45 protein-coding genes (1 of these 45 only partly in view) are annotated in these 57,671 nt (G+C 37.7%); 19 read left to right on the top strand and 26 right to left on the bottom strand.

The genetic code is table 11. The features are described 5' to 3' along the window. On the bottom strand, window positions 1–2,521 hold the 5' portion of the coding sequence (locus BN2628_RS12935) for an outer membrane beta-barrel protein (protein ID WP_082002199.1). Its footprint begins 317 nt before the window's first position; 2,521 of the gene's 2,838 nt are visible here — the first part of the coding sequence; it begins with the start codon at window positions 2,519–2,521; the stop codon falls past the left edge of the window. Window positions 2,522–2,714: 193 nt separating this feature from the next. On the opposite strand from BN2628_RS12935, the gene BN2628_RS12930 reads away from it, so the two are divergent. Then, window positions 2,715–4,541, top strand: coding sequence for an ABC transporter ATP-binding protein (locus BN2628_RS12930; protein WP_044225137.1), 1,827 nt, complete (start codon window positions 2,715–2,717; stop codon window positions 4,539–4,541). 12 nt (window positions 4,542–4,553) lie between these two features. Here the strand turns inward: BN2628_RS12930 and BN2628_RS12925 are convergent, their stop codons facing one another. Further along, entirely contained in the window at window positions 4,554–6,029 is a 1,476-nt protein-coding gene (locus BN2628_RS12925; protein ID WP_044224586.1) for a hypothetical protein, read from the bottom strand. A 798-nt stretch (window positions 6,030–6,827) separates the two neighbouring features. Between BN2628_RS12925 and BN2628_RS12915 the strand changes: the two genes are divergently transcribed. The 5 genes from BN2628_RS12915 (at window position 6,828) to BN2628_RS12895 (ending at window position 14,559) form a co-directional block, all read left to right on the top strand. Further along, window positions 6,828–7,322 carry a hypothetical protein gene (locus tag BN2628_RS12915; RefSeq protein ID WP_044224592.1) on the top strand — a complete coding sequence of 165 codons (495 nt, stop codon included), beginning with the start codon at window positions 6,828–6,830 and terminating at the stop codon, window positions 7,320–7,322. Window positions 7,323–7,411: 89 nt separating this feature from the next. Further along, entirely contained in the window at window positions 7,412–8,695 is a 1,284-nt protein-coding gene (locus BN2628_RS12910) for an L-cysteine desulfidase family protein (protein ID WP_044224595.1), read from the top strand. A gap of 212 nt (window positions 8,696–8,907) precedes the next feature. Next, window positions 8,908–11,883 carry a SusC/RagA family TonB-linked outer membrane protein gene (locus tag BN2628_RS12905; RefSeq protein ID WP_055097597.1) on the top strand — a complete coding sequence of 992 codons (2,976 nt, stop codon included), beginning with the start codon at window positions 8,908–8,910 and terminating at the stop codon, window positions 11,881–11,883. Window positions 11,884–11,903: 20 nt separating this feature from the next. Further along, window positions 11,904–13,508, top strand: coding sequence for a RagB/SusD family nutrient uptake outer membrane protein (locus BN2628_RS12900; protein ID WP_055097595.1), 1,605 nt, complete (start codon window positions 11,904–11,906; stop codon window positions 13,506–13,508). A 16-nt stretch (window positions 13,509–13,524) separates the two neighbouring features. Then, window positions 13,525–14,559 carry a SusE domain-containing protein gene (locus BN2628_RS12895; protein WP_074024181.1) on the top strand — a complete coding sequence of 345 codons (1,035 nt, stop codon included), beginning with the start codon at window positions 13,525–13,527 and terminating at the stop codon, window positions 14,557–14,559. Between the two features lie 66 nt (window positions 14,560–14,625). Here the strand turns inward: BN2628_RS12895 and BN2628_RS12890 are convergent, their stop codons facing one another. Together BN2628_RS12890 and BN2628_RS12885 are read right to left on the bottom strand one after the other, a co-directional pair. Then, window positions 14,626–15,669 (bottom strand): asparaginase, encoded by a 1,044-nt coding sequence (locus BN2628_RS12890; RefSeq protein ID WP_044224600.1) that lies wholly within the window; start codon window positions 15,667–15,669, stop codon window positions 14,626–14,628. Between the two features lie 126 nt (window positions 15,670–15,795). Then, window positions 15,796–16,668 (bottom strand): DMT family transporter, encoded by an 873-nt coding sequence (locus tag BN2628_RS12885; RefSeq protein ID WP_317614743.1) that lies wholly within the window; start codon window positions 16,666–16,668, stop codon window positions 15,796–15,798. 465 nt (window positions 16,669–17,133) lie between these two features. Here BN2628_RS12885 and thrA point away from each other — a divergent pair, with 465 nt between their 5' ends. Genes thrA through thrC form a run of 3 tightly spaced genes read left to right on the top strand, consistent with a single transcriptional unit; the run spans window position 17,134 to window position 22,118 of the window. Next, entirely contained in the window at window positions 17,134–19,569 is a 2,436-nt protein-coding gene (gene thrA / locus BN2628_RS12880) for a bifunctional aspartate kinase/homoserine dehydrogenase I (RefSeq protein ID WP_044224605.1), read from the top strand. Window positions 19,570–19,600: 31 nt separating this feature from the next. Further along, the gene (locus BN2628_RS12875; protein ID WP_044224608.1) at window positions 19,601–20,806 is read left to right on the top strand and encodes a cofactor-independent phosphoglycerate mutase; all 1,206 of its coding nucleotides are present in this window, start codon (window positions 19,601–19,603) and stop codon (window positions 20,804–20,806) included. A gap of 10 nt (window positions 20,807–20,816) precedes the next feature. Continuing rightward, window positions 20,817–22,118: a threonine synthase gene (gene thrC / locus BN2628_RS12870; protein WP_044224611.1), complete on the top strand. Its 1,302-nt coding sequence runs from the start codon at window positions 20,817–20,819 to the stop codon at window positions 22,116–22,118. An 83-nt stretch (window positions 22,119–22,201) separates the two neighbouring features. On the opposite strand, the gene BN2628_RS17635 is transcribed toward thrC, so the two are convergent. Next, window positions 22,202–22,339 (bottom strand): hypothetical protein, encoded by a 138-nt coding sequence (locus tag BN2628_RS17635; RefSeq protein WP_257606483.1) that lies wholly within the window; start codon window positions 22,337–22,339, stop codon window positions 22,202–22,204. A 160-nt stretch (window positions 22,340–22,499) separates the two neighbouring features. Between BN2628_RS17635 and BN2628_RS12865 the strand changes: the two genes are divergently transcribed. The 4 genes from BN2628_RS12865 to BN2628_RS12850 all read left to right on the top strand — a co-directional run bounded on the left by BN2628_RS12865 (window position 22,500) and on the right by BN2628_RS12850 (window position 26,427). Then, window positions 22,500–23,147 (top strand): response regulator transcription factor, encoded by a 648-nt coding sequence (locus tag BN2628_RS12865; protein WP_044225142.1) that lies wholly within the window; start codon window positions 22,500–22,502, stop codon window positions 23,145–23,147. Between the two features lie 84 nt (window positions 23,148–23,231). Then, window positions 23,232–24,350: an ABC transporter substrate-binding protein gene (locus BN2628_RS12860; protein ID WP_044224614.1), complete on the top strand. Its 1,119-nt coding sequence runs from the start codon at window positions 23,232–23,234 to the stop codon at window positions 24,348–24,350. Further along, a complete protein-coding gene (locus BN2628_RS12855; RefSeq protein WP_044224617.1) occupies window positions 24,347–25,399 on the top strand; it encodes an iron ABC transporter permease in 1,053 nt (350 codons plus the stop codon). The genes BN2628_RS12860 and BN2628_RS12855 overlap by 4 nt, the downstream gene beginning before the upstream one ends. After that, the gene (locus BN2628_RS12850; RefSeq protein WP_044224619.1) at window positions 25,399–26,427 is read left to right on the top strand and encodes an ABC transporter ATP-binding protein; all 1,029 of its coding nucleotides are present in this window, start codon (window positions 25,399–25,401) and stop codon (window positions 26,425–26,427) included. Before BN2628_RS12855 ends, BN2628_RS12850 begins: the two co-directional genes overlap by 1 nt. Here the strand turns inward: BN2628_RS12850 and lpxB are convergent. Further along, entirely contained in the window at window positions 26,414–27,556 is a 1,143-nt protein-coding gene (lpxB, locus tag BN2628_RS12845) for a lipid-A-disaccharide synthase (RefSeq protein ID WP_044224622.1), read from the bottom strand. The genes BN2628_RS12850 and lpxB overlap by 14 nt on opposite strands. A gap of 128 nt (window positions 27,557–27,684) precedes the next feature. Between lpxB and BN2628_RS12840 the strand changes: the two genes are divergently transcribed. Then, complete coding sequence (locus BN2628_RS12840) at window positions 27,685–29,109, top strand: choice-of-anchor Q domain-containing protein (protein WP_044224624.1); 1,425 nt, start codon at window positions 27,685–27,687, stop codon at window positions 29,107–29,109. Between the two features lie 24 nt (window positions 29,110–29,133). Here BN2628_RS12840 and BN2628_RS12835 read toward each other — a convergent pair whose 3' ends face one another. Continuing rightward, window positions 29,134–30,918, bottom strand: coding sequence for a DNA polymerase III subunit gamma/tau (locus BN2628_RS12835; protein WP_044224627.1), 1,785 nt, complete (start codon window positions 30,916–30,918; stop codon window positions 29,134–29,136). A 150-nt stretch (window positions 30,919–31,068) separates the two neighbouring features. After that, a complete protein-coding gene (locus BN2628_RS12830; RefSeq protein WP_044224630.1) occupies window positions 31,069–31,551 on the bottom strand; it encodes a cytidine deaminase in 483 nt (160 codons plus the stop codon). 92 nt (window positions 31,552–31,643) lie between these two features. Between BN2628_RS12830 and BN2628_RS12825 the strand changes: the two genes are divergently transcribed. Next, window positions 31,644–32,540 (top strand): glucosaminidase domain-containing protein, encoded by an 897-nt coding sequence (locus BN2628_RS12825; protein ID WP_044224633.1) that lies wholly within the window; start codon window positions 31,644–31,646, stop codon window positions 32,538–32,540. Between the two features lie 45 nt (window positions 32,541–32,585). Here the strand turns inward: BN2628_RS12825 and pgeF are convergent, their stop codons facing one another. From pgeF to BN2628_RS12800, 5 genes are all read right to left on the bottom strand, one after another. Continuing rightward, window positions 32,586–33,404 carry a peptidoglycan editing factor PgeF gene (gene pgeF, locus BN2628_RS12820; protein WP_044224636.1) on the bottom strand — a complete coding sequence of 273 codons (819 nt, stop codon included), beginning with the start codon at window positions 33,402–33,404 and terminating at the stop codon, window positions 32,586–32,588. Next, window positions 33,401–34,516, bottom strand: coding sequence for a GTPase ObgE (gene obgE, locus BN2628_RS12815; protein WP_044224639.1), 1,116 nt, complete (start codon window positions 34,514–34,516; stop codon window positions 33,401–33,403). Before obgE ends, pgeF begins: the two co-directional genes overlap by 4 nt. A gap of 145 nt (window positions 34,517–34,661) precedes the next feature. Beyond that, a complete protein-coding gene (locus tag BN2628_RS12810) occupies window positions 34,662–35,234 on the bottom strand; it encodes an adenylate kinase (protein WP_044224642.1) in 573 nt (190 codons plus the stop codon). A 19-nt stretch (window positions 35,235–35,253) separates the two neighbouring features. Beyond that, a complete protein-coding gene (gene hpt, locus BN2628_RS12805; RefSeq protein WP_044224645.1) occupies window positions 35,254–35,790 on the bottom strand; it encodes a hypoxanthine phosphoribosyltransferase in 537 nt (178 codons plus the stop codon). Between the two features lie 100 nt (window positions 35,791–35,890). Beyond that, entirely contained in the window at window positions 35,891–37,210 is a 1,320-nt protein-coding gene (locus BN2628_RS12800) for a peptide MFS transporter (protein ID WP_044224648.1), read from the bottom strand. 122 nt (window positions 37,211–37,332) lie between these two features. Between BN2628_RS12800 and BN2628_RS12795 the strand changes: the two genes are divergently transcribed. Further along, complete coding sequence (locus tag BN2628_RS12795; protein WP_044224651.1) at window positions 37,333–38,856, top strand: bifunctional ADP-dependent NAD(P)H-hydrate dehydratase/NAD(P)H-hydrate epimerase; 1,524 nt, start codon at window positions 37,333–37,335, stop codon at window positions 38,854–38,856. Window positions 38,857–38,870: 14 nt separating this feature from the next. Next, window positions 38,871–39,938 carry a DUF4831 family protein gene (locus BN2628_RS12790; protein WP_044224654.1) on the top strand — a complete coding sequence of 356 codons (1,068 nt, stop codon included), beginning with the start codon at window positions 38,871–38,873 and terminating at the stop codon, window positions 39,936–39,938. Window positions 39,939–40,010: 72 nt separating this feature from the next. Here the strand turns inward: BN2628_RS12790 and argB are convergent, their stop codons facing one another. The 4 genes from argB to BN2628_RS12770 all read right to left on the bottom strand — a co-directional run bounded on the left by argB (window position 40,011) and on the right by BN2628_RS12770 (window position 44,920). Next, window positions 40,011–40,778 (bottom strand): acetylglutamate kinase, encoded by a 768-nt coding sequence (gene argB / locus BN2628_RS12785; RefSeq protein ID WP_044224657.1) that lies wholly within the window; start codon window positions 40,776–40,778, stop codon window positions 40,011–40,013. A 13-nt stretch (window positions 40,779–40,791) separates the two neighbouring features. After that, window positions 40,792–41,908, bottom strand: a protein-coding gene (prfB, locus tag BN2628_RS12780; protein WP_154668473.1) for a peptide chain release factor 2 whose coding sequence is annotated in 2 segments (ribosomal slippage) — window positions 40,792–41,844 and window positions 41,846–41,908 — 1,116 coding nt in all. Because the reading frame shifts where the segments join, the coding sequence is not laid out codon by codon here. Window positions 41,909–42,046: 138 nt separating this feature from the next. Beyond that, on the bottom strand, window positions 42,047–43,852 hold the full coding sequence (locus tag BN2628_RS12775) for an AMP-dependent synthetase/ligase (RefSeq protein WP_055097590.1): 1,806 nt from the start codon (window positions 43,850–43,852) through the stop codon (window positions 42,047–42,049). 168 nt (window positions 43,853–44,020) lie between these two features. Beyond that, window positions 44,021–44,920: a helix-turn-helix transcriptional regulator gene (locus BN2628_RS12770; protein WP_044224663.1), complete on the bottom strand. Its 900-nt coding sequence runs from the start codon at window positions 44,918–44,920 to the stop codon at window positions 44,021–44,023. Between the two features lie 133 nt (window positions 44,921–45,053). Between BN2628_RS12770 and BN2628_RS12765 the strand changes: the two genes are divergently transcribed. Continuing rightward, window positions 45,054–46,118 carry a M20 family metallo-hydrolase gene (locus BN2628_RS12765; protein ID WP_044224667.1) on the top strand — a complete coding sequence of 355 codons (1,065 nt, stop codon included), beginning with the start codon at window positions 45,054–45,056 and terminating at the stop codon, window positions 46,116–46,118. A gap of 58 nt (window positions 46,119–46,176) precedes the next feature. Here BN2628_RS12765 and BN2628_RS12760 read toward each other — a convergent pair whose 3' ends face one another. From BN2628_RS12760 to BN2628_RS12750, 3 genes are read right to left on the bottom strand one after another with little or no spacing between them, the layout of a single operon-like run. Beyond that, on the bottom strand, window positions 46,177–47,118 hold the full coding sequence (locus tag BN2628_RS12760) for a glycosyltransferase family A protein (protein WP_044224669.1): 942 nt from the start codon (window positions 47,116–47,118) through the stop codon (window positions 46,177–46,179). A 6-nt stretch (window positions 47,119–47,124) separates the two neighbouring features. Further along, a complete protein-coding gene (locus tag BN2628_RS12755) occupies window positions 47,125–48,417 on the bottom strand; it encodes a phenylacetate--CoA ligase family protein (RefSeq protein WP_044224671.1) in 1,293 nt (430 codons plus the stop codon). 41 nt (window positions 48,418–48,458) lie between these two features. After that, window positions 48,459–49,559, bottom strand: a complete 1,101-nt coding sequence (locus BN2628_RS12750) for a glycosyltransferase family 4 protein (RefSeq protein WP_082002200.1) — start codon at window positions 49,557–49,559, stop codon at window positions 48,459–48,461. Between the two features lie 186 nt (window positions 49,560–49,745). Here BN2628_RS12750 and BN2628_RS12745 point away from each other — a divergent pair, with 186 nt between their 5' ends. After that, window positions 49,746–50,846: a glycosyltransferase gene (locus BN2628_RS12745; protein WP_044225150.1), complete on the top strand. Its 1,101-nt coding sequence runs from the start codon at window positions 49,746–49,748 to the stop codon at window positions 50,844–50,846. A gap of 20 nt (window positions 50,847–50,866) precedes the next feature. On the opposite strand, the gene BN2628_RS12740 is transcribed toward BN2628_RS12745, so the two are convergent. The 6 genes from BN2628_RS12740 to dut all read right to left on the bottom strand — a co-directional run bounded on the left by BN2628_RS12740 (window position 50,867) and on the right by dut (window position 57,617). Further along, complete coding sequence (locus BN2628_RS12740; RefSeq protein ID WP_044224677.1) at window positions 50,867–52,321, bottom strand: O-antigen translocase; 1,455 nt, start codon at window positions 52,319–52,321, stop codon at window positions 50,867–50,869. Window positions 52,322–52,328: 7 nt separating this feature from the next. Next, the gene (locus BN2628_RS12735; RefSeq protein ID WP_074024179.1) at window positions 52,329–53,261 is read right to left on the bottom strand and encodes a GNAT family N-acetyltransferase; all 933 of its coding nucleotides are present in this window, start codon (window positions 53,259–53,261) and stop codon (window positions 52,329–52,331) included. Window positions 53,262–53,266: 5 nt separating this feature from the next. Continuing rightward, complete coding sequence (locus BN2628_RS12730) at window positions 53,267–54,568, bottom strand: murein hydrolase activator EnvC family protein (RefSeq protein WP_055097584.1); 1,302 nt, start codon at window positions 54,566–54,568, stop codon at window positions 53,267–53,269. Then, window positions 54,565–55,374 (bottom strand): lipoprotein insertase outer membrane protein LolB1, encoded by an 810-nt coding sequence (locus BN2628_RS12725; protein WP_044224684.1) that lies wholly within the window; start codon window positions 55,372–55,374, stop codon window positions 54,565–54,567. Before BN2628_RS12725 ends, BN2628_RS12730 begins: the two co-directional genes overlap by 4 nt. Beyond that, a complete protein-coding gene (locus BN2628_RS12720; protein ID WP_044225153.1) occupies window positions 55,371–57,032 on the bottom strand; it encodes a tetratricopeptide repeat protein in 1,662 nt (553 codons plus the stop codon). The genes BN2628_RS12725 and BN2628_RS12720 overlap by 4 nt, the downstream gene beginning before the upstream one ends. A gap of 144 nt (window positions 57,033–57,176) precedes the next feature. Then, window positions 57,177–57,617, bottom strand: coding sequence for a dUTP diphosphatase (gene dut / locus BN2628_RS12715; RefSeq protein WP_021929610.1), 441 nt, complete (start codon window positions 57,615–57,617; stop codon window positions 57,177–57,179). Window positions 57,618–57,671 lie beyond the last annotated feature (54 nt).

Below are 57,671 nucleotides of genomic sequence, written 5' to 3'. Positions count from 1 at the left end.
TCTTATCATATCCACTCGAATATCCCTTATTTCCAGAATAGTCAAAATTAGTTCCAATATCTATACTACATGGCAGATGCAAACTCCCATCAAAACTTCCTCCGTACGTCATAATATCCTGTGAATTCTGCCCTGGCAGGGAATTTCCCGTACGCGAATAATAATAATTACCTCTCAAACCTATATCAAACCAGTCAGTACGATATGTAATCCCTGCACTCTCGCGTACATTAAAAGTTCTGGATACATTTCGCTGGCTATCTCCATCCTTTTTTAAGGTCACAAAACCTATATTATTGTTATACCCTAAATTAGTAAAACTATTTATTTGAAATTTTTTATTTTTCAACGGAGTATTATACATAAATGAAGCACTCATATTCCAGACACCATTTACATTTACCGGCATTGTCGTCTGCCCTCCAGTCTCTGAGTTATAAGTTGTTTTATTTACAATACTATTTGTCGTAAATCCCCCACTCATATAAGCCATTATAGATTGCTGATTTTCAGGCTTAAAAGAATTGAATCGGAGTTGCATATTATTCTCATATGAAGGAGAAAGGCTTGGATTACCAGTCCTAATTCGTAGTGGATCTGTTATGTTGGATACCGGTTGCAATTGACTAATTGAGGGTTGCCGAGTACGGCCCCGATAATCGAATCGCAAATTGTTCCGTTTATTCATTCGATATATAAGAAATAAATTAGGCGACACATTCACAACCGTCCGAGAAGGAACTGTCCGTGCCGTATCTATCAAATTTTCAGATTCAGACCGAGACGGATCAACATTCACTCCTATACTATATATATATTTTTCTTTTACTGTTTTAAAATTAACTCCTGCCCGCTGAGATTGAAAAGTGTTACGGAAACTATTGCTATATGCAGAGTCAATTTTAGCTTCATTCATCAAATCATAAGCAAAACGGTCTGCATTATTAAAATTATATTTATATTCATACGAAAACGTCAAAAAACTACTTTTAAATATTGGCTCGATATAAGATACTGTGGCTCGATAAGTCCCTCCCCAAACTTTATTTTGTGTAGTCTGGTCTACAGTATCTTTACGGCCCAACCGATACAGATTATTGATACTATAATTCATACCGTCCTCATCTGTTCGATTGATATCATATCCAAAATTAATACTGAGCTGACGACCTTTTTTACGCTTAAATTTACGGTTAACTGTCAAACGTCCACTGGCTTGAAAAGAATGACCATCACCAGAAGTTCGCCCTAAAGTGCTATTGACACTATCCCGTTCTGCATTTCCTGCCAATGTTGCAGACTCATTAGATGCATGGTATGAAGATTTATTATAACTGAAATTAGGCATAAATTCTATTGTAGACAAACTATCCAACTCCCAATGCATTCGGAAATTTACCCCCAAATTATGGCTCTTTATTCTATTTCTCTGCTCAGAGTTATCATAAGAAGTACTATCTGCAAAAAGATTTTGTCGCTGGCTTTTGTTCCAGGAATCTTGATCAGAAAAAGCTAACGATACATCACCACCGACCCTAAACTTATCACTTTTCCCAGCATTAAAATTCGTTCCGGCAAACCAAGATGTGTTGATTCCTCCTCCTGCTCCGCCAAATCCTCCCGAATATCGACCCGAACCAAAATCCCCAACACCCATATTATTGGTATTATTCCCATTCGTCAAAAGAGAAAATTGACTTTCATTTACCATCCGATTCAGCATTCCATTAAACAAATATCGGTTTTGCGTCCCGTAACCTCCTTCTGCCGAACCAAACCAGCCCTTTTTCATCCCTTTTTTTATCGTCAGATTAATGACTTTTTCGTCCTCTCCGTCGTCAACTCCAGTCAATCGAGCAAGATCTGATTTCCTATCGATCACCTGAAGTTTATCTACGATATCTACGGGCAAATTTTTAGATGCAACTTTAGGGTCATTCGTGAAAAATTCTTTACCGTCTACCAGAATTTTTTTTATTTCTTTTCCCCCAGCTGTAATTTTACCATCTGAATCTACCTCAACCCCCGGCAATTTTTTCAACAAATCTTCTACAACAGCATTAGGTCTCGTTTTATAAGAATCTGCATTATATTCGATTGTATCCTCTTTCGTTACAATTTCCGGGACTTTCCCAATTATAACCGCTTCTTTTAATAAAATACCAGAAGGATTCATGGCTACGGTTCCTACATTAACCCACCGGTTTTGTGATGTAATACTCACATTTTTACACACAGCTTCATATCCCAAAAACGACAAAGAAACGATATATCTCCCCGGATTCAAATTCCGGATTCTAAATTTCCCTATTGAATCGCTTGTGGCAAAAGATACCAATGCACTGTCTTTGGCGGCCAAAAGTCTTACTGACACCTGTTCTAAAGGAATCTCCTCCTCTGCGTCTTTTACAATTCCCCAAAGCCCCCCCTTTTTATTTGAGGTTTGAGCAACCATGTCAACAAAACTTATAAGAAAAAATAATAGCAATAGCTTATTGCGGTGCATAAATAAAAATTTCATATTTTGACTTGAATTTAAAAGAAAGGTTTAAAAGAGCCCTGACTATTTACATATTTTAATTAAAAACTCTCTAAAATAGAAATACAGCCTTTTTTTGTTATTTTTATAGTTACCTTCTTCGATACATTCATATTATGTTCCTATATTTGCGATTTATTTCATACTTCAAATATATCAACAAGAAAGCTATATGATGAAAGACTTTATAAAGATTCTGATGCGCTTCGTGCCACCTTACAAAAAGTATCTTTTCTTAAATATTTTTTTCAACATTTTATCTACCATATTAAGCTTATTCTCTTTTGCATTACTCATACCTATTCTCGAAATCTTATTCAAAATAAAAGAATCGACATATACGTATATGGAGTTTGGTAGTGCATCATTCAAAGATGTCTTTGTAAACAACTTCTATTATTATATATCCCAACAAATCAATCAGTACGGAGGAGGGTCTGCATTGATGATCCTGGGAGCCGGTCTGGTTTTCATGACTTTCCTGAAAACAGGAACAAGTTACTTAAGTTCTTATTTTATGATTCCTATCCGGTCGGGAGTAGTACGAGACATTCGTAACTACGTTTTCAAAAAAGTTGTGAGTCTCCCTATCGGTTTTTTCACTACTGAACGTAAAGGTGACGTCATGGCTCGTATGACAGGCGATGTCGCCGAGATAGAAAACTCTATCATGTCCTCACTTGATATGATGTTCAAAAATCCCATTATGATTATTGTATACTTAACCACAATGTTCCTGTTAAGCTGGCAATTGACTCTATTTGTACTCATTTTATTGCCATTCAGCGGATATATTATGGGGAAAGTAGGGAAAACTCTAAAACGGAGCTCATTTGAAGCACAACAACAATGGGGCATCTTAATGTCCCAAATAGAAGAGACTCTCGGAGGATTGCGCATTATTAAAGCATTCAATGCCGAACCTAAAATCAAAGGACGATTCTTTAAAGCCAACCAACGATTCTTTAAACTTACCAACCGTATCAGCCGCCGTCAGGCTTTAGCTCACCCTATGAGTGAATTCTTAGGGACTCTTACCATTGCTATCGTATTATGGTTCGGGGGATCATTGATACTTAGTGGGCATAGCTCCATTACAGCAGCGTCGTTTATATACTATTTGGTTATTTTTTACAGTATTATCAACCCTGCAAAAGAATTTTCTAAAGCTGCCTACGCTGTACAAAGAGGATTGGCATCCATGCAACGAGTAGATATAATCTTATCTGCTCAAAACCCTATACAAGATCCGGAAAAGCCTGTAGTGAAACAAGAAATGAACCATCAGATAGAATATAGAAACATATCTTTCAAATATCAGACCGACTGGGTATTGAAAAACGTTTCCATTACTATACCCAAAGGACAAACTGTTGCATTAGTCGGCCAATCAGGATCAGGAAAATCTACAATGGCAGACCTTCTCCCTCGTTTCTATGATGTTGAAGTAGGTGGCATATACATCGACGATGTAAACATTAAAGACATGAAAGTATACGATTTACGTTCCATGATGGGAAATGTAAATCAAGAAGCAATTTTATTTAATGACTCATTCTACAACAATATTACATTCGGTGTAGAAAACGCCACTATGGAACAAGTTATTGAAGCTGCCAAAATTGCAAATGCCCACGATTTCATCATTGCAACAGAGGACGGATACAACACGAATATCGGGGACCGAGGTTGCCGCCTCTCCGGTGGACAGCGGCAACGAATAAGTATTGCCCGTGCCATTTTAAAGAATCCTCCAATACTGATATTGGATGAAGCCACATCGGCATTAGACACCGAATCGGAACGACTGGTTCAGGAAGCTTTGGAAAATTTAATGAGAAACCGCACTACAATTGTCATAGCACACCGCTTGTCTACGATAAAAGATGCTCACAAAATTTACGTTATGCACGAAGGGGAAATTGTCGAAAGCGGCACTCATTCAGAACTTATGGCTCTCAATAAATACTATAAAAAATTAGTCGACATGCAAAAAGTTTAATTATTACTTTTCTCATTTCAAAAGAACAACTTTTGCTTCGTCGTTACTTACATCAGGCATTGTTCTCCCGATATTAGCACCAATGAAAGTCGGATCACATACTAAATAACGGATACCATTCACTAAAAGATAATCTCCTGGAATATCAGTTTTAAAATGGACCGCTGTAGCCAAATGACCGGGATAATACAATAATACAACATCCAATCCCATCAAGTCTCGGACTAACCGAGAATACAAAATCGCTCTGTCTTCACAATCACTATATGGATAATAAATAGTCTCATCAGCAAAAAAAGGTCTATCACCTCCCCATATTTTATCATCATAACCATATGTAAATGCTGTTTGTACAAAATTTATCAATATATTGGCAGCTTCTTGTTCACTTTTCCCTACTATAGCATTTTTTAGTATTGGATATAAAATATCCTGAACATTTCGGCTTAATACAGTATTTGCATAAAACTGCCATTTAGTTGTAACATCATTATTGATGAACGATTGAGGATAGGTATTAAAAAAATCTATTAAATTTTTATTGGACACTACCGAAACAGATACATCAGGATATCTCTTGGATGCTAGTTTCCGCACTGGAGTCGGAGACAATGTAAATTTCTGTTCTTTTCCTATCTCTAATGATAAAGATTGTTCTTGAGGATAAACCTTATTACAAATAAAAAGTCTTTCTTCTTTACATTCTAACGGATAAAATTTTTCACCCTCTATTAAAAAATAAGACATCTTATATATTCCATGACGACTGGCAACGAGTAAATATAATTTATTTGTTGCTGACCGAGCAATTCTCATTTTATACCCTGACTGATTATATAAAAAAGCCTGAAACAAAGTTGCTTCATTTGTTTTTCCTCCATAAAAAGTAACAGCTAATTCACCTAACATCTGCAAATAGGCCCAATCACACAAACTCAACTGTGCACGAATATTCAGACAATCTCTAAGGACATTATTGTATTTCTCTTGTGACAAAATATTCCATACATCAGCTACTCCATCTTCGTCAACCTTTTGCAATGTAAACTTATCATCATTCGATAATCGAACTTTACACTTGGTTCCAAAAAAAGAAAAATCAAACCATTCTTCTTTCGGTAGATTTATTTCAGGAATAGTAACCAAAGGCTTGGGTTGTTCTATCTTAACCGGTGTAGGAATAACTTCTTTATAAGGAAGCTGCTTATCTTCAGGTTTTGTATTTATTTCTTTTTCTGGAATTATTACAGGAGGTTTCGGATGGTCCGGAATCTTAGGAATAGGAATCTTAGGCTGAGCTTTATAAGATATCCATGCTTCTCGCATAAATAAGGCATAATTATCATTCGCCTTTTTTCTAAAATCACTGTATTCTTTAAAAGCTTCTTTACTAAAAGCTTCAAATTCTTTCATTAAATCGTCTCTATTTTGTGCCTGCATACTTAAAAACAAAATAAAGATGATGCTACTCATAAGAAATCTTTTCATGATAAAAATCATTTTAAACAACTTCTACAGAATTTTATATTATATAATGATAAATTCCTAACAAAAGTATATTTATTTTGCCAATAAAATAATACTTTTATATAATAGTAATCCTAAAATAAGTTACATACATTCAGAATAAATTTCAAGTAATAAAATCATATTGCATTTTCATAAAAAAGAAATATCTTTGTATCGGATAAAGTATTATCAAATGAAACAAGCAGTGAAATATATAATCATTTCTGTTCTGGCTCTTCTCCCAATAAGTGCAGCCATAATGGCATATACTGCTTCGTCTCAACTTTCAATACATAATCCCTGTCATACTGAGTGCCATCATTCTGATAATGGAAAAGACATGGCTATTCTGAACATTTTATCGGTTCAGACGCCCTATATTGTTACATCACAAGAGAACCCAATTAATTTTTTAGTTCGCTCAGTTTCTAAAAATAACTTTTCATTTCAATATAAACAGGATTTACTATGTACAAACTTAAATTTGTTTGTAACATATAAAAATGTACGTAATTATTTATCTCAACTTCTTTCACAAAGGCATAGTAAAGGGCACTACCAATATACTCTATGCCAAATGAGAATTTAGCAATTTGTTTATATTCATCTGATATTTCGATTTTATATATATCCATAAAATCTGAAATAAGGGTAATTGTGTCCGATTTCAAATTCGTAGGAGACAACATATCAATTTTATGGTACCCTTTCTTTATTTAAAAACAAATATGTCTATATAAAGGCACTTATAACCAAATTACTAAAAACTCAAATATTATGAACTCAGAAATTGTATATAAAAAAGGCATCTCAATCAGTGGTATTATATTACTTATTATCGGTATAGTTACCGTTTATTCCGAAACTTTTTTCACTGAATCACAATCATCTATACGCATGGCTTTAATGTTTTTCGGAGCCATTATCTTTATGGCAGGTTTAGTAAAAGTGCTCATGGGTAAAAAATATATCGTACACAAAGAATCGGGAAGCCGTGTTACTAACTATAACTTATTTTTTGACTCAAATGAAATAAACCGCCTTCAAAACATATTGGATGGAAAACAATTTGATAGTATTCCTAAATTAAAACCTGCAGACGGAAATAAAGCAGGGGTTAAGCTTGATTTATTCATCTCCGATGACAAAAAATTTGCTGCAGCTCAGGTATTCCAATTTATCCCCTTTAAATATGAACCAGCCGGAGAACAAAAGACTTTCTATGACAATGATGCTCAACTATTAGCAAATTATATTCCAAATCAAAAATAAGAAAAATATCTGATAAATTTAACCTCATCCAACTAAGTCGGATGAGGTTTTTTATTATCTTTACAAAACATAAATTGCTTTTACCCCAAATGGATAAATCTGAAAGAGAAAAAGTAATAAAGCTCATCCGTCGTGAAGTTATACCTGCGATAGGCTGTACGGAGCCCATGGCTGTAGCATTATGTGTTGCAAAGGCCACCGAGATACTTGAAAAACGTCCAGAGCAAATAACCGTTTTTTTAAGTGCCAATATTCTAAAAAATGCAATGGGTGTAGGAATACCCGGAACAGGAATGATAGGATTACCTATAGCAATAGCATTAGGTGCTCTTATCGGGAAATCTAAATATCAATTGGAAGTTTTGAAAGACTGTACCCCATCAGATGTAAAACAAGGTCAAAAAATAATTGATTCTAAAAGCATACAAATATATTTAAAAGAAAATATTTCCGAAAAATTATATATAGAAGCCTTCTGCAAATCCGGTGAAAACAGTTCGTCCGCTATCATTTCTGGTACCCATACAAACTTTGTTTACTTGCAGAAAGACAATAAAATATTACTTGACAAGCAATATAGCAGTCATCTCCCGACAGAAGGTGAAATAGTCTCCCTGAATCTAAAAAAGGTTTACGAATTTGCAACAACAACCCCCATTGAAGAAATCCGTTTTATCCTCGAATCGGCCCAACTAAACAAAGCTGCAGCCGAACAATCTTTTAAAGGAAATTTCGGACATGGACTGGGAAAAATTTTAACGGGGAAATTCGAAAACGAAGTTATGGGAAAAAGTATTTTCTCCCACATACTTTCTTTTACCTCAGCAGCATGTGACGCTCGCATGGCAGGGGCCATGATACCTGTAATGAGTAATTCAGGGAGTGGCAATCAGGGCATTGCAGCGACACTGCCAGTTGTCATTTATGCAGAAGACAACAAATTACCTGAAGAACAACTAATTAGAGCTTTGACTCTGAGTCACCTTACTGTAATCTACATAAAACAAAGCCTGGGATATCTATCCGCCCTATGTGGCTGTGTCGTTGCAGCAACCGGCTCAAGTTGCGGAATAACTTATTTAATGGGAGGCGATTATTCTAAAATTACTTACGCTGTCAAAAACATGATAGCCAATCTTACAGGTATGATTTGTGACGGTGCTAAGCCGAGTTGTGCTTTAAAACTGACAAGTGGGGTTTCTACGGCTATACTCTCAGCTCTATTAGCCATCGAAAATAAATGTGTAAGTTCGGTAGAGGGAATCATAGATGAAGATGTAGATAAGAGTATTCATAACCTCACTCAAATAGGCTCTCAAGGTATGGAAGAAACCGACAAATTAGTTTTAGACATCATGACTCACAAATGTTAGTGCTTACACCTTTCTCTCTTTTAATATATTTTACTTTCAATATTAAAAATCATCCTATTAAAAACAAATTGAGATAAAAGCGTGTTTATGTAAGAAACGTAAGGCTACCGGAAAAAACGCATCATTCTCCGCTCCTGTTTTTTAGGAACAGGGTTCCCTTATGTTACGTTTTTTGTTAATAAATAGATTATAAACATTTAAACACTTCTTACATGGAACACGTTCATTTAAAAACGGGCTGGAAAACAGTATTGGCTCTCCTGGCCAGTCTGTTCTTCGTATTGGATATATCTGCCCAGGAAATTACAGTACAGGGTACAGTCAAAGATACGTATGGCGAACCGGTTACTGGAGCAAATGTCATCGTAAAAGGAAAAACACACGGAACGATAACAGATATTGACGGCCGTTATCGTATCGAAACTCCTTCTGATGGTATTCTCACATTTTCATTTGTCGGATATAACAGCCAGGAAATACCTATTAATAACCGAACTCAAATCGATGTAATCTTAAAGGAAAATGTCATCTCTTTAGGTGAGGTTGTCGCCATCGGATACGGTACCGTAAAAAAAAGCGACGCTACCGGTGCAGTCACAACCGTAAAACCGGATGATATAAACAAAGGAATGGCTACTTCAGCCCAAGACCTGCTGGTCGGTCAGACTCCCGGTGTGGTAGTTACCATTAATGGGGGGAAACCGGAAGGAGGAGGAGACATCCGTATACGTGGAGGTTCATCTTTAAATGCAACCAATGACCCTCTTATTGTCATCGACGGTGTACCCGTTGACAATTCCGGAGTCACCGGAATGTCCAATCCTTTAAGCATGATTCCCCCCGACAATATAGAATCTTTCACTATACTAAAAGATGCTTCGGCTACTGCTATATACGGATCGAGAGCCTCAAACGGAGTTATTATTATTACTACAAAAAAGGGAATGAGCGGTAAGCCACAAATCAACTTCAATGCAAATGTATCTGTAAGTACTCCCCATCGAAGAGTAGGAGTATTAGACGCTTCCGAATTTAGAGGAATTATAGCCGAAAAATTAGGAATGAATAGTCAAGCATATGGTTTATTAGGAGATAGTAATACAAAATGGCAAGATGAGGTTATCGGAACACGTGTAAGTTCAGACTATAATCTAAGTGTCGGTGGACAATTAAAAATGATTCCGTACCGGGTATCTGCAACATATACCAATCAGAACGGTATATTAAAAACCTCATCTATGGACCGTACTACTGCATCTATCTCTTTGACCCCCAAATTTTTCAATAATACTCTGAGTATCAATGCCAATGTAAAAGGTCTATATATTCGAAATCAATTTGCTGACGAAGCTGCTATTGGAGGCGCTGTCAGTTTCGACCCCACTCAACCGGTAAAAGTTCCCGGACAAGAAATCGGGAACGGATATTTTATGTGGTTACAACCGGGAACCAATGCCGTTATCGGAATTGCTCCTCTCAATCCTGCATCTCTCATCGATGACCGTTCAATGAAAGCGAATGTATGGAGGAGTATTGGCAATTTACAAATCGATTATATCATGCCATTCTTACCTGAATTAAGGGCTAATCTCAACTTGGGGTATGATGTGTCGAAGAGTACACAACATAATAAAATGTTTCCAAACTCCCCGATTACTTATAAAGAAAACAAGAAACTGGGGTTAGGACAAGATGAGAAATTATCGCAACTGAAACGGAACCAACTACTCGACTTTTACCTAAATTACAAAAATCATTTTAAAGAGATACGAAGTGATTTGGACATAATGGCAGGATATTCATGGCAACGATTCTATAAAGACGGTGCAACAAACACTCTTCTTATGCCAGACGGAGAACCCTGGTATTACAAAGGATATGCCGACCATTTACAATTACTTTCTTTCTTCGGACGTATAAATTACACGTTTCAGGACACTTATTTATTGACATTCACCCTTCGTGGAGACGCAACATCCCGTTTCTCAAAGGATAATAGATGGGGTACTTTCCCGGCTCTTGCCCTTGGCTGGAAAATCATAAACGAACCATTCATGCAAAAAGCAACTAACTTTATGAATGAATTTAAACTACGTTTAGGCTACGGTATTACCGGTCAACAAGATATAAGTGATAATTATTTCCCATATTTGCCCCTTTATTCTTTGGGCTTCCCTACAGCTTCATATCCCTTCGGAGACGTATATTACAATACTTTACGGCCGAATGGATATGACCCCAATATTAAATGGGAAGAAACTACAACATATAATATAGGTATCGATTTTGGATTTTTAAATAACAGAATCAGTGGTTCTCTTGATTATTATTATCGCAAAACGAACGATCTGATAAGCCGGATTCCCGTTCCCGCCGGTTCAAATCTTACGAACGAAATCTATACTAATATCGGTAGTCTACGCAATGAGGGTATAGAGTTCGGCATTAATGCCAAACCGATTGTGAATAACCGTGTTCAATGGGATATCGGATTCAATATAGCATGGAATTCCAACAAGATTACCAAACTAAACAAAAGCAATGACCCTGATTACTATATACCCGTAGGCGGTATAAGCGGAGGTACAGGAAACACCGTACAAGCCCACAAAGTCGGATATCCGGCATTCAGTTATCTATTATATGAACAAGTTTATGATCAAGAAGGTAAACCGATAGAAGGCCTGTATGTAGATAGAAATGGCGACGGAATCATCGATGAAGCAGACAAACGGTTGTATAAAAGCCGTGATCCTAAAGTCGTAATGAGTATAACATCCAAGGTAGATTTTTTCAATTTCGACTTTGGCATTGCTCTCCGTGCTAATTTAGGAAACTATGTATATGACAATGTTCTATCAAACAATTCCAGCTACTCGGCAATATATAACAGTGCCGGATATTTAAATAATTTGGTAAGGCGGGGTACCAAATTCCAGAATCCTCAATATATGAGTGATTATTATTTAAAAAATGCCGGATTCCTACGTTGTGACAATATTACGTTAGGATACACATGGAATAATTTGTTGCAAGATAAACTAAAGTTACGATTATACGGAGCTGTACAGAATCCTTTTGTTATAACAAAATATAAAGGTCTCGATCCGGAAGTGTTCTCGGGCATCGACAACAATGTCTATCCCCGGCCTACTACTTACTTGCTGGGTGTCATTATTACTTATTAACAATCTAAAAACTGAGAAATATGAAAACAACCTTATATAAATGGTTCGCTTTAAGTCTATTGGCCGGCACATTCTCCTTAACGTCCTGTTTGGGAGACTTGGACCTAAAACCTATTGACGAGAATATTATCCAAGGATCTGATTTCAAGAATCATCCTGAATATTATATAGAACAGCTGGCTAAAGTTTATGCAGGACTGGCCGTATCAGGTCAAGAAGGCCCCGCCGGGAAACCCGATATCGAAGGGTTTGACGAAGGAATGGCCCAATATCTTCGTGCATATTGGAATCTGCAAGAATTACCGACCGATGAAGCTCTTTTAGGATGGAATGATGCCGGAGTCCCCGAGTTAAGCACCATAAAATGGTCTTCATCCAACGGATTCATCTATGTCATGTATAGCCGTATATTCTTCCAAATCGCCCAATGCAACGATTTTCTAAGAACAACTACGCCTGAAGCTCTTGCAGAAAATAATGTCTCTGATGAATTGGCTCAAAATATCTCCAAATATCGTTCAGAGGTGCGGTTCTTAAGGGCTCTATCTTACTGGCACGCTATAGACTTATTCGGAAATGTAGCCTTCGTCACAGAGAATGACAAGATTATGGAAGCCCCTAAACAGCGACCAAGAGCTGAGATATTTAATTTTCTTCTAAGCGAATTGGACGCTATCGAAGGGGATATTCCTTTACAGCCCGAATACGGTCGTGCCGGCCGCGGGGCTTTATGGATGCTACGAGCCAAATTATATCTAAATGCTGAAATATACACTGGAACAAAGATGTATACCGAATGTGCCAATACTTGCCAACAAATAATAGGGCAATATGGAGCCGGTGCCACACACGGCTTAGCTCCAACGTATAAGTTTTTGTTTTGTGCAGATAACGACCAGTTTGCCCGAGGAGGAGCCCAAGGTGAAATTCTGATGGTAATACCTTACGACCGCGACCGTACCCGGACTTATGGGGGGACAATGTATCTTACAATCGGAGCCTACGGTGGTGAAATGGTAAAAGAAGATTACGGTGTAAACGACGGATGGGGAGGCCCTCGCTCCACCTCCACCTTAGTACAAACAATCTCTACCTCTGACGACCGTTATGCATTCTTTGGTGAAGGAGCAAATATCGAAAACACCGACTTTAGTAATTTCCAAGATGGTTATGCAGTCACCAAATTTACCAATTTACTCTCTACAGATTGGGAAAATACCGGAAAACGGGCATACCCTTATCCTGATACTGACTTCCCCATTTTCCGGTTAGCCGACACTTATCTGATGTATGCAGAATGTGCTTACCGAGGATATGCTGACCAAAATTTGGGATTTGCATACATGAATTACATACGGGAAAGAGCCCATGTAACACCTTATTCGTCTATCGCAGACATAGACTTGAACGAAATCAGAGACGAAAGAATGAGAGAATTATACTGGGAAGGACATCGCCGCACTGATCTCATACGTTTCGGAGAATTTACTTCAGGTACCTATTTATGGCCGTGGAAAGGCGGAGTTCTCGGAGGGAAATCTGTCGATATAAAATATAATTTATATCCTATTCCAGCAAAAGAAATTGCGGCCAATCCTGGCACTCAACAAAATTATGGTTATTAATATCAATTTTTAAGATATGAATAAGATTATAAAATATTTCTCCCTGCTCATCATTTTATCTTTGGGAACTATAAGCTGCAATGATGACAAATCTCCGGTATACGAGCTAAAAAGCACCCCGGTTATTACTCCGCTTGAAAATCCCATGCTCGTCCTCAATGAGGCTAGTGCCGGTTTTATAGCAGAAACCTTTTCCTGGAGTAAAGGCGATTACGGATTTTCTGCCGCACCTTTATATGTACTACAAGCAGATAATGACCCTTCATTTCCTGACCCTATAAATCTGGCAGAATCAACGCAAAACTATGTTTCCGTTACTGTCGATAAGCTCAATACCGCAGCGACAATTTTAGGAGCCCAGCCGGGAATACCGTTCGAGACATACATTCGCCTGCAAGCCAGATTGACCAACAATAACGTAGTTTACTCATCGTCGACTGATTTGCAAGTAAGCACTTATCCAACAGTTATCATCTATCCCAAACTTTATGTTCCAGGTTCCTACCAAGGATGGGATATCGCCAATGCACCGACTCTTGTTTCGTATCGGATGAACAATAAATACGAAGGTTTTCTAAATTTGACAGATGCAAGCAATCCGAATGCGCCTATTACATTTAAACTGACATCTCAACCCGCATGGGGACAAGGAAATGAGTACGGAAGTGGCGGAGGCCCAGGAACATTGGCCCTCAAAGGAGGAGATATTTCTATATCTCCTCAAGGGTATTATCTAATGAATGTGGATTTGAATACACTGACTTATACGGCAACACAAATAACAGAAATAACTGTATATGGCCCGTCTGCCGAAGAAGAAACAGAGTTTATTTATAATCCGGCTACACAAAGCTGGGAAACTACCATTTCACTAACCCAAGGGAATATCTCATTTCGTATAAACAGAAACTCAAATTTCAATTATGGAGACAATAATAAAGACGGATTTTTAGAAAAAAATTCAGTTGTCAACATTGAAGAAAATGGTATTTATAAAATAAATCTTTTCTTAGAAGAAGTTCCTTGCAGATACGAATTTATCAAACAATAGAGATATCTACTCTATAAAGAAAGAACCATCCTGCAATATGGGTAGGATGATTCTTTCTTTATAGAATCAGTGTTCATCAGATAAAGTAAGTTCTCCAATCAAAGAGCACTCCATATGTTCCTTTACTTCTTTAGGAGTAAGGCCGTGACCAAATAAAAACATCAATTTCGTAATTGCAGACTCTGTAGTACAATCCCCCCCACTGACGACTCCGGCTTCAGCCAATTTATTTCCAGTTCCATAGCGTTGCATTTGTACACTTCCTCCTGAACACTGGGTTACATTGACAATTACAATGCCCCTATCTACCGCATCACGCAACATATCCAGAAACCATGGCACAGTAGGAGCATTTCCAGTTCCATAAGTCTCCATTACAACCCCTTTAAGGTCCGGGATATTCAATATACACTGTACAGTCTGAGGAGTAATACCCGGGAATAATTTCAAAATGACAACATGAGTATCCATTAAGTAATGGGCCTTCAGTGGTTTCCTCAATACAGGACGATAGATAAGGCTCGCATTATATTGTATATGTACACCTGCACGAGCCAACGCCGGATAATTTATAGAACGGAAAGCATTAAAATTTTCAGCACTTATCTTGGACGTGCGGTTTCCTCTCATCAAATGATTTTGAAAAAAAATACATACTTCAGGAACTATCGGTACTTCACTCTCTTTTGCTGCGGCAATTTCGATAGCCGTTATTAAATTTTCTTTTCCGTCAGTCCTCAACATACCAATAGGAAGCTGAGACCCCGTAAGAATAACCGGTTTATCCAGATTTTCAAGCATAAAACTTAATGCCGAAGCTGTATAGGCCATTGTATCCGTACCATGCAAAACAACAAAGCCATCAAAAAGATCATAATTATCAGCAATAATACGAACCAATCGACACCAACAATTCGGGTCTATCTCCGAAGAATCTATTGGAGGATTAAATTGTATTGTAGATATGGAAAAACCCAACTGCTTCAATTCCGGTACATTATCCAATAAATGGTCAAAGTTGAAAGGCTCCAATATACCCGATTCGGGATTCTCAACCATACCAATAGTCCCACCAGTATAAATGATAAGCACGGAAGTTCTTGTATCCATTCTTTAATATTATTATTTCAATAGCAAAAGTACAAAATAACAGCTACAATTTACACATTACAGCCCTTAAAATGAAACAAAAAACAGAATTGCTTACCGATAAAGCTAACAAAAAGAAAATTAAGGTTATTTTTTTGTTCCTGATTTTTCTGCCAGTACTTGAGCTCGAGACTTACTTTGAGTTACGATATATACACCAGAAAAGACAAGAACGCCCGCAATACCTTTTACCAGACCAAAAGTATCCAACCCAATAAGAACAGCAACAAAAGAAGCAACCAATGGCTGTACATAATTATACATACTCAAAGTCGTAGGACGTAAGTTTTTTTGCCCTATCGGAACCAATAAATAAGACAAGAATGTTGCAAATAAAACGACATATCCGATACGCCACCATGCATCCGGCACAAGAGATGCATAATCGACACTCACAACATCTTTATATAAGACCGGAAAACAAGCTATTGTCCCATAAAGAAATAGCCACTTCATAATAGTCACAGGAGAATATCTCGATATAAGATCCTTGAATACAGTAAGATATATTGCAAAAGAAAAACAACTGATAAGGCATAACAGATTGCCCCACATATTACTTTCACCTGCCACTCCATGATGACTCGAAGAAATCAATAAAATAGCACCCGACATACCTACAACGACTCCTATTACTTTCGTCCAAGTAATAGGTTCCTTTAAGTACATTGCTGATACAATCATTGTAATTATCGGGGCCGTTGTAGCAACAATAGCTGCATCTATCGGAGCGGTCATTGCCAATCCCCGCAAAAACAAAATTTGATTGAACATCACTCCAAAGAAAGCAGCCCAAAACAACAACCACAGGTCCCGTTTTGAGACTTTCTCCCGTTTGCAAAAAAGAGAAACCAGCCAAAAAGCCAAGCATGCTCCTACCAACCGAAAATAGTTCAATGCCCCTGCCGGCAAATACCCCGGCATNCATTCGCGGACAATAATGAAATATGCCCCCGCCATTTTCCTGCATCCATTATCTTCCAATTAAAAAACGCCACAAAGTTACTATTTATTAAATAGCCAAATCAATAAAAAACGGAAAAGATTTGTTCAACTTCTTTATTCATACAAAAATTAAACAGCTAATTATAAATTAACACAAAAATGTCACTTTTGTAGGTAGATTGAGATTTTTTATATAATATTGCAGTGTGAATTCGTAAAATTAACGACAAAAGCAATGAGAATTAACTATTCCCATATTCATATTTCTACATTAACCCACACTACCCCTTAGGGGGTTCAGCTTTATATCTCCACACATTAGGTTTAAATTTTATTATAAACCTCTTTCTATCAAATAGAATAACTATTTTTGTTTGTTCGTATCAACCGGTTTCAGGAGAATAAATTGGGAAACTCTTGATACTTTTATGGCTTAAAGCCTTCATTGTTTTTAGTTTAATTACAAAATAATATAATCTGATGAGAGTATTAAAATTCGGAGGGACGTCCGTCGGTTCTGTAGAAAGCATCAAGAATGTAAAAAAAATAGTAGAAGCTTGTGAAGAACCGGCAATTGTCGTTGTATCTGCATTGGGCGGCATAACAGATAAGCTAATCGATACCGCCCGTTTAGCAGGGGTTGGAAACAATGACTATTTAGAACGTTTTGAATATATCTGTGAAAGACACCACCATATCATCGATGGAGTAATTGATAATGAGAAGAAAGAAGAAGTTTTAAAAATCGTCGACTCTCTACTTGATGAATTAGGAAATATATTCAGAGGAGTATACCTAATCAAAGATTTATCAAATAAGACTTTAGATGCAATTGTCAGCTATGGTGAACGTATATCCTCCATTATTGTCAGCCGGGTAATTGACAAAGCCATACACTATGATTCCCGGCAATTTATAAAAACAAACATACAGTTCAATAAACATACTGTCGATTTCGAAATTACTAATAAGCTGGTTAAAGAAACTTTTTCGAGCATACCTAAAGTAGCTTTAGTCCCCGGATTCATATCTTCGGACAGTGGAAATGGTGACACGACAAATCTGGGTCGAGGAGGTTCTGACTATACCGCAGCAATATTAGCTTCTGCCCTCGGTGCTTCCCGACTTGAAATATGGACAGATGTAGACGGCTTCATGACTGCCGACCCGAGAGTAATAAACACAGCCTATGTCATCGAACATCTCTCCTTTATAGAAGCCATGGAATTATGTAATTTCGGGGCAAAAGTCATTTATCCTCCCACAATTTATCCGGTGTACCATAAGAATATACCGATTATTATAAAAAATACCTTCAACCCTGAAGCGCCAGGTACATTGATTACTCAAGATATAAAATCGGGAGAAGGGAAAGCTATCAAAGGAATATCCTCCATAAACGACACTTGTCTTATTACAGTAACAGGTCTTGGCATGGTCGGTGTCATAGGTATCAATTACCGGATATTTAAAGCGTTAGCTAAATCAGGAGTCAGTGTCTTCCTCGTTTCTCAGGCTTCTTCTGAAAACAACACTTCTTTTGCCGTCAGAAATGCTGACGCTGAATTAGCAGTAAAAGTCCTGAATACAGAGTTTGCCAAAGAAATTGAAATGGGTGAAATCAGTGAAATTACTGCTGAAAAAGATTTGGCTACGGTTGCTATTGTCGGGGAAAATATGAAACACACTCCGGGAATCGCCGGTAAACTCTTCAATACCTTAGGTCGTAATGGTATCAATGTTATAGCTTGCGCTCAAGGAGCTTCAGAAACCAATATTTCATTTGTCATAGAACTTGGAAGTCTCCGCAAAGCTCTCAATGTCATTCACGACTCATTCTTCTTGTCTAATGTACAAGTATTGAATATATTCATTGCCGGAATAGGGCAAGTCGGAAAAGATTTATTACAGCAAATCAAACAGCAGCAACCTCGCTTGTTGGAAGATAAATCCCTTAAATTAAATATCGTCGGAATGGCAAATTCAAAACAATGTATATTTCGGCGAGAGGGTATCTCCCTTGACACTTATGAAACAGAATTAAAAAATTCAACTGTCACGGCTTCTCCGGCAGCTATACGGGACGGAATCATCGAAATGAATATATTCAACTCGGTATTCGTCGATTGTACCGCCAGCAATGAAATTGCCGGCATTTACAAAGAACTCCTCAACCACAACGTTTCTGTAGTTGCCGCCAATAAAATAGCAGCATCTTCAGATTACGAAAAATACGCTGAACTTAAACGAATAGCTCGGTGCAGAGATGTAAAATATTTGTTCGAAACAAATGTCGGAGCCGGATTGCCTATCATTAATACAATAAACGGACTGATAAACAGTGGAGATAAAATATTAAAAATAGAAGCCGTTGTTTCCGGAACGCTTAACTATATCTTCAATGTTATCAGTGAAGACATACCATTAAGTAAAGCTATAAAAATGGCTCAAGAAGCCGGATACAGTGAACCGGACCCTCGTGTTGACCTCAACGGTCAAGATGTAATACGAAAATTAGTAATTTTGGCACGGGAAGCAGGCTATAGAGTTGAGCAAAAAGATGTAGAAAAACATTTATTTATTCCCGGTGAGTATTTTCAAGGTTCATTGGCCGATTTTTGGAAAAATATTCCGAAATTGGATGCCGAATTCGAAGAAAAACGAAAGCAGCTGGTTAAGGAAGGAAAACGATTCCGCTTCGTTGCCAAGCTCGAAAACGGGAAAACTGAAGTCAGTCTGCAACCTGTAGACAACCGACATCCATTCTATCAGTTAGAAGGCAGCAATAATGTCATTCTACTGACAACAGAACGGTATAAGGAATATCCTATGGTAATCAAAGGATACGGAGCGGGGGCTATGGTAACAGCAGCTGGTGTATTTGCCGATATTATAAGTATCGCCAATATACGCTGAAATGAATTTTTACAAACTAAAAAAGTGACAAATGAAATATTTGATCGTTTTAGGTGATGGTATGGCCGATGAGCCGATTCCTGAATTAGGGAACAGAACGCCTTTACAAGCCGCTAAAACTCCGGTAATGGACTGGCTTGCAGCTAATGGCCGTTGCGGGCAATTGGACACAGTTCCTAAAGGATTTCATCCGGGAAGTGAAATAGCCAATATGTCTGTTTTAGGTTATGACCTTAACCAGGTTTTTGAAGGGCGAGGGTCTCTCGAAGCCGCCAGTATGGGAGTAAATATCGAACCCGGAGAAATGGCTATGAGATGTAATCTTATCTGCATAAAAAACGGGATTATCAAAAACCATTCAGCCGGACATATTTCGAATGAAGAAGCCGACGAACTCATCCGTTTTTTACAAAAAGAACTTGGAGGAAATGATGTTAATTTCTTTTCCGGAGTTTCTTATCGCCATCTTTTAAAATTAAAAAATGGAGATAAAAGAATAGATTGTACCCCTCCCCACGACGTACCGGGAACCGCTTTCGCATCTGTGATGATTAAGGCTGAAGTTCCAGAGGCTGAAAAAACGGCCGAACGACTAAATGAACTCATCCTCCTATCTCAGAAAATACTACCCAATCACCCTGTGAACTTGAAAAGAGTCCAGCAAGGAAAAGATATGGCCAATAGCATATGGCCTTGGTCCCCGGGATATAAACCTAAGATGGAAACATTACAACAACGCTATGGGATACAAAGCGGTGCCGTAATATCCGCCGTAGATTTAATAAAAGGAATAGGAGTATATGCCGGACTCGAAATTATCGAAGTTGAAGGAGCAACCGGTCTCTATACGACTAATTATGAAGGGAAAGCCGATGCAGCATTGACTGCATTGAAAAAACACGATTTTGTATATTTGCATATCGAAGCAAGCGATGAAGCAGGGCATGAAGGTGACGTAGACTTGAAGGTAAAGACAATAGAGTATCTTGACCATCGTGTGCTTAAACGCATCGTTGAAAAAGCCGGAGATTTAGGGGAACCTTTAACTATTGCAGTACTTCCCGACCATCCGACCCCTTGCCGTCTGCGCACACATACAGCAGCTCCTGTTCCATTCTTGATTTACAGGCCGGGAATAACTCCTGACAATGTTCCAGTGTATGATGAATTTAGCGTAAAAAACGGTTTCTATGGGCACTTAAGCCACGACGAATTTATAAAAGAATTATTTAAATAAATTACTTATAATGTTTTATTATAGCACCAATAAACAAACACAAGAAGTAACGCTCGAAGAGGCTGTTGTCAAAGGTCTGGCCAAAGACAAAGGGCTTTTCATGCCCAAACAGATAAAAAGACTACCCGATGCTTTTTATCACAATATCGGAGAAATGAGTTTTCAAGAAATCTCATTCATTGTTGCTGAGGCCTTTTTCGGAGAAGATGTAGAAGCCGATATTCTAAAAGAAATCGTATATGATACATTGAACTTCGATACTCCGGTAGTCCCTGTATGTGATAATATCTATAGTCTTGAACTCTTTCACGGTCCGACACTGGCATTTAAAGATGTAGGAGCACGCTTTATGGCTCGTCTATTAGGCTATTTTATTAAAAAAGAAGGGAAAAAAGAAGTTAATGTTCTTGTGGCAACTTCGGGAGATACTGGTAGTGCCGTTGCCAATGGATTTCTCGGTGTTCCCGGCATACATGTATATGTCCTCTATCCTAAAGGTAAAGTCAGTGAGATTCAGGAAAAACAATTCACTACACTTGGGAAAAATATTACAGCCATAGAAATTGACGGGACTTTCGATGACTGCCAGGCTCTCGTAAAATCGGCCTTTATGGATGAGGAACTAAATAATGCGATGAAATTGACTTCGGCAAATTCCATCAATGTAGCCAGATTTCTTCCTCAGGCATTCTACTACTTTTATGCATATGCTCAATTAGCTAAAAAAGAGAAAGCCAAAAATGTAGTATTCAGTGTACCCAGTGGAAATTTCGGAAATATTACAGCCGGATTATTTGCCAAAAGAATGGGACTTCCAGTAAAGAGATTTATTGCGGCAAACAATCGTAACGACATTTTCCTTCAATACCTCAATACAGGAATATACTCTCCACGCCCCTCAATTGCAACTATAGCTAATGCTATGGATGTTGGCAATCCCAGCAATTTCGCACGCATTCTGGAACTTTATAAAAATTCTCATGAAGCAATCTGCAAAGAAATCAGTGGATATAGCTATACCGATGACATGATACGAGAAGCAATAAACACACTGCACAAATCGACAGGGTATCTGCTCGACCCCCATGGGGCTTGTGGTTACCAGGCCCTAAAAGATTCGTTACAGCCTGAAGAAAACGGTGTATTTTTAGAAACAGCACACCCCGCTAAATTTTTAGAAACTGTAGAAAATACAATTCATGAAAATGTAAAAATACCCCAAACTCTCCAGGCATTTATGAATGGGGAAAAGAAAAGTGTAGAGTTACCTTCTACGTTCATTCCGTTCAAACGCTTTTTGATGGAACAATAATAAAAAAAATTTTGTCATAAATAAGGTAAAATATTGAATTTGAAACACATATTCGATATTTTACCTTGTTTTCATACTGTAATTCAATTCAAAATACGATTTCTTTGGTTATTAGCTTTTTCCGGTCTTGACTTGCCGATACGTTTACCCGAAGGAGCCTTTCGACTTCTTTTACTTGTATTCTTTATTCCGCAACCTTTATATTTTACATCTTTTTTCATATGCACATTTTTTTCACAACAAATATACAAACTTACTCAAGAAATATTTATACCTCATTAAAATCGTGACAAGATATAGCCAACTTTTGTATCAGATATTCACGCAAAAATTCTATATTTGTATAGGCTAAAGTTCCAAATACACAAGCCCATGCATGAAATAAAAAATATAATATTGGCAGACAATCAGGACATAACAAAAGCCGGATTGCTATATTTACTGAAAGAGAATTATAAAGACTTGTCTTACTCTTTTGCCCCCAATAAAAGTGAGCTCGTTTCCCAATTAAATGTGAATGAATATTCTCTAATAATACTCGATTACACTCTTTTCAACTTTAACCGCATTGAAGAACTACTCATTCTAAGGGAACGATTCAAAAATTCAGTATGGTTACTTTTTTCTATTGAACTAAGCAATAGTTTCTTATATCATATTGCTCAAAATCATCTTCCAATAAGTATTGTTTTAAAAGAAAATTCTAAAGAAGAAATCCTAACGGCTATACACTATACTCTTAAAGGGAAACGATTCTTATGTAATTATGCAAGCAATCAATTACTTGAGCATAGGCTTCAAGCTTCCGCCCCATCTCCTCAGCTAACTCGAACAGAAACAGATATTCTTAGAGAAATAGCTCTTGGAAAAACTACCAAAGAGATAGCCGCTTCTCGAAACCTTAGTTTCCATACTGTCAATACCCATCGTAAAAATATATTTCGTAAACTGGAAGTCAATACAATCCACGAAGCTACAAAATATGCCATACGAGCCGGTCTGATAGACTTAGCTGAATATTATATATAGAACCTCATATATTTAAATATTGAGATTTAAATAGAAAAATGTATCTTTAACGCTGTTTTTAACAACTGCCCAAATATTGATAATATGGAAAAATTTCTTTTGTTATTATCTTTTTGCCTTATATTAAGCTGTACCTCCAATAATAAACAAGAAAATAATAAATCAGCTGAAGCTTATAAAACAACATATGCCCAAGGATTATCCATAAAAAAATTCCCTGATTATACTGAAGTGCAAATACTCAATCCGTGGGATACTACCCGAATTTTACACACATACATTCTCGTACCCCGTGATGCCCAACTTCCATCCAATATTCCTTTGGGGACTGTTGTCAGAACCCCTCTCAAAAATGTTGCTGTATATTCTTCGGTGCATTGCAGTATGCTCGAAGCCATAGACGCAGGGCAAACCATAACCGGGGTCTGTGACTCCCAATACATCACATTGCCATTTATCAAAGAAGGCCTTTCTTCTGGAAAAATCAAAGACCTTGGTGAGTCTTATTCGCCTGATGTAGAAAAAATAATAGAATTAAATCCCGAGGCTATTCTTGTTTCTCCTATGGAAAATATGGGCTATGGAAGAGTCGAAAAATGCGGGATACCTATCATTGAATGTAGTGACTATATGGAGAATCATCCTTTAGGCCGGACTGAATGGATTCGATTACTGGGGTTATTTTTCGGGCAGGAAGGTAAAGCCGATTCTTTGTTCAGTCAAACAATGACCCGATACAACGAGTTATGTAATAATCTTCCACAAAAAGCACATAAACCTTCTGTTTTTACCGAAACAAAATTGAGCTCTGTCTGGTATCAACCGGGAGGCAACAGTTACATGGCTTGTTTGCTAAAAGACGCGGGAGCCGATTATATATGGAAAAACGATTCTCATACAGGCTCTATCGCTCTTTCTTTCGAAACAGTATTTGAGAAAGCTCACCAAGCTGATATCTGGCTTATCAAATATAATAATGAAAAAGACCTGACTTATCAAAGTCTAGAAAAAGACTACAAACCTTACAATCAATTTGATGCATTTAAAAATAAAAATATATACGGCTGTAATACACTAAAATCATCGTATTACGACGATTTACCATTACACCCTGATTATATTTTAAAAGACATGATAAACATATTTCATCCCGGACATTTATCCGACACGTCACTCAAATACTTTAAAAAATTGAATGAATGAAAAATAAAGTATTCACTACAGACTCGGGACAAATATATGTGACTTGCCTGTTGCTGATTATTATAATCCTATTTATATGCAATCTTATATTCGGTTCTGTATCCATCCCCATACGCTCTGTATGTAATATCCTTTTGGGCAATGAAACGGAAAAAAGCAGTTGGTCTTTCATCATCCTGCAATCAAGGCTTCCCCAAGCCTTTACCGCTTTACTTTGCGGGGCAGCCTTATCCGTATCAGGGCTCCTGCTCCAGACTGCATTCAACAATCCTCTCGCCGGGCCATCTATTTTAGGTATCAATACGGGAGCCAGTTTAGGTGTTGCATTAGTTATGCTGGTTTTTGGAAGCTCCATAGGTAAAGCCGGATTATTTTCCTTGTCCGGCAGTTTGGCTATCATTACAGGGGCATTCGTGGGTTCTGGACTCATTTTAGGGACTATATTATTCTTCTCTACCTTGGTAAAAAGTAACTTGATGCTACTCATCATAGGGATTATGGTCGGTTATATAACCTCATCTGCCATATCTCTTATCAATTTTTTTGCTACTGCCGAAGGCGTTTTTTCATATACTTTATGGGGAATGGGAGATTTCTCCGGTGTATCACGAGAACAACTACCTTTTTTCAGTCTGATGATTATAATCGGCCTTTTCATCTCTATTCTTTTAGTAAAACCTCTAAATGCACTTTTGTTAGGAGAGCGCTATGCTGCCAATTTGGGTATTTCTATCGGGCGTATCCGCTGGATATTGTTATTTGCTACCGGTCTATTAACAGCGACTGCCACAGCATTTTGCGGTCCCATCTCATTCATCGGGTTAGCTGTTCCTCATATATCACGGCTGTTATTAGGGTCCTCTAATCATACTATACTGCTCCCGGTTACTTTACTTATGGGTGCTGTTGTTGCCCTGCTTTGTAATCTCATATGTATATTACCGGGAGAAAACGGGCTATTGCCCTTAAACGCAATCACTCCCATTCTGGGGGCTCCAGTCATTATTTACGTAATCATCAACCAAAAGAAAATACAATACTTTCATTGATGAAAAAAGAATCTATATTCATAGCCGAAAACATAAGTATAGGATACCGACAGAATCAGGCTGACATAAAAACAATACATTCCCTTTTGAACTTTTCTTTATTCAAAGGGGAGTTAACTTGTCTATTAGGTCCTAATGGTGCAGGAAAATCGACCCTATTACGAACCTTAAGTACCATGCAAGCTCCTCTCACCGGAAATGTCTATCTGCTCGGAAAAGCTCTCAAAGATTATAAAGAATATGAAATATCCCGCCTAATCGGAGTTGTCTTAACAGACAAAATCTATGCAGGAGGCCTAACTGTTGCTGAACTCGTATCTTTAGGACGACATCCTTATACCGGTTTTTTTGGGAAACTAAATAAGAAAGACAAAGATATTATCGAAAAAGCCCTATCGATAACAGGTATTACGGATAAAGCCAGTCACTATGTCTCCCAATTATCTGATGGTGAACGGCAAAAAGTAATGATAGCCAAGGCCCTTGCTCAAGAATGCCCTATCGTATTACTGGACGAACCTACAGCCTTTTTAGACATACCCAGCCGAATAGATATCATGTTGTTACTTCACCAATTAGCTCATGATGAAAATAAGGCTATTTTATTGTCCACTCATGATACTGATTTAGCACTATTGTTATCTGACCGTCTCTGGCTATTGTCAAGAGATAAAGGATTACTGAGCGGTTTTACAGAAGATATCGTTTTATCTGGAGAAATGGATAGATTATTTTCTCGACCAAACATTTTTTTTAATAAAGAAAATGGAAGCTTCCGGCCCCAAATCTATCATCATCAGACTCCCGTCAGAGTCGAAGCTAAGGGAGAACTATCACATTGGTTGAAAAATCTCCTGCAAAAAAATGGTTTCATGCCGGTTTCCGACAAAAATACTTGTACAAATATTCATATATCGGCAAATCAAAAGGATAATATTTCTATTGAAATTGATAACGAAAAATATACAGTGCACTCATTCGAAGAAATCATTCCTATAATCGAACATACACAATCTATGTCCGACTGATTTTCGATAAAGATTCCACAATCAGATATGCCGCTTTCTGCGGGGCACCCGGAGCTCCCAACTTATCGGTCATTTCCTTATATCCGGAAATCATCTCCCTTCTTTCAGGCGTATCATTCAGTAAAATGCCTAATTCTCTACGAGTGTTCTCTACTGTAAACAAATGTACCAACAATTCTTTTACGATTTCTCTATCAGCAATAAGATTTACCAGCGAAACAAAACGAATATGCAAGATACGTTTAAATATTTGATAGACCAATTTACCCCCTTTCATCTTATAACAAACGACCTGAGGTATTCCTATCAGTGCCGTTTCGAGAGTTGCAGTACCCGACGTAACCAATGCTGCTCTGGATTGTTGTAACAAACGATATGTTCTTCCAAATACAACTGCCACATCTTTGCCTTTAATAAATTGATTATAAAAATCAGGTTCTACACCAGGAGCTCCTGCAATAACCAATTGATAATCGCGAAATGCTGATGCAGCCTCTATCATTATCGGTAAATTATCTTTTATTTCAGCAATCCGGCTTCCTGCCAATAATGCTATTATCGGCTTATTTCCAAGCTCACTCTCCCCAACAAACTGTTCAAAAGTCTCATTTTGATACGGACGCCCAGACAATTCATCGACCGTCGGATTACCAACATAATCGATACGGTAATTATGTTTTTGATAAAAAGGAACCTCAAAGGGCAATATAGAAAACATACGGTCAACATAATTCCGAATACTCTTAATACGATATTCCTTCCACGCCCAAATTTTCGGAGATATATAATAATAAACAGATGAAGTCAGATGAGTTTTTACAAATTTTGCAATTTTAAGATTAAATCCGGGATAATCTACAAGAATAACAACATCCGGTTTCCACTGTGTAATATCATTACAACACAAACGGATATTTGCCAACACTTTATCAAAATTCAATATCACCGGAATAAAGCCCATATAAGCCATTTCCCGATAATGCTTCACAAGCGTACCGCCTTCTGCAAGCATGAGGTCTCCTCCAAAAAATCGAAAAACAGCATCTTTATCTTCATTCTTCAAAGCTTTCATCAGTGCTGCTGCATGTAAATCTCCGGACGCTTCACCGGCAATCAGATAATATTTCATAATCCAATAAAATTGCTACTTTGGCAAAAGTACATTAACTTTTGAGGTTTTCATACTTCATTTTCAAATTTTCTCATTTTCCGTATCTTTGTTCCACAATAAGCATCATAAAAAAGCGTTATTTCTACATGAAGACTGAAAAACGAATTATACTTTTCCTTATCGCAATATTGTGCGGGTTATCTTTTGTGAGCTGTTTCAAAGAAGACTTCTCAACCAACCCAAACGACCGTCTCTCATTTTCTACCGACAGCGTAAAGTTCGATACCATTTTTACTCAAAAAGGAACAGCGACTTACTCATTCCGAGTCTATAACCATAATTCAAAAGCCTTGAACATATCATCTGTCCGATTGACAAATGGAAACGCCGGATTTTATATAAACGTCGACGGACAACCAGGCCCAGATTTACAAAATATCGAAATATTAGGCAAAGACAGCCTCACCGTATTTGTCAAAGCCAATGTAGACCCTACCGGGCAAGATACGCCAATGAAAATAGAGGATGCTATCATCTTTACCACTAACGGTATAGACCAAAAGATTATTCTTGAAGCTTATGGGCAAGATGCTATTTTGCTCCGAGGAGATACTATCAAAGTCGATACTGAATTTTCCTCCCCCAAACCATATTTAATATACGATAGTCTTATCATCGCCCCAGATGTAACTTTGACATTAAAAGCTGGCACACGCTTACATTTTCATAACAAAGCCGAACTGAGAGTAAAAGGTCGATTAAATGCTGAAGGTTCCGTTTCCCAACCTGTAACATTCAGAGGCGACCGCTTAGACAAACTCTTTCCAACACTGCCTTATGACTTCTTAGCCGGGCAATGGGGTGGCATACATTTTTATAAAGATAGTTACGACAATCACCTCGATCATGTGTCTATGCGTGGCTCTTCTTACGGCATGGTGATAGACTCTTCCGACATATCAAAGCTCAAACTGGAACTTAGTAATTCTGTCATACATAATTCCGCCGGAAATCTATTTTCTTCAACTGACAGTCAAATCAACGCGTGGAATTGTCAATTTTCAAATGCAGGAAACGCCGTCTTAAAAATATCTGGAGGCAAAGCAGAATTCACACATTGCACCATCGTCAATTATTACCGTTTAGATATTATTCGTTCTCCGATATTGACCTTCGATAAATATGCTTCTACATTAGGAGATAAAGCATTGAATATCTCTTTCAAAAACTGTATTATTTCAGGTAGCTACACTCTGATACAACCGACAGATTTGTTGGGATTCAACATTCATTTTTATAATTGTCTATTCACTCTGGGTGGAAGCGATGATGAAAACTTCCTCAACTGTATCTGGGAAGGTGACCCCAAATTCTATGCAACAGGCGATGATTATATATTCGATTATCGTCTCAGCTCAGACCAATCCTCTGCTATCAAAGCCGGAAATCCCGAATATCTAAACGAACAGTTACGAACGGATATGCTGGGAACACTTCGACCTAAAGGAGAAAATCCGGATATTGGAGCTTATCAATTCGTTCCGGAAAAGACAGAACAAGAAAATTTGTAAGATGTTTCTTTCTCCCCCTTTCATTTATGCCAATTCAAGACCGAACTTATCGGCAAATTGTCGGATATACGGATTTTTCTGAGCCATCATATTTAACTTCTCTCTCTGACTAAAAGCTTTCTGTTTTTCAGCGCGTGCGCTTTCCCGAACAGACATTGAAATGTGTGTATTTTTTAACTCTTGCTTCAGAAACGGAAGAATATAGGCGGCTTTTTCCTGAACCAATTTTACTTGGGCCTGATTATCGACAACCACTTCAAAATGTAATGCCGATTGCATTTGGGGTTTACAACTAATCATTGTATTTACCAATACTGTTTCTGTCGGTATAGTTTGCGTAAAACGAACCCAAGCCCTCTGCAAATCCTCCACAGTAAACGGGTTACTCATTTCCGTCACAGTTCCCGTTTCTTTCTTAACTTGAGTCTCCGTCATCACCTGAGGCTTCTTTATAGATATAGAAGGAGGCACCATTCTTGGCATCGGTGCTTTAGGAGGCTGAGACTGCTGTAAAGTACTGGATACCGTCACAGGTCTTGGTGGCTGTACAGCCTGAGACTGCAACACAGCAGCCGGTGATACCGGTTGCTGTACTTTATTTTGTTGTGGCACTTGCTGTGCAGGGGGAGGTTGAGACGAAACCGAAGGCTGATTTGAAGAGGTAGCCGAAGCTACTTTCTGCAAAGGTGGTGCCACAGATGGCGCGACTTGTACCGGAGCTAATAATTGGCACAGTTTTATCAACATCAACTCAACTAATAACCTTTTGTTATTGCTGGTACGATAAGACAAATCACATCCGTTACTTATATCGATAGCTTTATACAAAAAATCGTTACTACATTGAGCAGCTTGCTGCCCATAACGCTGAGCGACAGAAGGTCCCACTTCCAGCAAAGATAGTGTCGATGGATCTTTGCAAACCAAAAGGTTCCTGAAATGCGTACTCAATCCACTTACAAAATACTGGGCTTCAAAACCATTTCGCAATATTCTATCAAAAATCAAAAGCGCTTCAGGTACAGATTGCCGTAAAAAAGAATCTGTCAATTTGAAATAATACTCATAATCCAAAACATTCAGATTCTCTATTACTGAAGCATATGTTATATGACCACGAGTAGAACTAACTACCTGGTCAAAAATCGACAATGCATCACGCATTCCCCCATCAGCCTTTTGCGCAATTATATTGAGCCCCTCAACTTCAGCCTCTATCCCCTCCTGAGAAGCGACATATTGCAGGTGCTCAATCGTATCAGCTATTGTTATTCTTTGAAAATCATATATTTGACAGCGAGAAAGGATCGTCGGCAATATCTTATTTTTCTCTGTGGTAGCTAAAATAAAAATAGCATGGTGCGGAGGTTCTTCCAATGTCTTAAGAAAGGCATTAAATGCCTGAGATGAAAGCATATGGACCTCATCAATAATAAATACCTTATATTTGCCTATTTGAGGTGCTACTCGTACTTGTTCTGTCAACTGTCGTATATCGTCTACAGAATTGTTAGATGCCGCATCAAGTTCCAATATATTATAAGAACGCTGTTCGTTAAAAGCGACACACGATTCACACTCGTTACAAGCTTCTCCATTTTCCGTAGGATGCAAGCAATTTATTGTTTTGGCAAAAATACGGGCACACGTAGTCTTCCCAACACCTCGAGGTCCGCAAAAAAGATAGGCATGCGCTAACTTCTGTGAATCAATAGCATTTTTAAGCGTTTGAGTCAGAGCCTTCTGACCAACGACTGAACGAAATGTTGACGGTCTGTATTTCCGAGCAGAAACAATATAACTATCCATCTTATCGGGGTATCCTTTCTATTTTTAGTACTTACAAATATACATGATTATCCCGGAATATTATAAAGCTATTTTCTTTTTTAGAAATTGTTGGATGTATTTTTAGTTCTACAATCCCAAACTAAAAAATATTTCTAAAAAAACGCAAAATCAAACTTCCATACTACTTTTATCGAAATGTAAGGGCAGTATATCTTTTATCGAATTTACAATATAAACACCCTCTTTACCATACATCAACAACCGGATAGGTGTATCAAAACGATTTTCCGTCTCCAAAATCACTTGGCGACAAGCTCCGCAAGGAGCAACCTGTGACTCTGTAAAATCACCTCCCGCCTGTGCTGCTAAAGCGATAGCCTTTACAGGAACATCCGGAAAATTGGCATTTGCAAAAAATAACGTAACCCGCTCGGCACATAAGCCCGAAGGATATGCTGCATTTTCTTGATTATTGCCAGTTACTATCTCCCCATTCTCTAATAATGCGGCAGCCCCTACTTGAAACTTAGAATATGGTGCATAAGACTTATTGCTGGCCTTCTTTGCAAGATCTATTAAGTTTTTTTCTATATTACTCAGTTCATCATAAGAACAAACTGTTATCTTTGCAGGGATATTTAACTCTTTCATAGCAGTATGCTTTTGTAAGATACAAATATAACAAAGTTTCGATAGAAAATATCAGTCTCTATCTTTCTTTTTACAATAAAAACATATAGAAAATGCTGTTCCGAAAATTTATTTCTGTTTGTTTACTGCTTTTGATTTCAAGTATATTCTTTATATCTGAAGCTCAAAATAAGAACCGTATTTATTTGCAATACATAGATACATACAAAGATTTGGCTATCGAACATCAACGTAAATATAAAATACCAGCCAGTATTACCTTGGCACAAGGTTTGCTCGAATCAGGTGCCGGGAGAGGTACTCTCGCTCGAAAATCAAATAATCACTTTGGAATAAAATGCCATAAATGGCAAGGACAAAAGGTATATCATGATGACGACGCCAAAGGCGAATGTTTCCGCAAATACAGGCATCCCAAAGAATCATACGAAGATCATTCTCTTTTCTTGACCAGAAACATGCGCTATGCTTGTCTTTTCGAATTAAAAAGCACTGATTACAAAGGCTGGGCGCGTGGACTACAACGATGCGGATATGCAACAGACAAAGCCTATGCCAGCAAACTGATACAACTGATAGAATTATATGAACTATACCAGTATGATCGTAAAGGCAGTCGTAAAGAACCTAAAGAACCCGAAATCGTTATTTTACGACCGGTATACAAGGCTTACGGATTACTTTACGTCGAAGCCCGCGACGGCGAAACACCGGAATCTATCGCCAAAGAAATGGGATTCAGTGTTAGAAAAATATGCAAATATAACGAACTACCCAAAGACTATCCTCTGGAGGAGGGGAATGTTCTTTTTCTCGAAAAGAAAAACAAAAAGGCAACCAAACAATTTAAACACCATACCGTAAAAGTAGGTGAATCCATGCACGATATCTCTCAACGGTATGGCATGAGATTAAAGAATCTTTATAAAATAAATCATAAAGATAAAGATTATGTTCCCTCTGAGGGTGATATCTTAAAATTAAGATAATGAAAAACGTTGTCAAACTCAAACTGTGATTATCCAGAAATGGTTTTACTGCTCCGACAGATAAATCCCTGTTACAAAACGTCCAGAAGATACAGATAACCGACGGGCCGAATAAAATTTATCGGATAATGTATATGTACAAAGTTGCGATATCTCTATCTGTGAGTGGGGAACACCTACATTTGCCAAATCCAATCTATTAGCCTCCCATAAGTCAATATGGTACTTATTCGAATCCCGGTTAAAAAAACTGATTTGAGACAAATCGTAGCCAGAAGAACGGAATATGTCAATAACTTCATTTCCAACTTCAAAACACCCGGGACTAATAGATGGACCAATCATGGCTTTAATATCTTCTGTCCTCGTTTTATACAACAAGCTCATACGCTTTACACATTGTCGTACAATATGTCCTACCGTTCCTCTCCATCCTGCATGGACAGCCGCTATAACTTTATTTTTTGTATCATATAATAATACCGGGACACAGTCGGCCGTCGTTACCCCAATAACGACGAAAGGTATATTAGTTATCAAAGCATCAATGCCATTTAACGCTTTCGCCTTCGAATCTGTATCAAGAGACATAAAATCTTCATCAACAGTACCAATCTTTACACCATGTGCTTGATGGGGAAGGAAGATATTTTCAGAAGATATGCCAATAACCTTACTCAATTGCTCAAGATTTCTCAATACTTCATCTCTATCTCCCCCAGAATATAATCCTAAATTAAAAGAAGAATAAGGATTATCAATCTTTGCCTGATTCCGTGTTGTAACGAAACTAAAAACATCATTATCTAAAAACGTAGACTCAAATTGCAATAACTCCAGTCCCTCCTGCTCAATAGAAATCATTCTTCCCAATCGTATTCTTCATAATCACTCTCATCTGCCTCATCCAATTCAAATTCATCTTCCTCCCTGACACGATGATTAACATCCAGATTACGATGTGTAATAGTCGTTACTTTATTCTCTTCTTTATTCAATTCCTGCCACAAGCAGTCTTTCAACTCCTGAATGCCTTGTCCTGTAACTGAAGATATAAATATGCAAGGCATATCGGGCAAATCTTCTTTCAAAGCTGCAGTCAATTCTTCATCCAACATATCACACTTTGTGATGGCAAGAACTCTTTGTTTATCTAACAGTTCAGGATTGAATTGTTTTATTTCATTCAATAAAATTTCGTACTCCGAGCGTATGTCATTGCTATCGGCCGGAACCATAAATAAGAGCAATGCATTCCGTTCTATATGACGTAAAAATCTTAATCCAAGTCCTCGGCCTTCACTGGCACCTTCAATAATACCCGGAATATCAGCCATGACAAATGACCGATTGTCCCGATAAGAAACAATACCAAGATTCGGTTCCAATGTAGTAAACGGATAATCTGCAATTTTAGGTTTAGCTGCTGAAACAACCGATAGCAACGTAGATTTACCTGCATTAGGAAATCCGACTAATCCGACGTCGGCCAACAACTTCAACTCCATTATTACCGACCTTTCTTCTGCAGGTTCTCCCGGCTGAGCATATCGGGGTGTCTGGTTCGTAGCAGACCTGAAATGCCAATTTCCTAAACCTCCACGCCCCCCTTTCAATAAAATCAACTCTTGACCATCCTCGGTAACTTCACACAAATATTCTCCGGTATCGGCATCAAATACAACAGTCCCGCACGGCACTTCTATAATCTGGTCTTCACCATCCTTTCCAAAACTTCTGCTGGCTCCACCATGTCCCCCATGTCCGGCAAATATATGACGCGAAAACTTTAAATGCAATAATGTCCAATAGTTCCGGTTAGCACGTAAAATTATATGACCGCCCCGTCCGCCGTCTCCACCGTCCGGACCACCTTTAGTTATAAATTTCTCCCGATGCAAATGCATCGAACCTGCCCCTCCTTTTCCTGAACGGCAATGAATCTTTACATAATCAACGAAATTTGAGCCCGCCATAAAATTTTATTTAATGCTTTAAGGGTGCAAATATACGATTTTTATCCGATTTCAGATTTACAGTCTTTGTTATAAAAAAGTAAAGAGGACAGGATAAGGCTTTTGCCAAGTCTTATCCTGCCCCCTTTCGTATCAGTCCCTTTAATTACAAGTTGTCTATCTCTTTAGCAATAGAATCGAAAATAGAATCTACTGATCCCATGCCGTGTATCTTTTTATATTTTTTTTCTTTGATATAAAAATCTTTCAGTGGCGTAGTTTGGTTATGATATACATCCAAACGGCTCTTTATCGTCTCTAAGTTATCATCCGAACGTCCCGATATTTGGCCACGTTTCAGTAAGCGGTCGATAAGTTCTTTTTCTTCTACCTCAAGACCGATAACCGCTGAAACTTCGGTATTTCTCTCTGCCAACATTTTTTTCAAAGCTTCCGCCTGTGGAATTGTCCGAGGAAAACCGTCAAATATCACCCCTTGTTTAGCTTCCTCATTCATATCAAGGACTTTCGCCAACATATCAACAATCAAATCATCGGGAACCAATTGGCCTTTGGAGATATATCCTTCGGCAATTTTACCTAATTCTGTGCCATTTTTCATCTCGGCCCGTAATACATCACCCGTTGAGATATGGAATAATCCGTATTTCTCAATGATTTTTTCACTTTGTGTTCCTTTACCTGAGCCCGGAGCTCCGAAAATTACAATGTTCAACATCTCTATTCTACAATTTTTATTATTCTGATATCACATAAATATCTTTCAGATTACGTCCCTGTTCGTCATAATCAAGACCATAACCAACAATAAACGCATTGGGTATCTCTAATGCTACATAATCTACCTTAACATCACACTTCAATGCTTCAGGCTTGAACAGAAGAGAAGCAACCCGTATATCTTTGGGATTTTTGGCTCTAAGCTGTTCCTTTATATGCTGTATCGTATATCCTGTATCAACAATATCTTCCACAACGACAACTGTACGCCCGGTTATATCTTCTCCCAATCCTTGAATTTCTTTCACACGACCAGTCGATTGAGTTCCTGAATAAGATTTCATTCTCATAAAAGTTATCTCACTATCAATCGTTATTTCCCGGAAAAGGTCTGCTGCAAAAACAAACGCTCCGTTCAACACACATATAAACAGCGGGTTCTGTCCCACTAAATCTTCATTAATGCGCGCAGCAACTTTCTGTATAGCCTCCTGAATCTTCTTCCGATCGATATAAGGGACAAATTTCTTGTCTTTTATTTGTATTGTGTTCATCGGCGTAGTATGTGATGATTATTTTTGATGCGCAAAGGTACAATATTTTGAAATAATGCAAAAAGATGTAGAGATTTTTATAGTATTCTCCTATCTAAAATTACTTTATACCACGCATCTTAATAGAAAGCCAACTGCTCATCGACAATAATATAATTCCGAGCAATACCGATACGACCGCTATAGAAGCAAAAATGCTCAGAGCTCCCAATTGAGAGAAGAAAGATGCTATTACCCCTCCGGCAATATTTGCCAAAAAACTACTTAAAAACCATACTCCCATCATAAAAGATACCAACCGCACAGGAGATAATTTAGATACCATCGATAATCCAATCGGAGATAAACATAACTCACCCATAGTATGCAATAAATATGCACCTATGAGCCACAGAAGGTTTGCCTTAGCATCGGCAGATATACAGTTTTCTCTCTCTAAAGCCGCACCGACCATAAGTACAAATCCCAATCCAAGCAGAATCATCCCGCAACCCATTTTTACAGGAATAGACGGTTCTTTATGATAGCGAGACAAAAGATTCCACAATACAGAAAACACAGGAGCCAATGTTATAATAAATACAGGATTTACAGATTGCAGCCATTCTGTCGGAATCGTATATCCTAAAATATCTCTGTTTATAAATTTTTCAGTATAAAGACTCATTGAACTACCGGCCTGTTCAAATCCTGCCCAAAAGAATGTACAGAAAGCAACCAGTATAAATATAACCATAGTACGGTCTTTTTCGTCTTTCGTCAAAGGTTTCTTCTCGCCTTTTCCATTTTCATCCTTCCTTATCACCGGTTTTTTCCCTATTTGCCCAAGCAATCGATTCGATAATGCATTATAGAATACCTGTCCCAACAGCATTCCTGCTCCAGCAGTAAAAAATCCCCAACGATAACCATACGTCACAGCGAGATATCCAGTCACCAATGGTGCTATAAGGGCACCGATATTCACTCCCATATAAAATATTGTAAATGCCGAATCTTTTCGACTATCCGTCAATGGATACAAATCTCCTACAAGAACTGCAATATTAGGCTTAAAGAACCCATTTCCCACAATGAGCAGCAGCAGACCTATCGTAAGAAATAACGGATCGGCTTTTGTTGCTAAGCAAAATTGTCCCAGCATCATCGTCAATCCTCCTATTGTAATCGATTTTCTTTGCCCTAAATAATTATCGGCCAACCACCCACCAATCAATGGCGTAAAATAAACAAAACCAGTAAAGAAACCATATATAAGGCTGGCCTGACGCACATCGAAGCCCAGGCCACCTTCAAGTGCCGATTTTGTAAGATATAAAATCAGCATGGCCCTCATGCCATAGTAGCTAAAACGCTCCCACATTTCTGTAAAAAACAAAAGGTATAATCCTTTTGGATGTTTCATTGTGGTACTACTCATAAAAATAGTTATATTTGTTTGATTTTCGGGCGTAAAATTAGACAAAACATCTAATTTTTGCTACCATTGCAATAATTTATTTTTGCAATAAATATGATTTTATACTCAAATGTCAACTTAAAATGAAAATTTTCTTTACAAATGAAACTAAAAAGCTCGATGAATATACCATTGAGCATGAGCCTGTAAGTTCTATAGACTTGATGGAACGTGCCGCCTCATCTGTGACTTTTGAGATTATGTCCCGATGGCAACGTAACACTCGTGTTGTTGTCTTTGCAGGACCAGGGAACAATGGAGGCGATGCTCTTGCTGTAGCCCGTATGCTCATTGAAGAAGGGTACAAATTAGAAACTTACTTGTTCAACCCGTTCCAAAAGCTGTCACCCGACTGTTCCAAAAATAAAGATCGTTTAAAAGATATAGAAGGCATACACCTTACTGAGGTTATAAAAGGGGATTTCCTCCCCCCCAGACTCGACACACAGACATTAGTTATCGACGGACTATTCGGCTCAGGACTAAGAACTTCTTTAACAGGAGGATTCGCCTCTGTCGTACAATATATAAACTCTTCTAAAGCTCAAGTCGTATCTATAGACTTACCTTCCGGATTATTCGGAGAAGATAATTCAGAAAATTATAGTAGGAATATAATACGAGCTACTCTTACTCTTACTTTTCAGTATCCAAAATTAGCATTCATGCTGCCTGAAAACGCAGAGTATGTAGGAGAATGGAAAGTTATAGATATTGACATCCATCCAGAAATTATAGAAGCAACTCCCGCTAATTTTTATTATCTTGAAACAGATGAAATAGCACCATTAATAAAAAAGCGTCCGAAATTTGCCCATAAAAACAACTTCGGACACACCCTTATCATAGCCGGGAGCAAAGGAATGATGGGTGCTGCCGTTCTGGCAACTAAAGCGGCCTTACATACAGGAGCCGGACTGGTCAGTGTGCACTCCGCCCAATGTGGATATGCTGTTTTACAGTCTGCTGTTCCGGAAGCTATGTTTCTTTCCGATACCAGCCAGACCCATATTACGGAAATAAACATTCAAAAACATTATACAACCTTTGGGATAGGCCCGGGTATCGGACGCAACGAAGAAACTGCAAGGGCCATAGAAGCTCTTTTCGGACAAATGAGACACCCCGTCGTCTTAGATGCAGATGCTATCAATATGGCGGCTACACACCCCAACTGGTTATCACAGCTCCCGGCAAATAGTATACTGACTCCACATATCAGGGAATTTGACCGTTTATTCGGGCAACATGACAACATGCTCGAAAGGCTAAAAAAGGCAACAGAAATGGCAAAGCGCTATCGTCTGATTATCATTCTGAAAGGTGCAAATACTGCGATAGTGACTCCCAAAGAAAAAGTATATTTCAACAGTACAGGAAATCCGGGAATGGCTACTGCCGGCAGTGGAGATGTCTTGACCGGAATTCTCTCGGGATTGTTATCTCAAGGATACTTACCACACGAAGCAGCTGTCATAGGAGTTTTTATCCATGGGCTGGCAGGAGATATCGCTGCAGAAGAACAAAGTCAGGAGTACATTACAGCAGGAGATATCATTAATCATTTAGGTAAAGCGTATAAACACTTAAAAAATTACTTCGAATAATAAATATTTCAATTATGAGAAAAAGTATATTATCTCTTTGCATTTTATTTTCGGTTTGTAGTTACGCTCAAGAAACTACAAAATTTACAGCTGGAAAGCATAATGAATATGGTCTTCTATACTCCCTACCCCAAACCGTCTTCGACATTGAAGTGACGGCTACCAAAACGACACAAAAAGCCGGGCCATATTATAAATATGCTGAAAAATACTTAGGAGTACCCGTATCAATTACGGAGGATAAAGTATTTTGGAATCTCGACAAAGTCAATGTTACATCCCATGGCATTCCGGACAAAGGACAAGAATATTTAGTAAAATTCAAATCCGGCTCGGCACCATTTATGTATCTAAACAAAGATGGACTTTTACTGTCCATCAATACAGAACCAATTACAGAAAGCATAAAAGCGAAAACATTGACTCCGGCAAAAACTCCCTCACCATTAGAAAACAACAATTACGCTTCTGTATTAACCGAAGAAATGCTTATGTCCGGTTCCACAGCCAAAATGGCCGAAGTTGCAGCCAAGCAAATCTATCGCATCCGAGAAAGCCGTCTGGACCTGTCAACTGGAGAATCGGACCAGAAGCCGGCAGATGGCGCTGCACTCAAGCTCATGATGCAACAACTCGATGAACAAGAAAGTACTCTAATGGCCATGTTTATGGGGACAACCAAGACAGAACAAGTTGTAAAACATTTTACATGGACTCCTACTGATGAAACAGCTAATGAAATTATTTTCAGAATTTCTGACCTAATCGGAATTGTAGATAAAAATAATTTAAGTGGAGCACCTGTATACATGAATTTAAAAATAACCGAAAAAGGAGAATACCCCGTCGATGCGAAAGGCAACATAAAGGAAATGCCAAAAAATGGTGTAGCCTATTGCATACCGGGCAAAGCCGCTGTCGAAATAACTTATAAGGGTAAGCCGGTATTTAAAAATTCATTTCAAGTCGCTCAATTCGGTATTGTTTATGGATTGGATCCCAACTTGTTCGACAACAAAAAAGCTCCTGCCCATGTGACATTCTATCCCCAGACTGGAGCCATCCACGAAATAGGCCAATAAAACAAAAATACCAGTCCTCAAAAAGGTATTAATTTTATGTCTTTTTGAGGGCTGGTATAAAATGATATACATTTACCGTATCCGAGTGCCTATTCCAGAACTAATTTCCGTAGCTTGGGTAATAATCACCTCTTTAACTCCTGCCCTAATAGCAGCAAAAGCATTTTCAAGTTTCGGAATCATCCCACCTTGGATAATACCATCGGCAACATATTCCTTAAATAAAGTCTCATCGATTTCCGGGATTACGCTGTCATCATCATTTTCGTCTCTCAATACACCTTTTTTCTCAAAACAATACATCAACGTAACATCGAAATACCGGGCTAAAGCTTTGGCTGCTTCTCCTGCGATAGTGTCAGCATTCGTATTCAGAAGATTTCCTTTACCGTCATGAGTCAGCGGAGCCAATACCGGGACTACTCCTGCCCGAATAAGTTCAGATAACGCTTCTCCTCCGGCTTCTTTCACATCTCCCACGAAACCATAGTCTACATCTTTCACCAGACGTTTTTCCGAACGTAATATATTCATATCGGCACCGGTCATACCTAATGCATCAACAGACAAAGCTTGCAATCCGGCAACAATATTCTTGTTTACCAAACCTCCATACACCATAGTAACCACTTTCAGCATTTCTGCATCAGTTATACGCCTGCCGTTTACCATCTTACTTTCAATGCCCAGCTGGGAGGCGATTCGTGTTGCCGACCGGCCACCACCATGTACCAGCAATTTATAACCCTGGATATGGGAAAAATCATTGAGCAGAATCTGCAAAGATTCCGATTCCTCTACAATCTTTCCTCCGACTTTTACTATCGTCAACTTTTCCATCGAATATCCATTATTAAGACTGTTCTCCCCCGAATTCCATCAAATATGCTTTTATGAAACCATCAATATCTCCATCCATAACACCTTGCACATTTGACGTTTGATAATTGGTACGATGGTCTTTCACCCGGCGATCATCAAAAACATAACTCCGTATCTGAGAGCCCCATTCGATTTTTTTCTTTCCGGCTTCAACCTTCTGTTGTTCTTCCATACGCTTGCGTAGCTCCATTTCATACAATTGAGATTTCAACAAACGCATAGCATTTTCCCGATTATCTAATTGAGAACGGGTCTCTGTATTCTCAATCAATATTTCCCGAGTTTCACCGGTATCCGGATCTTTATAATTATAACGTAACCGTACTCCGGTCTCTACTTTATTTACATTTTGTCCACCGGCACCTCCCGAACGGAAAGTATCCCAAGTTATATCTGCCGGATTTACATGTATTTCAATAGAATCATCTACTAAAGGCACAACAAAAACAGATGTAAACGAAGTCATCCGCTTACCTTGTGCATTAAACGGAGAGACACGTACCAGGCGATGCACTCCATTCTCTGACTTCAAATAACCATAGGCATAATCACCTTCAATCTGTATGGTTGCACTTTTTATTCCGGCTTCATCACCTTCAAGCAGGTTGGTTACCGTCACTTTATATTTATGATCTTCTGCCCAACGGATATACATACGCATCAGCATAGACGCCCAATCCTGGCTTTCCGTACCCCCAGCTCCAGAGTTTATCTTCAGCACTGCACCTAATTTATCTTCTTCTCTGCGCAGCATATTGCGCAGCTCCAAATTCTCAATAATCTCTTTGGTAGTAGCATAAATCTGGTCAAGCTCTTCTTCGGTAATGACATCTTCCTTGACGAAATCAAATGCCAAGGTCAACTCCTCCACCGACTTCTCTGCTTCATTATATCCCTCAATCCAAAACTTCAATTCTTTTACTTTACGCATCTGTGCCTCTGCTTTTTTCTGGTCATTCCAAAAATCAGGGACATGTGTGCGCAATTCCTCTTCTTCCACTTGTATCAACTTCGCATCGATGTCAAAGATACCTCCTCAACGCCAACTTGCGTTCTTCAAGCTCCTTTAATTGTTCGGTAGTAATCATAATATTATTTATTTCTTATTTTTTTAATCCGTCGCGAAGATAATAAAAAAACAGTCCGCAACCTTTACCTCATTCAAGGTTTTTATCATGCTCAAACCTCATAAAGTAAAAATTGCGGACTTTTTATCTTAAAAAATATTATACGTACATCGCTTCTATTTCAGCGCGATAGAGCTGGTTAATAATGGGACGACGAATCTTTAATGTGTTTGTCAACTCACCAGTTTCCATACTAAAAGCATGAGGCAACAACGTAAATTTCTTGATTTGCTCAAATCGGGCAAAATTTTGTTGCAACATATTGATTCGCTCCTGTATCAGCTTATGGATATTTTGATTTTTAACCAAATCCTCCAAATTTCTATATTGTATTTGCTTCTGTGCTGCATACTCTTTGAGGGCTTCATATGCCGGAATAATAATTGCCGTAACATATTTACGCTGGTCTCCAATAACAGCTACCTGATCAATGTATTTATCTTCACCTAATTTAGTTTCGATTGCCTGAGGAGCGATGTACTTTCCGTTCGAGGTTTTAAACAAGTCTTTTATACGTTCCGTCAGGACCAATGCTCCATTATCAGTCAATCGACCCGCATCTCCCGTTCTGAACCATCCATCTTCTGTAAAAACCTGAGCCGTTTCTTCGGGCTTTTTATAATAGCCTTTCATCACTGTAGCTCCTTTTACCAATATTTCATTGTCCTTCCCGACTCTAACTTGGACAGAAGGCATTGTCTCTCCAACAGAACCAATTTCATATCCTACCGAATTAAAGCAAGATACTGTCGCAGTAGTTTCTGTAAGGCCATATCCATAGACAATATTTATCCCACACGTATGCAGAAACTCATTGATAGTATCTGAAAGAGGTGCTCCGGCAGTAGGGAAGATGTTGCCGTTAGGGATACCTATTGCCTTCCGCAAACGGCTAAAAACCACTTTATCGAAAAAACGATATTGCAATTCCAGGCCAAATGGTGCTTTCTTTCCTAAACGGGCATAGTCCAAGTTACGGTGACGTCCTACCTTCAAAGCCTTGTTCATCAAAACGCATTGTATCCCCTTAGCTGAAGATATTTTTTCCTGAACAGCAGTATACACTTTTTCCCAAAAACGTGGAACACTACACATTATAGTCGGGCTCACTTCCTTTATAGTATCTTGTATCTCATTGGGCTTTAAATTTATAGCAATTCGAATTCCCATTTCAAGACAAAAATAAGTCCAAGCTCTCTCAAATACATGTGTCAACGGGAGAAAACACATAGATACATCTTTATCTGAAATCATCGTCAAACGCTCTATATGTATACGCATGGCTTCATTGTAATTGGAATGAGCCAACATAACTCCCTTAGGCACTCCTGTAGTACCTGAGGTATAAATAATATTTGCCAAATCCTCATCCTTTGCAGCACATGTACGAGCCTCTACCAATGCCGCTTTATCTGACTTTTCACCCAACTTATATAAGTCAGAAAAATAAACAGATGTTTTGTCATCTTTTGCCAACTTTACATCTGAATCAAGAACAATCAACTTTTCCAATGTGGGACACACTTTCTGCGCCTCATAAGCATTATCATACTGGAATTGCTCTCCAACAAATAAGAAGCGAATCTCCGCTTCATTTATGATATATTCTATCTGGGACAATGAGCTCGTTGCATATAATGGCACAATAACGGCTCTATTGGCATAAGCTGCAAAATCAATAATTAGACCCTCAGGTTTATTTTGTGTATAAGTAGCCAAATTCTCCTGTTCTTTTACTTCCAGTTCTGCCAGTGCTTTTGCTATTGTATCAACTTGTTGAGAAAATTTATTCCAAGAAGTAGAAACCCATTGATTTGTCTTATAATCCTTGTGACGAAAAACTTCGCGATTGCCATACTTCTCAGCTTGGCGACGGATTAGATTTGAAAAGTTTTTTATTACCATAGAATTTAAATGAAATTCGGGGACAAAGGTAATCATTAAAACAACATGAATTCCATTTTAAGAAGTTTTAAATCCTTATCAACTCTTTTATACTTCTTCACTCCCATATCATACCCCTCAAAATTTTTCACATTGCTATAATTATAACCAACGAAAACCCTTTTCGGTTCACTCATATAATACAGACATCTGCTGTGTAATCTGTTTCATCTCATTTCTTACCGTCTCAGGAGAAAGAAGCTCAACAAAATTTCCATGAGACAAAATCTCCTGATAAAAATCAAATGTAGGGGCAAGATAATAACTAAAAACCCCATACTCTTCGGTAGTCTCAACTTCTTCCTGTGAATGATGAAGAGGCAAAGCTCTAAAATAATTTTCCTGTCCTCCCGTAACTTTTAATAATATATGCTGTATCGGTATGTCATCATCCCGTATGATACCGAAACATCCAGACATATAATCTTCCGCATCAAAATCTTTCGGATACTCAAATTTATCTGAAGTTTCTTCCAATGCCACAATTCGGTCCAACGCGTATATACGTATTTGCTTTTTCTCCAATGAAAATCCGGCCATATACCATCGCTGTCTGAATATTTTTATAAAATACGGTTGTACATCAAATACATGCGGTTCTTTACGAGCATATCCTTTGTAAGTCATTTTAAGTACCACATTTTCCCGCATGGCTTCCAATACAGGGGTAAGAAACTTTTGCCCCGACGGTATATTTTCAAATAAAATACGACTTTGCAATTTATGGCTCTCATTCAATATATTATTTACAGAGAAAGTATTTATAAGCCAATTGCGTACACTCCCGCCCAAAAGAGATTCAACATCTTCTATATAATACTCATAGGTGCTTCTGTCACATCCTATATTTATATCGAACATCTCTTGAATGGCAATCCGATGATTATGAAAAGTTCGAAGAGGTAAAGGCTCTCCCATAGAAAAGTCTGTCTTCATCCACTTTTCATTAATCTCTTTCATTGTCAACCGACCATTTCGATAAATTGTATCGATCAGCCATATATAACGATTAAACAAGTCTTTTGCCACCTTTATTCAATTTTATTCCAAAAATAAATATTTACACTAAAGTTATACTATACCTCACTACATTATTTTCGGCAATCGGCAAGCTTTCGTATCATTATAATCCTTATTTTTGCATCGGAAGTACGATATACATATGAATACAGACGAATTATATTACTCAGCAATAGACTTACTAAAGACCTTAATAGAAATACCGTCTTTAAGCCGCGAAGAAAATGAAGCAGCCAATAAAGTTGAAAATTTTATTATAGAAAAAGGATTACATGCCAATCGGAAAAATAATAATATTTGGTGCATTGCTCCCGGATATGATGTCCATAAACCTACCATATTGCTTAACTCCCATATCGATACAGTAAAACCTGTTTCGGCCTGGAAACGGAATCCCTTCTCGGCTGTAGAAGAAAATGGACGGATTTACGGATTAGGCAGTAATGATGCCGGAGCAAGTTTAGTATCTTTATTACATGTATTTTTATATCTTTCAAAGAAAGAGCAACCTTATAACTTAATATTCCTCGCTTCTTCAGAAGAAGAAATTTCCGGGAAAAACGGGATAGAATCTGTATTAACAGAACTGCCTCCCATTCACTTTGCAGTTGTCGGAGAACCGACTCAAATGAACCCTGCAATAGCAGAAAAGGGACTTATGGTATTAGACTGTTCTGTATATGGGAAGTCAGGACATGCCGCCCGTAATGAAGGAGATAATGCAATTTATAAATCACTGAAAATCATCGAAAAATTCCGGGATTTCAAATTTCCTAAAAACTCGGATATATTAGGTCCTGTAAAACTTAGCGTGACTATGATACAATCAGGAACTCAACATAATGTAATCCCTGACCGGTGTAATTTTGTCGTCGACGTGAGAACAAACGAATTATATAGCAACCAAGATGCTCTTACTATATTAAAAGAAAATATTCCATGTGAAATAGTTCCCCGTTCGCTCAGATTAAATTCGTCCCGTATCGGGAAAGAACACCCCTTCATCCTTCGAGCAGAAATTCTCGGGCTCATCCCCTTCGGCTCCCCAACATTATCAGACCAGGCTCTGATGCCTTTCACCTCAGTAAAAATAGGTCCTGGAGATTCGTCCAGGTCTCACACGGCAGATGAATATATAGAAACAAATGAAATAAGAGAAGGCATCGAATTATATATAAAACTTCTCGATAATTTGAATATTATCTAAAGGCTTGTTTAAATTTTGCCCGGTCTGCTCTGAGAGTTTCTTTTGAAACTGTTTAATTCTAAAACAGCCACCGTAACAGTGTCCCTCCTCCCGGACCTCCGAATCCTATATAACGGTAAAAGAAATAATACATTCCCTTTTTAAGGAATGAGGGAGACTCTTTCTGCAAAAATATATTCCAAGCATTCAAAGCTAATGCTTTATTTTTTTCATACTTGTACATTCCTGCCAAATACAACATTTTCAAATGAATATAATGAATCACCCGTTTTTTATTTTTCAATGATGACTCGTCAACATATTTTTCTGTTATTTCCATAGTATGAAAATGTACCTCTCTATTCGAGACAAAATTGGCCCCCGTAATACTTTTTGCATGTTCATGTATTTTCACCAATACAGGTCTCTTTATCCAAACAATTCTCCGTGTCTGCATCAAAATACGTATCCCCATATTCCAATCTTGCCATGCCATTAAATCCTCATTCCATCCCCCTAACAAACGCAACAACTCTGTACGCACAATAAAACACTGTGTACTTATCATACTATAAATCACCTGGTCTTCAACCTTTGCTGTAAAGCAACGACGTTTATTCGCTTTTCGACCATTTGGCAAATACCGTTTTGCTGTAAATCCTATTATCTCTGCCTGAGGATATCTCGAAATCGTACGTACAATCCGTGATATAGCACCCGGTACCAATTCATCATCTGAATCAAAAAACATTACCCAATCCGAAACAACTTCTTTCAGCCCTCTATTTCGAGCGGCATTGGCCCCGGGCTTCAACTCTTGTAACACATCGATACGAAAATCTTCTCTACTATGCTTTGCTTGAAACTGGTAACATATAGTCAAAGAGTGGTCTTTGGAGTTATTATCTACCAAAATAAGACGCAAAGGCCGGTAAGTTTGTTCTACAATCGAGTGTAATGTTCGTTCTAAAAGAACTTCCCGATTATATACAGGAACTACTATTGTGATTATTTCTTCCACTCTATATTATTCTTTTATATTTACCTTCGATACAAAATCTCTCAACTTGCCCTTATAAGTGTGAATGCTCTGAGAATACAAAATTCTTATATCCAAATCATCTGCAAAATACTTTTTCAACTCATCTCTTAGTACAAGTTCATAACCTGTATCGGACTGCTCCAAACGAAGCTCCAGACTTCCTTTTTGATACTGAACTCCCTGATAATTAAGGCATATATTAAACTTTAAAAGTAAATTTTTAAATACATAATATAATGTCAAACTCGGATATTTATGCTCCCGTCCATAAATAACCGACCCGACACGCCCTACAACGTCTAATAATACAGGGTGTTGTCTGCCACATGGACATTTATACTTTGTGTCTGCTAATATAACGGAATCGCCTAATTTATACCGAATAATAGGAAATGATTTTGACAACAAATTCGTAACGATAATCTCACCATTTTCTTCTTCAACAATAACACTTTCCATATTGATATGCATACTCCCACAAGGACATTCAAACGCAATTATCCCTGCCTCTGCGGCACCATATTCACTTATCAGTTTTTGTCCGAAAGCTGTATTAACCTCAGATTTATAACTATCATAAATTTTTTCAGACGTGCCCTTTACCATCTTCAAAGAGAAATCCTTTTTTATCTCCCCACGATTCACCATTTTGGCAACTTCATATATCATTGACGAATACCCTTGCAAATAAGACGCTTTACCTAAATGTCGAATAAAATGGAGCAAATCTTCTTCTTTATATGAAAAAAAACGATAACTATTTTGAAAATAATCAAGTATCCGTATTTTCCATCTCTTATTTCGGGCTAAATTATATCCCCAAAAAAGGCCATTCCTATCCCATCGTTCAAGGCCATACCAAGAATGTCCCCTAAAAATTGATGCGCGGTGCTGTGATACCCACTCCTCATTGCGGTAAAACCTCATTGGTTGTCCCGTAGACCCCGAAGTTTCTGATAAAAACAATTTTTTAAATGGATACTTTGACTGTATTTTTCCATTTAATCTAAGTAATGTCGATTTCTCCAAAACAGGAATATTCTTTAAATCCTGTAATGAAGTCATCGATGCCGGAGAAAACCTACATTCATCAAATAGGTCTCTATAATAATCTGAATAAGTGTATGCGAAACTCAAAAAATCCCGGCATTTCAAAAATTGATATTCTTCCAACTTCTCCAAACTCCAGAAGTCCGATTCTAAAAGAAACTTGTAATAAGAATCCAATGAAGGATTCTTATAACGTTCAAAACATTTATAAAGTATTTTATGAATCATAAATGTCACATTTTTCTCTATTCTTCATTTTCCCGAGAAAACTAATTTTCGTTTCTAACCCCAGATAACAAAGACTCCCATTTATCGAGAATTACAGGTAATGAATACCTGTTCATACTCAACATCGCCTTCTCTCCAAGCTTCCTGCACATTTCTTCATCTGATATCAACCACTCAATTTTTTCCATTAATTCTCCAAAATCATTCTCCTTTACCAATATACCATCCACTCCGTCATCTATAATCTCTCTCGGTCCAGTCGATATATCAAAACTGACACAAGCACAGCCTTGGGACATGGCTTCCATCAAGACCATGGGCAATCCTTCATTTTTAGAAGATAAAACAAATATCGTAGATGTACGGTATAACAATTCTATATCCTTTATCTCCCCCAGCAACTTTACTTGAGACTCCAATTTACACTCTTCAATCAAGTTCCTTAATATATACATACTTTTTTCACTCCCTCTACCGGCAATACATAAGGTCCAATCCTTATTTTTCGAAGCAATAGAGCTCCAAGCCTTAATCAGGCCCAAAAATCCTTTCCCTTCATACGCATTTAAATTACCCACTGCTAAAACTACTTTTTTTCGGAACACATTAAAAATATTACAAACCGGAAAAGAAATAGGATTAGGCATTATCTCCATATTATTCAATTTACCCTTGAGCAAATCAAAATCCCTTTGAGTCAATACGGTTACTTTATCAGCCAACTTATTGATATAAACTCGCCGAATCGTTTTTAACCAAGTACGATTATTAATAAAATTGGTATGCTCACAAGATACTACCGGGATATTTAAAAATCTACTGGCTAATATAACTTTAGGATTAAGTATATATAGGAATGATATAATTACATCCGGCTTCTCTTTTTTGATTACTGTTCGTATTTTAGGGTATAATAAAAACAGATTGTAATATATTTTTCTAAAAATATTTCCTCCAGGTGCCAAATCCGGATACAAAGAAACAAGCCTAATTTTTTTATCCAAAGAATAAAAACTCTCCTGCTTTGTATCCGTAGCTAAAACTACTTCATGGCCACGAGCAGATAGACCATTACATAATAGAGCCATTACACGTTCTGCACCACCACCGCACATTAACGGAATACAAAAAAGCAATTTCATTTTTCTTCTGGGATGTTATCAATTATTTCCAAATATACAATTTATTGACGAAAACAAAATTGGATTAATAAAATATTATCTTTGTCATATCTAAGAGTTCATTTAAATTTTGTTCGAGACTGCTTTGAAAATTATTCTATCGGAAAATTCAAACGGGCTCTTAGACAGAATATATCGACTTATATTATGAAAATACTATTATTAGGAGAGGCAAGCAACTTGCACTGGACTCTTGCTGAAGGGCTTAGAGCTCTCGGCCATGATGTTACCGTTGCATCTAACGGGAGCAACTGGATGAACAACCAACGCGACATATCCCTCATTAGAAACAGTCATAACGTATTTGATTCTATCAAATATATAGGAAATATTTTAAGGTATCTTCCTCACTTTACCAATTACGATATTGTCCAAATCAAGAATCCTATCTTTCTTGATTTAAAACCCCAAAAAAATAAATTGATTTACAAATTTCTAAAAGCAAACAATCAGAAATTATTCCTCGACGCATTAGCTACGGATTATTATTATGCATTATTATGTAAAAACAAAAACTTTTTCCGATATTCTGATTTTTATCCAAACAAAGAATCGGAAATAGTAGGAGATAGAAAAAAAGTAATGGACAACTGGTTATCGTCACCATTAAAAGACTTAAATATAGAAATCGCAGAAAATTCAAATGGTATAATTGCTTGTCTATACGAATATTACGTCCCCTACGAAAATATATACAAAGAAAAACTTGCATACATTCCCATACCTATAAATATCAGTAATCATAAACCTAAATCAATAAAATCAAATTTCGAGCAAGTAAATTTTTTTATCGGAATACAGCATAACAGAGCTGCCGACAAGGGAACCGACATCTTATACGAAGTTCTCCAAGAAGTAAAAGAGAAATACCCTAAAGAATGTCAAATAAAAAAAGTTGTATCTGTACCTTTACAACAATACAACCAAATAATGTATGAATCTGACGTTTTAATCGACCAGCTCTATTCTTACACTCCGGCAACCAATGCTTTAGGAGCCATGGCCAAAGGAATAATTGCGGTCAGTGGTGCAGAACCCGAATATTACGACTTTATAGGAGAACATGACTTGAAGCCTATCATAAATGTCCTTCCCGACAGAAATGATATATTCAAAAAACTCGAAAACCTAATTTTAAATAGAGCAGGAATACCCCTAATGGCTCAAAACAGCAGACGTTTTGTCATTAAACATCATGATCACATACGCGTAGCCCAACAATATCTTGACTTTTGGGAAAGTCACTAAAATACACACCCATACATCTTTTATTTATGTAATCCTAATGCCAACCGTCTTTTCAACATCCAAAGACTATATAAGGTACTACCACCAACCAATATGTATGCTAAAGACTGATATTCATACTTTATACACCCAAAAGTGCCCAATGAAAATAAACAGCTAATCAAAAATACAATATAAAAGGATTTGCTCATACGTAAACCAAACATACGAAAACAAATAATTCCAATGAACAACATATACAAGATAAAACCCAATGTATAAGCAATGCCTATTCCTTGAAGGCCCATATACTTATAACCGATAAAATTCAATGCCAAATTCATCACAGCAGAAACAATTTCTGTCACCAAAAATAAAGGGCCTTTTCCCTTAGCCAATAAAATAAAACCCATCGACCAAGATACTGCTTTGAACAAAACTCCGGGAACAGACCATAAAAGATAACCTTCTACAATTTGAAAATCTCCCGTATATAGTATTCGGATTACTAAATCTTTAAACAATAAAAGAAGTCCTATCGTCGGAACCAAAATAAACATAGATATCTCCGCCTGCTGCGAAACATGTCTTGATACCTCAGGCTTGTCATCGCACACAGCTGCCAACCGAGGGTAAAACTCCATTCCCATCGCAGTAAATATCAATCCAAAATATCGGTTCATCAAATTATATCCAGCCTGATAATATCCGACATCAGCCATTCCACCCCTTGCATTCATCCAGGCAATAAATAAATAATTGAATAAAGTAACGACAAATCCACTGACAGTCATATATATACCTAAAAGAACCATTTTACGACCGTAAATTTTTGTATCTTTCCAACTCTGACGTACTTGTATTGAAGATTTTACCGACTTTCTATTATAATAAAATAAAAACAACAATGTCAAAACGGATGCGATAATCAACGAAGGAACAATCCCGCCGATTCTGAAATAATAAAAAAGAGGTAAAGACAAAATCAAAGAAACAACAGCTGCTGCGACTCCACTTTTCGCTAAGATGCGTAACTGACCGCTTCCCTGAATTATCGCCTGTTCTCCTGCCACAAGGGCATTTATCAGTAACGTACATGATAAAAATACAAATCCCCAAATATGTTGACTGTCGCCAAATGTCCACAGACTCAAATATGGAGCCAGAATCAATGTTACAACAGCTCCCAATAATCCGGCAAAACCAGACCAGCGCCGAACAACTAATTTAACGGACTCGAACTGTATATGGTCTCCAGATTTCGAAGCGACGGATACATCCCGGACTCCACTTTGTCTAATTCCTAACCCTGTTATTTGAGAAACAGTCTCTGTCGCTAAAGTATAAAGGCTCATAATTCCGATACCTTCAGCTCCCAGCCAAACAGCCACTAATTTTGTTTTAATTATAGAACAAAGAATATTTACAAGCTGTACGCCACCAAACAGACCTGTCGATTTTACGATGCGCCGATATGTAGATACATCTTTGAACATAAGGAATTTAAATATTTATCTCATAAATATCATAAGCAATACCGCGTCCACCGAATTCTTCTTTGTGAGCCGACATGCCAACGTTCAAATACCAACCGGCGTTTTCATTTGACGTGCCGAAATCGAAATATTCGTTTTCAGGAAACAAACTATTTATTAATTCATAATATAATACATCGGTCGCATAAATATCTTTACCTTCACGCGTTGCTGCTGCATATTGCAAATGAGTTACTATATTGCTATCGTATATTACACTTCCGGCAAATATATTTTCAAAAGCATCTTTTACCAAAAAGAAACGGATATTTTCAGGAAAGTAACCATGCAACAGATTCATCTCCTCTTTAGTATGTAACGGCTTAACACCATGCTGTTCCCATCGGTCATCTTCTATAATTTTCCAGAATATTGCAGCATCACCGCACTCCTCAACTCGCAATGACTCTTTCTCTGCTCTTTTTTTCGCCCTCTTCAACCGACTTGATTTCATCATTTTTTTCGTCGGAACAACAGTGGCCAAATTCCGAACCATCAATCGAGCTTCTTTGCGGAACAGGGCATACAAATCCTCTTCGGCCGGATAACGATGATAAATATGTGGTATACATTTATAAACCAAACGAACAAAATCATGCTCTCTCAGGTATTGTAGCAAAATATCCATTAAAGCCAACACCTGAACCGCCGAATTGTGAACACTTAATATAAAGCCCCCATATGTAAGCCCTTGATGCGAATACAAAACGGAATCCGCTTCATTCGCAGGTAACAGGGCTACAAGTTTTCCCTCCTGATAAAACATCAGGGAATGATCGGCAAAACGGTCGGCATGATAATCCATATAATGACGCATAAACAGAAATGTCCCGTTTTTCGATTTTCCAACAAAATCATCCCACTCAGCAGAATATACAGGGTTATATCTGACTATCTCCATAATTCTTATTTATCAAGCCATGGTTCCGGATTCAACTTAGTCGTCTCTTTCCATAATTGGAAATGCAATACCGTGCGGTTTCCTTCTTCCGGATCGGAATATATTTTCCCGATAGGTTGCCGTATAGAAAGCTTTTGCCCTGGTTTCACATAAACTTCGCTCAAATTCGAATATATAGTTAAATAATTACCATGGCGCACAATCACTGAGCTATTATATCCCGGCATGACAAACACTTTGGTTACAACACCGTCAAACACAGCTCTGGCCGAAGTCCCAGGAGTTGTTTGTAAATCTATTCCATTATTGTTTATCTTGACATATTTCAGTTCTTGATGTTGTTGTTGTCCAAAATGACCAACAATCATATAACGTCCTGATAATGGAAATGGCAACTTCCCTTTATTTTTCTCAAAACTACCCGATAGCTCTCTTTCTGCCTTAGTCATTGCATAACCACCCTGAGTTTGGGAACGACGTTCTTCCGAAGCTTCTCCTTTATTTGATTTTCCGGTTTTATCTCCCGCCTTTTTACGGGCCTCTTCCGCGGCTCTCCTCGCTTCTTCTGCTGCTTTACGAGCCTCTTCTGCTATCAACTGCTCTATCTTTCTATTCAAAGCGTCTGCCTGTTTTCTCTGTTTAGCAAGCTCGGTTTTCAAAGATTTTTCTTTTTTCTTTAAATCAGCTACAACATTCTTTTGGGAAGTTTCCTTCACCTGCAAATCTTTTGCAGCTTGTGTCCTCTCATTCAACAGTGCAGTCTTGGCTTTTTTGGTCTTGTTCAAGTTTTCTTTCTTTTTCTGAAGAACAGCCTGTTGTTCTTTTATCTCTTCTGCTTCTTTTTTTCTCCAAGACGAATATTCACGTAAATAACGAATGCGACGGTAAGACTGGCTCAGCGAATTTGAAGAAAAAACAAACATCATGGTCTGGTACCCGGACTGTTTCTGATAAATACTTTGCATAGCCTTTGCATAGCTCTCTTTCTTCTGTCCTAAAGACTTTTCTAATCGAAAAATAGTATCGGATACAGCTCTCTGCTGTTTGCTAATTTCATTTATTTCTTTATTCAGAATTCGGATGACCTGGCGGTGAGTCTCTATCTCTGCTGTCAACAACTTCAGCTGATTCAAAGAACTCATCGCTGACTTTTGTGTGGAAGAAAGCATCTTACGAGTTTCCTCAATCGATTTTAACGCCTCTTTTCTCTGATTCTCCAGAGATTTTATCTGCTTCGTCTGTGCAACAGCCGGAACTGTCACCAACAATGCAAACAAAAATAATATGTAACAAAGCTTATGCCTCATTTTAATAAAGCTTTAATCAAATCAGAAACATTCATCTTACGATATTGAACGGGGATACTAAAATCAATATTCTGTAACATATTCCATTCCTGCGTATTATAATTAATATCTAAACGAACCGTTTTGCTCATTCCTTGCATTTGAACAGATATACGTGAGGGGAACCAACCGTCATTTTGCCTATTGAACATAGAATACTTCCACAACATTTTATAATTCCCAGCCCCCATCGATGCCTCTTGAATACGGCAGCTTTCATCTGTCACAAAATCATAAACGACACTCCCAGCCTTTGAAGATAACTTCCACAACGATTTATCCCGAGTATATGCAAATTGAGAAAAATCCTCCATCGACAAATCATCTTGCTCTAATAAAAACGGACGATTGAGAAACAACGCTTGTATCGATGCAAGTCGTATATCAAATGGTAACCGATCTTTATATGAAGCCAAAGGTTCTGCAATATATCTTCTATTCATCTTATCAACAGCAAATATACTATCAGGCGTAATACGTATACGTCCCATTTCTATACCCAACAGTGGTTGTATAGAAATCTGTAAGACTTTGTCTTTAATGATTCGGATAGTAGCCTTCGACGATAAGGTTCCCCCCGGTGTAGCTATCGCAATATTCGCTTTTGCCGAAAAAGAAGCATAAGGCGGATAATTATTTAACAATGTCGAAAAATGAGCCTTTTCACCCGATATATTTTTTACAGACTCTGATATTTTTTCTGACGATTTACACCCGGTAAATAATAAAGCGACTAATGCGATATATAAAAATAACTTACACCTCATTTTTCATAATATTTCTTATCCTTTATTTTCCGAGGAAGAACTTCCGACTCACTCCCAGCATCTTTTGCTTTCTCCCAATACTGTAAAGCTTCGTCGACCTCTCCTAACATAAATAATACATCTCCATAATGCTCAAGTAAATCAGCACTTTTATCTCCGCCTTTGTTCAAAGCATTCTGCAAATATATTTTGGCCAGAGTATAATTTCCCTGTTGGAAAAATACCCATGCATACGTATCCAGGAATGTAGGATTATCCGGTTCTATTTTTATTACATCACCACTCATCCGTTCTGCTTTGGATAAATCTCTTTTATCAAGAGCCAGGAAATAACTATAATTATTTAAAACTCCAGTGTTCTTAGGATTATGTAACAACGCATTCTCAAAAGCTTCAAAAGCCTTATCTTTATCTCCAGACAAATAATACGAATCACCCAACTGTCCATAATAATCAGACACAAGGGCATTATTATTTTCATCTAAGTGCGATATTCCTCTCTTCAAGATATCTATAGCTTTATCATAATCTTTCTGCATAGCATATCCTGATCCCATATACATATATATTTCCGCTGCATCAGGGATGTATGTCAGAGCTTTTTCCCCCACCGTTATAACTTCATCCAACTCTCCTAATTGCATATTTACTCCCATGAGTTGCAACCAATATTGCTTATTATTCGGAGCTAAATCGACCGCAACCTGTAATTGTTCTCCTGCTTCTTTATATTTTTTCTGTGATAATAAAAATTCGGCATATAAGCTATATATACTTTCTTCTTGAGGATGCATATCTACCAACTCGGAAAATAATTGATAAGCCTGACCTAAATTTTCCTTTTTCTGTAAAAGATCCGAAAGATAATCGGTTAATATCTTAACTTTAGTCTCAACATCGATTTTTTTATTCGACAAAGCTTTACGTATCTCGTCCAAATATTTTTCCTTATCACCTTTCCTATTATAATAATTGGCTTTCGATACCAATAGATATCCATTATCCGGCTCCATTTTTTCAGCTCTGTCGTACATTTCCAAAGCTTTGTCATCTTTATTATCGTTCAGATAAATATCACCTAACAATATCAAATAACCAATTTCCTGAGGATAAGCCTTGATGAGTTTCTCCACTTCGGCATAAGCCTTCTCATCGTTCTTTAACGCCTTGTAAAGCTTTACTTTTTGCAAAGTAATCGGCTCCATAATCCCCATCGACTGCTCCATTTTTTCATAAGAGTCAATTGCTTTTTGATATTCTCCTTTTTGAGCATAAGTTTCAGCCAACATATAATTCAATTCAGGCTTTTGTGGATTATTGGCTATTAATGCCTGATAAGCTTTCTCGGCTTGTTCGTTATCTCCAAGATTTTGAGCCAAATTAGCCAGCATCATGCCATACCAATAATTATCTTTGTCTATCCTGGCAGCATCCTTAATCATATCATAAGCAATCTGAGGCTTGTTTAATTGTAAATAATACGATGCCAAAGCATATTTTACCGAAGCACTCATCGTATCTACTGCTGCAGCTTGCCTCAACATATCAAAGGCCGCATCGATTTCTCCTTTTTGGGCCAAACGTGTTCCTTCCAGATAAAAGTAATCGAATTTACGTCGGTCATTTGCAGACAAATAATCAGTTTCTTCTTTTAGCATATCGGGACTTTGGATTTTTTTCGATACTCCACAAGAAGACAACAAAAAAATAAAAATAAATATATACAGAATCGCCTCTTTATTATACATAAACCCGAATTCTTTCTATTATTAACAAATAAAATACTGTCGGAAAACGAGCTCTCAGCATACACCGGTATGTCCAAAGCCCCCTTTCCCCCGTTCCGTCTCATCTAATGAAGATACCTCGTTCCACTCTACTCGACAATACTCTTTTACAACCATCTGGCAGATACGTTCTCCATCATTGATAATAAAATCCTCCTCTGACATGTTGATTACAATAATGCCAATCTCTCCCCGATAATCGGCATCAATTGTTCCCGGAGAGTTCAATATAGAAATCCCTTTTTTCAATGCCAATCCGCTTCTCGGACGTATTTGGGCTTCATAGCCAATCGGAAGTTCGATAAATAAGCCCGTCGGAATTAAAGCCCTCTGCATCGGCTTTAAAACAACCGGGGTATCCAGATTGGCCCGAATGTCCATTCCTGCTGAGTGGGGAGTTCCATATGTCGGTAAATCATGCTTCGATTTATTTACAATTTTTACTTTTACATCCATTTATATATTCATTTAACTTTCTTACAAAAAATCTATTTTTATCTGCGAAAGTAA

The sequence above is a fragment of the Gabonia massiliensis genome (assembly GCF_001403595.1).
In the GTDB taxonomy this organism is placed as follows: domain Bacteria; phylum Bacteroidota; class Bacteroidia; order Bacteroidales; family Coprobacteraceae; genus Coprobacter; species Coprobacter secundus.
This window is presented reverse-complemented; position numbering and strand designations above follow the sequence as displayed.

What these genes read in the sequence shown, in the direction of transcription:
- thrC (WP_044224611.1), top strand. Translation starts at nt 20,817, where the DNA reads ATGTTTTATTATAGCACCAATAAACAAACACAAGAAGTAACGCTCGAA.
- BN2628_RS12740 (WP_044224677.1), bottom strand. Translation starts at nt 52,321, where the DNA reads ATGTTCAAAGATGTATCTACATATCGGCGCATCGTAAAATCGACAGGT.
- BN2628_RS12790 (WP_044224654.1), top strand. Translation starts at nt 38,871, where the DNA reads ATGAGAAAAAGTATATTATCTCTTTGCATTTTATTTTCGGTTTGTAGT.
- BN2628_RS12735 (WP_074024179.1), bottom strand. Translation starts at nt 53,261, where the DNA reads ATGGAGATAGTCAGATATAACCCTGTATATTCTGCTGAGTGGGATGAT.
- BN2628_RS12930 (WP_044225137.1), top strand. Translation starts at nt 2,715, where the DNA reads ATGAAAGACTTTATAAAGATTCTGATGCGCTTCGTGCCACCTTACAAA.
- argB (WP_044224657.1), bottom strand. Translation starts at nt 40,778, where the DNA reads ATGGAAAAGTTGACGATAGTAAAAGTCGGAGGAAAGATTGTAGAGGAA.
- BN2628_RS12745 (WP_044225150.1), top strand. Translation starts at nt 49,746, where the DNA reads ATGAAAATACTATTATTAGGAGAGGCAAGCAACTTGCACTGGACTCTT.
- BN2628_RS12875 (WP_044224608.1), top strand. Translation starts at nt 19,601, where the DNA reads ATGAAATATTTGATCGTTTTAGGTGATGGTATGGCCGATGAGCCGATT.
- BN2628_RS12750 (WP_082002200.1), bottom strand. Translation starts at nt 49,559, where the DNA reads ATGAAATTGCTTTTTTGTATTCCGTTAATGTGCGGTGGTGGTGCAGAA.
- BN2628_RS12925 (WP_044224586.1), bottom strand. Translation starts at nt 6,029, where the DNA reads ATGAAAAGATTTCTTATGAGTAGCATCATCTTTATTTTGTTTTTAAGT.
- BN2628_RS12915 (WP_044224592.1), top strand. Translation starts at nt 6,828, where the DNA reads ATGAACTCAGAAATTGTATATAAAAAAGGCATCTCAATCAGTGGTATT.
- hpt (WP_044224645.1), bottom strand. Translation starts at nt 35,790, where the DNA reads ATGAACACAATACAAATAAAAGACAAGAAATTTGTCCCTTATATCGAT.
- BN2628_RS12830 (WP_044224630.1), bottom strand. Translation starts at nt 31,551, where the DNA reads ATGAAAGAGTTAAATATCCCTGCAAAGATAACAGTTTGTTCTTATGAT.
- BN2628_RS12850 (WP_044224619.1), top strand. Translation starts at nt 25,399, where the DNA reads ATGAAAAAAGAATCTATATTCATAGCCGAAAACATAAGTATAGGATAC.
- BN2628_RS12795 (WP_044224651.1), top strand. Translation starts at nt 37,333, where the DNA reads ATGAAAATTTTCTTTACAAATGAAACTAAAAAGCTCGATGAATATACC.
- BN2628_RS12730 (WP_055097584.1), bottom strand. Translation starts at nt 54,568, where the DNA reads ATGAGGCATAAGCTTTGTTACATATTATTTTTGTTTGCATTGTTGGTG.
- BN2628_RS12840 (WP_044224624.1), top strand. Translation starts at nt 27,685, where the DNA reads ATGAAGACTGAAAAACGAATTATACTTTTCCTTATCGCAATATTGTGC.
- BN2628_RS12900 (WP_055097595.1), top strand. Translation starts at nt 11,904, where the DNA reads ATGAAAACAACCTTATATAAATGGTTCGCTTTAAGTCTATTGGCCGGC.
- thrA (WP_044224605.1), top strand. Translation starts at nt 17,134, where the DNA reads ATGAGAGTATTAAAATTCGGAGGGACGTCCGTCGGTTCTGTAGAAAGC.
- BN2628_RS12800 (WP_044224648.1), bottom strand. Translation starts at nt 37,210, where the DNA reads ATGAGTAGTACCACAATGAAACATCCAAAAGGATTATACCTTTTGTTT.
- BN2628_RS12905 (WP_055097597.1), top strand. Translation starts at nt 8,908, where the DNA reads ATGGAACACGTTCATTTAAAAACGGGCTGGAAAACAGTATTGGCTCTC.
- obgE (WP_044224639.1), bottom strand. Translation starts at nt 34,516, where the DNA reads ATGGCGGGCTCAAATTTCGTTGATTATGTAAAGATTCATTGCCGTTCA.
- BN2628_RS12855 (WP_044224617.1), top strand. Translation starts at nt 24,347, where the DNA reads ATGAAAAATAAAGTATTCACTACAGACTCGGGACAAATATATGTGACT.
- BN2628_RS12895 (WP_074024181.1), top strand. Translation starts at nt 13,525, where the DNA reads ATGAATAAGATTATAAAATATTTCTCCCTGCTCATCATTTTATCTTTG.
- BN2628_RS17635 (WP_257606483.1), bottom strand. Translation starts at nt 22,339, where the DNA reads ATGAAAAAAGATGTAAAATATAAAGGTTGCGGAATAAAGAATACAAGT.
- BN2628_RS12835 (WP_044224627.1), bottom strand. Translation starts at nt 30,918, where the DNA reads ATGGATAGTTATATTGTTTCTGCTCGGAAATACAGACCGTCAACATTT.
- BN2628_RS12810 (WP_044224642.1), bottom strand. Translation starts at nt 35,234, where the DNA reads ATGTTGAACATTGTAATTTTCGGAGCTCCGGGCTCAGGTAAAGGAACA.
- BN2628_RS12860 (WP_044224614.1), top strand. Translation starts at nt 23,232, where the DNA reads ATGGAAAAATTTCTTTTGTTATTATCTTTTTGCCTTATATTAAGCTGT.
- BN2628_RS12725 (WP_044224684.1), bottom strand. Translation starts at nt 55,374, where the DNA reads ATGAGGTGTAAGTTATTTTTATATATCGCATTAGTCGCTTTATTATTT.
- pgeF (WP_044224636.1), bottom strand. Translation starts at nt 33,404, where the DNA reads ATGATTTCTATTGAGCAGGAGGGACTGGAGTTATTGCAATTTGAGTCT.
- BN2628_RS12775 (WP_055097590.1), bottom strand. Translation starts at nt 43,852, where the DNA reads ATGGTAATAAAAAACTTTTCAAATCTAATCCGTCGCCAAGCTGAGAAG.
- dut (WP_021929610.1), bottom strand. Translation starts at nt 57,617, where the DNA reads ATGGATGTAAAAGTAAAAATTGTAAATAAATCGAAGCATGATTTACCG.
- BN2628_RS12825 (WP_044224633.1), top strand. Translation starts at nt 31,644, where the DNA reads ATGCTGTTCCGAAAATTTATTTCTGTTTGTTTACTGCTTTTGATTTCA.
- lpxB (WP_044224622.1), bottom strand. Translation starts at nt 27,556, where the DNA reads ATGAAATATTATCTGATTGCCGGTGAAGCGTCCGGAGATTTACATGCA.
- BN2628_RS12720 (WP_044225153.1), bottom strand. Translation starts at nt 57,032, where the DNA reads ATGCTAAAAGAAGAAACTGATTATTTGTCTGCAAATGACCGACGTAAA.
- BN2628_RS12765 (WP_044224667.1), top strand. Translation starts at nt 45,054, where the DNA reads ATGAATACAGACGAATTATATTACTCAGCAATAGACTTACTAAAGACC.
- BN2628_RS12890 (WP_044224600.1), bottom strand. Translation starts at nt 15,669, where the DNA reads ATGGATACAAGAACTTCCGTGCTTATCATTTATACTGGTGGGACTATT.
- BN2628_RS12755 (WP_044224671.1), bottom strand. Translation starts at nt 48,417, where the DNA reads ATGATTCATAAAATACTTTATAAATGTTTTGAACGTTATAAGAATCCT.
- BN2628_RS12910 (WP_044224595.1), top strand. Translation starts at nt 7,412, where the DNA reads ATGGATAAATCTGAAAGAGAAAAAGTAATAAAGCTCATCCGTCGTGAA.